This window comes from Ilumatobacter nonamiensis YM16-303, from assembly GCF_000350145.1.
GTDB classification, from domain to species: domain Bacteria; phylum Actinomycetota; class Acidimicrobiia; order Acidimicrobiales; family Ilumatobacteraceae; genus Ilumatobacter_A; species Ilumatobacter_A nonamiensis.
On sequence record NZ_BAOL01000012.1, the window covers coordinates 1 to 53548 of the forward strand.

42 protein-coding genes and 2 pseudogenes are annotated in these 53548 nt (G+C 67.7%); 19 read left to right on the forward strand and 25 right to left on the reverse strand.

Annotated elements, in window-relative coordinates; genetic code table 11:
- From ON45_RS22890 to ON45_RS20875, 3 genes are all read left to right on the forward strand, one after another.
- On the forward strand, positions 1 to 270 hold a 270-nt coding region (locus ON45_RS22890; protein WP_040491472.1), incomplete at its 5' end, for a hypothetical protein.
- Between the two features lie 152 nt (positions 271 to 422).
- A complete protein-coding gene (locus ON45_RS22895; RefSeq protein WP_040491473.1) occupies positions 423 to 1847 on the forward strand; it encodes an HNH endonuclease signature motif containing protein in 1425 nt (474 codons plus the stop codon).
- A gap of 67 nt (positions 1848 to 1914) precedes the next feature.
- Positions 1915 to 2961: a sensor histidine kinase gene (locus ON45_RS20875; RefSeq protein WP_158412138.1), complete on the forward strand. Its 1047-nt coding sequence runs from the start codon at positions 1915 to 1917 to the stop codon at positions 2959 to 2961.
- On the opposite strand, the gene ON45_RS01910 is transcribed toward ON45_RS20875, so the two are convergent.
- The 8 genes from ON45_RS01910 to ON45_RS01945 form a co-directional block, all read right to left on the reverse strand.
- Positions 2949 to 3599: a response regulator gene (locus ON45_RS01910; protein WP_083914085.1), complete on the reverse strand. Its 651-nt coding sequence runs from the start codon at positions 3597 to 3599 to the stop codon at positions 2949 to 2951. The two genes, ON45_RS20875 and ON45_RS01910, sit on opposite strands and share 13 nt — an antisense overlap.
- Before the next feature lie 88 nt (positions 3600 to 3687).
- A complete protein-coding gene (locus ON45_RS01915; RefSeq protein WP_051062282.1) occupies positions 3688 to 5142 on the reverse strand; it encodes an MFS transporter in 1455 nt (484 codons plus the stop codon).
- A 68-nt stretch (positions 5143 to 5210) separates the two neighbouring features.
- Positions 5211 to 6542 carry a vWA domain-containing protein gene (locus ON45_RS01920; RefSeq protein WP_051062283.1) on the reverse strand — a complete coding sequence of 444 codons (1332 nt, stop codon included), beginning with the start codon at positions 6540 to 6542 and terminating at the stop codon, positions 5211 to 5213.
- A 61-nt stretch (positions 6543 to 6603) separates the two neighbouring features.
- Complete coding sequence (locus ON45_RS01925; protein WP_040491475.1) at positions 6604 to 7485, reverse strand: AAA family ATPase; 882 nt, start codon at positions 7483 to 7485, stop codon at positions 6604 to 6606.
- A 3-nt stretch (positions 7486 to 7488) separates the two neighbouring features.
- Positions 7489 to 8388 carry an XdhC family protein gene (locus ON45_RS01930; protein ID WP_040491476.1) on the reverse strand — a complete coding sequence of 300 codons (900 nt, stop codon included), beginning with the start codon at positions 8386 to 8388 and terminating at the stop codon, positions 7489 to 7491.
- Between the two features lie 10 nt (positions 8389 to 8398).
- Positions 8399 to 10834 (reverse strand): aerobic carbon-monoxide dehydrogenase large subunit, encoded by a 2436-nt coding sequence (locus ON45_RS01935; protein ID WP_083914087.1) that lies wholly within the window; start codon positions 10832 to 10834, stop codon positions 8399 to 8401.
- A complete protein-coding gene (locus ON45_RS01940; protein ID WP_040491477.1) occupies positions 10831 to 11319 on the reverse strand; it encodes a (2Fe-2S)-binding protein in 489 nt (162 codons plus the stop codon). Before ON45_RS01940 ends, ON45_RS01935 begins: the two co-directional genes overlap by 4 nt.
- 3 nt (positions 11320 to 11322) lie before the next feature.
- Positions 11323 to 12198 carry an FAD binding domain-containing protein gene (locus ON45_RS01945; protein WP_040491478.1) on the reverse strand — a complete coding sequence of 292 codons (876 nt, stop codon included), beginning with the start codon at positions 12196 to 12198 and terminating at the stop codon, positions 11323 to 11325.
- Between the two features lie 31 nt (positions 12199 to 12229).
- On the opposite strand from ON45_RS01945, the gene ON45_RS01950 reads away from it, so the two are divergent.
- A complete protein-coding gene (locus ON45_RS01950) occupies positions 12230 to 13312 on the forward strand; it encodes a LysR family transcriptional regulator (RefSeq protein WP_206537625.1) in 1083 nt (360 codons plus the stop codon).
- Positions 13313 to 13317: 5 nt separating this feature from the next.
- Here ON45_RS01950 and ON45_RS01955 read toward each other — a convergent pair whose 3' ends face one another.
- Complete coding sequence (locus tag ON45_RS01955; RefSeq protein ID WP_040491480.1) at positions 13318 to 13806, reverse strand: GNAT family N-acetyltransferase; 489 nt, start codon at positions 13804 to 13806, stop codon at positions 13318 to 13320.
- A 117-nt stretch (positions 13807 to 13923) separates the two neighbouring features.
- Here ON45_RS01955 and ON45_RS01960 point away from each other — a divergent pair, with 117 nt between their 5' ends.
- Together ON45_RS01960 and ON45_RS01965 are read left to right on the forward strand one after the other, a co-directional pair.
- Complete coding sequence (locus ON45_RS01960) at positions 13924 to 15222, forward strand: peptidase MATCAP family protein (RefSeq protein WP_040491501.1); 1299 nt, start codon at positions 13924 to 13926, stop codon at positions 15220 to 15222.
- A gap of 177 nt (positions 15223 to 15399) precedes the next feature.
- Positions 15400 to 16557: a glycosyltransferase family 4 protein gene (locus tag ON45_RS01965; RefSeq protein ID WP_051062284.1), complete on the forward strand. Its 1158-nt coding sequence runs from the start codon at positions 15400 to 15402 to the stop codon at positions 16555 to 16557.
- Positions 16558 to 16568: 11 nt separating this feature from the next.
- On the opposite strand, the gene ON45_RS01970 is transcribed toward ON45_RS01965, so the two are convergent.
- Together ON45_RS01970 and ON45_RS22505 are read right to left on the reverse strand one after the other, a co-directional pair.
- Positions 16569 to 18317, reverse strand: a complete 1749-nt coding sequence (locus ON45_RS01970; RefSeq protein WP_148288484.1) for a hypothetical protein — start codon at positions 18315 to 18317, stop codon at positions 16569 to 16571.
- Positions 18314 to 19051, reverse strand: coding sequence for a glycosyltransferase family 2 protein (locus ON45_RS22505; RefSeq protein ID WP_051062285.1), 738 nt, complete (start codon positions 19049 to 19051; stop codon positions 18314 to 18316). Before ON45_RS22505 ends, ON45_RS01970 begins: the two co-directional genes overlap by 4 nt.
- A 123-nt stretch (positions 19052 to 19174) precedes the next feature.
- On the opposite strand from ON45_RS22505, the gene ON45_RS22035 reads away from it, so the two are divergent.
- Positions 19175 to 20233, forward strand: coding sequence for a glycoside hydrolase family 130 protein (locus tag ON45_RS22035; protein WP_040491504.1), 1059 nt, complete (start codon positions 19175 to 19177; stop codon positions 20231 to 20233).
- Here ON45_RS22035 and ON45_RS01985 read toward each other — a convergent pair.
- On the reverse strand, positions 20209 to 21099 hold the full coding sequence (locus ON45_RS01985) for a patatin-like phospholipase family protein (RefSeq protein ID WP_051062287.1): 891 nt from the start codon (positions 21097 to 21099) through the stop codon (positions 20209 to 20211). The genes ON45_RS22035 and ON45_RS01985 overlap by 25 nt on opposite strands.
- A 144-nt stretch (positions 21100 to 21243) precedes the next feature.
- On the opposite strand from ON45_RS01985, the gene ON45_RS01990 reads away from it, so the two are divergent.
- Positions 21244 to 26577: an nSTAND1 domain-containing NTPase gene (locus ON45_RS01990; RefSeq protein ID WP_083914091.1), complete on the forward strand. Its 5334-nt coding sequence runs from the start codon at positions 21244 to 21246 to the stop codon at positions 26575 to 26577.
- A gap of 23 nt (positions 26578 to 26600) precedes the next feature.
- Here the strand turns inward: ON45_RS01990 and ON45_RS01995 are convergent, their stop codons facing one another.
- The 3 genes from ON45_RS01995 to ON45_RS02005 are packed head-to-tail and all read right to left on the reverse strand — an operon-like array spanning position 26601 to position 28866.
- Positions 26601 to 27074: a CYTH domain-containing protein gene (locus ON45_RS01995; protein WP_040491483.1), complete on the reverse strand. Its 474-nt coding sequence runs from the start codon at positions 27072 to 27074 to the stop codon at positions 26601 to 26603.
- Positions 27071 to 28027, reverse strand: a complete 957-nt coding sequence (locus ON45_RS20880) for a CHAD domain-containing protein (RefSeq protein ID WP_051062288.1) — start codon at positions 28025 to 28027, stop codon at positions 27071 to 27073. The genes ON45_RS01995 and ON45_RS20880 overlap by 4 nt, the downstream gene beginning before the upstream one ends.
- Positions 28027 to 28866, reverse strand: a complete 840-nt coding sequence (locus ON45_RS02005) for an SDR family NAD(P)-dependent oxidoreductase (RefSeq protein ID WP_040491484.1) — start codon at positions 28864 to 28866, stop codon at positions 28027 to 28029. Before ON45_RS02005 ends, ON45_RS20880 begins: the two co-directional genes overlap by 1 nt.
- Positions 28867 to 29074: 208 nt before the next feature.
- Here ON45_RS02005 and ON45_RS02010 point away from each other — a divergent pair, with 208 nt between their 5' ends.
- From ON45_RS02010 to ON45_RS02020, 3 genes are all read left to right on the forward strand, one after another.
- Positions 29075 to 30856: an N-acyl-D-amino-acid deacylase family protein gene (locus ON45_RS02010; RefSeq protein WP_051062289.1), complete on the forward strand. Its 1782-nt coding sequence runs from the start codon at positions 29075 to 29077 to the stop codon at positions 30854 to 30856.
- A gap of 49 nt (positions 30857 to 30905) precedes the next feature.
- Positions 30906 to 33482 (forward strand): ATP-binding protein, encoded by a 2577-nt coding sequence (locus ON45_RS23850; protein ID WP_040491485.1) that lies wholly within the window; start codon positions 30906 to 30908, stop codon positions 33480 to 33482.
- Positions 33483 to 33597: 115 nt separating this feature from the next.
- A complete protein-coding gene (locus tag ON45_RS02020) occupies positions 33598 to 33849 on the forward strand; it encodes a DUF4242 domain-containing protein (RefSeq protein WP_040491486.1) in 252 nt (83 codons plus the stop codon).
- Positions 33850 to 33872: 23 nt separating this feature from the next.
- Here ON45_RS02020 and ON45_RS02025 read toward each other — a convergent pair whose 3' ends face one another.
- From ON45_RS02025 to ON45_RS02035, 3 genes are read right to left on the reverse strand one after another with little or no spacing between them, the layout of a single operon-like run.
- Positions 33873 to 34688, reverse strand: a complete 816-nt coding sequence (locus ON45_RS02025; RefSeq protein WP_040491487.1) for a PPK2 family polyphosphate kinase — start codon at positions 34686 to 34688, stop codon at positions 33873 to 33875.
- 34 nt (positions 34689 to 34722) lie between these two features.
- Positions 34723 to 35628 (reverse strand): HTTM domain-containing protein, encoded by a 906-nt coding sequence (locus tag ON45_RS02030; protein ID WP_051062290.1) that lies wholly within the window; start codon positions 35626 to 35628, stop codon positions 34723 to 34725.
- A gap of 19 nt (positions 35629 to 35647) precedes the next feature.
- Entirely contained in the window at positions 35648 to 36085 is a 438-nt protein-coding gene (locus ON45_RS02035; RefSeq protein WP_148288487.1) for a hypothetical protein, read from the reverse strand.
- 100 nt (positions 36086 to 36185) lie between these two features.
- Here ON45_RS02035 and ON45_RS24125 point away from each other — a divergent pair, with 100 nt between their 5' ends.
- The 6 genes and pseudogenes from ON45_RS24125 to ON45_RS02065 all read left to right on the forward strand — a co-directional run bounded on the left by ON45_RS24125 (position 36186) and on the right by ON45_RS02065 (position 41486).
- Entirely contained in the window at positions 36186 to 36911 is a 726-nt protein-coding gene (locus tag ON45_RS24125; protein ID WP_083914093.1) for an ABC transporter ATP-binding protein, read from the forward strand.
- Positions 36912 to 36921: 10 nt separating this feature from the next.
- Complete coding sequence (locus ON45_RS02045; RefSeq protein ID WP_040491489.1) at positions 36922 to 37692, forward strand: ABC transporter permease; 771 nt, start codon at positions 36922 to 36924, stop codon at positions 37690 to 37692.
- Between the two features lie 94 nt (positions 37693 to 37786).
- Positions 37787 to 39439 carry a molybdopterin-dependent oxidoreductase gene (locus ON45_RS02050; protein ID WP_051062291.1) on the forward strand — a complete coding sequence of 551 codons (1653 nt, stop codon included), beginning with the start codon at positions 37787 to 37789 and terminating at the stop codon, positions 39437 to 39439.
- Positions 39440 to 39788: 349 nt separating this feature from the next.
- A pseudogene (locus ON45_RS24010) lies at positions 39789 to 40178 on the forward strand (fasciclin domain-containing protein); the annotation flags it as partial.
- A 117-nt stretch (positions 40179 to 40295) separates the two neighbouring features.
- Positions 40296 to 40766, forward strand: a pseudogene (locus ON45_RS24015) (fasciclin domain-containing protein); the annotation flags it as partial.
- A 114-nt stretch (positions 40767 to 40880) separates the two neighbouring features.
- On the forward strand, positions 40881 to 41486 hold the full coding sequence (locus ON45_RS02065) for a flavin reductase family protein (protein ID WP_051062292.1): 606 nt from the start codon (positions 40881 to 40883) through the stop codon (positions 41484 to 41486).
- 35 nt (positions 41487 to 41521) lie between these two features.
- On the opposite strand, the gene ON45_RS02070 is transcribed toward ON45_RS02065, so the two are convergent.
- The 7 genes from ON45_RS02070 to ON45_RS02100 all read right to left on the reverse strand — a co-directional run bounded on the left by ON45_RS02070 (position 41522) and on the right by ON45_RS02100 (position 51716).
- Entirely contained in the window at positions 41522 to 42118 is a 597-nt protein-coding gene (locus tag ON45_RS02070; RefSeq protein ID WP_040491490.1) for a DUF1269 domain-containing protein, read from the reverse strand.
- Between the two features lie 31 nt (positions 42119 to 42149).
- Positions 42150 to 44021, reverse strand: a complete 1872-nt coding sequence (locus ON45_RS02075) for an ABC transporter substrate-binding protein (RefSeq protein ID WP_148288488.1) — start codon at positions 44019 to 44021, stop codon at positions 42150 to 42152.
- A 73-nt stretch (positions 44022 to 44094) separates the two neighbouring features.
- A complete protein-coding gene (locus tag ON45_RS02080) occupies positions 44095 to 47064 on the reverse strand; it encodes an MFS transporter (protein ID WP_040491492.1) in 2970 nt (989 codons plus the stop codon).
- The gene (locus tag ON45_RS02085; RefSeq protein ID WP_040491493.1) at positions 47061 to 49181 is read right to left on the reverse strand and encodes an ABC transporter permease; all 2121 of its coding nucleotides are present in this window, start codon (positions 49179 to 49181) and stop codon (positions 47061 to 47063) included. Before ON45_RS02085 ends, ON45_RS02080 begins: the two co-directional genes overlap by 4 nt.
- Entirely contained in the window at positions 49178 to 49471 is a 294-nt protein-coding gene (locus tag ON45_RS02090; protein WP_040491494.1) for a hypothetical protein, read from the reverse strand. The genes ON45_RS02085 and ON45_RS02090 overlap by 4 nt, the downstream gene beginning before the upstream one ends.
- A complete protein-coding gene (locus ON45_RS02095; RefSeq protein ID WP_051062293.1) occupies positions 49464 to 50351 on the reverse strand; it encodes a phytanoyl-CoA dioxygenase family protein in 888 nt (295 codons plus the stop codon). The genes ON45_RS02090 and ON45_RS02095 overlap by 8 nt, the downstream gene beginning before the upstream one ends.
- A 156-nt stretch (positions 50352 to 50507) precedes the next feature.
- Entirely contained in the window at positions 50508 to 51716 is a 1209-nt protein-coding gene (locus ON45_RS02100) for an acyl-CoA dehydrogenase family protein (protein ID WP_040491495.1), read from the reverse strand.
- A 130-nt stretch (positions 51717 to 51846) separates the two neighbouring features.
- Here ON45_RS02100 and ON45_RS20885 point away from each other — a divergent pair, with 130 nt between their 5' ends.
- Both ON45_RS20885 and ON45_RS02110 read left to right on the forward strand, forming a co-directional pair.
- Positions 51847 to 52332 (forward strand): MarR family winged helix-turn-helix transcriptional regulator, encoded by a 486-nt coding sequence (locus tag ON45_RS20885; protein WP_051062294.1) that lies wholly within the window; start codon positions 51847 to 51849, stop codon positions 52330 to 52332.
- A complete protein-coding gene (locus ON45_RS02110; protein ID WP_040491496.1) occupies positions 52329 to 53495 on the forward strand; it encodes a thiolase family protein in 1167 nt (388 codons plus the stop codon). The genes ON45_RS20885 and ON45_RS02110 overlap by 4 nt, the downstream gene beginning before the upstream one ends.
- Positions 53496 to 53548 lie beyond the last annotated feature (53 nt).

Below are 53548 nucleotides of genomic sequence, written 5' to 3' on the forward strand. Positions count from 1 at the left end.
CCGGGTGTCTTCGGTGCGGTCGAGGGCAACAACACCCTCGTCGCCTACGACGTGCTCGGCAACAGCACCACGGTCGAGTTCACGCTCGAGAGCGTCGACGGCGATGCGTCGGGCGCCACCGAAGGTTCCGCAACGCAAGCGCTCAGCGCACCCGTCGGGGCCCAGGCGCCGAGCGTCGACGCCACCGACGCCGACGCCGAGTCGGACGCTTCGGGGTTCGACCACGGCGGCGTGATCCGCACGTTCCTGCGCCAGCTCCGGATCGGCTGATCCGACAGCGGTGCATTGACCGCATCCCTTTCATGACGATGGGCGCTCCTGACGGGGGCGCCCATCGCCGCGTCCCTGGATGTTCGTCGAGGGAAGGAACAACCTGGCGAAATCCCTTGACTCGAACGTGTGTACCCTCTACTGTTGGCGACATGGACGATCGGGCGCAGCAGGTCGAGGAGCTGGTGGCGATGCCGCCAGCGCGACTCGACGAACTGTTGCGGGCGGCGGAGCTCGATCGCCGTGATGCCGAGGCGAAACTCGCGTTGATCGCCGCGGTCGTGGAGCAGCGTCAGCAGTTCCTCACCGATGGCCACCGGTCGATGACTGGCTACCTCGAGGCACATCTGAACTGCTCGGGTGCGGAAGCGAACCGGATCCGGCGGCGTGGCAGGTTGATGAACGAGAGTCCGGCCGCCGGCGAGGCGTTTGCTGCAGGCCGGGTGTCGATGAGCAACGCGGACCTGCTGGCGAGGGCGAACGCCCATCCGCGCGTGAGTGAGCGGGTGAAGGATCTCGTGCCACTGTTGACCGAGCATGCCGAACACTTTCCGCCGAAGGACTTCGGAGTGCTCGTCGATCGGGTCGTCGCGAATGCTGACGCCGATGGCGCTGACCCCTCTGACGACCACGACGCCTCGGCGACCGTGGCGGCCGGGCCTGATGGTGTGCACGTTGCGGTGAGCGGTGGCACGGCGTTGCAGGGTGCGGAGATGAAGGCGGTGTTCGACCAGGCGGTCCAGGACGAGTTCCGTCGCGACGTGCAGGAGCGCCGCGCCGAGCACGGCGATGCGGCGGATCAGTATCCGTTGTCGCGTTCGGCGCGTCAGCGGCGTTTCGCCGCCGAGTATGCGATTCACATGGCGTACGTGTCGACGCCACCCGACGCGCAGCGTCCGGAGCCGATCGTGAACATCCTGTTCACCGCCGGTCGCGCCGGCAGGACCCTCGCAGCTCACGGTCTCGTCGACGATGCTGCCGTGTTCGGAGTCGCTGACGACGACCCGTCGTGGGATCGGTGTGAGACATCGACCGGCGTTCGCATCGACGAGCACGATGCGGTGCGGGCGATGATCAGCGGGACGGTTCGGCGTGCGGTGGTCGACGCCGTCGGAGTGACGATCGACCTCGGTGTTCGTCGACGTCTGTTCACCGGCGCCGCACGCGAGGCTGCGCAACTGATCGCGCTCACCTGCTCTCATCCCGGCTGCTCGATTCCCGCTGAGTTCTGTGATGTCGACCATCTCGTGCGTCACGCTGACGGAGGACCGACCGATCAGGGCAACGCGGGGCCGGGCTGTGGTTCGCACAACCGGTTCAAGGAACGCGCCGGTCTGCGAAGTCGCCGGGCGGCGAACGGCCGGATCCACCTGATCCGACCCGATGGCACGACGATCCTGCCCGTCGGCGAACGGGAACCTCGGTGGGCCGACTCCGATCCGCCGGAGTCGGTCGAGTTCGACACGATCTCGTGGGAGGAATTCATCGCAACGGCCAGAACACGCGCGGCGCCGAGCCCTGGTGCTCGGTGGTCGATCGTTCGACTCGACGCCGCCGATCTTCCGACCGCGCGCTGATCATCACCGCCTGGTCCCTGGCACCCGCGGCAGTAGTGTCCCGAACGTCACGATGTGTGGAGGTCATGTGCAACCCGAGCCGCCCGAGCGAGATCCGACTGCGCACACGTCCCAGGCACTCGCGGCGGCATTGATCGACTCGTCTCCGGACGGCTTGCTCCTGGTCGACCGCAACGGGGACATCACGATGGCGAACCCTGCCGCCGCACAGATCTTCGGGCGGACGCAGGATGAGCTCCTCGGTACCACCGTCGAGTCGCTCGTGCCTGCCGAGCAGCGAGCGCGCCATGTCGAGCATCGTGAGCGGTACATCGAATCGCCCACCACGCGACCGATGGGATCAGGCCTGCGACTTCTCGCCGAGCACGCCGACGGCACGCTCTTCCCCGTCGAGATCAGTCTCAGCCCGGTCGACCTGGGCGAGGTGCGTTTCATCGCGACGGTCCGCGACGTCTCGGAGCGCCAGGAGGCGCGCGCCCGGGTGGCGCTCCACGAGGACCGCGAACGGATCGCCCGGGATCTGCACGACTTCGTCATCCAGCACCTGTTCGCTGCGGGGATGAGTCTGTCCGCCATCGCGCAGCAGGTGACACCTCGATCGACCGCCGATCAACTGGAGGGAATCACCGACCAGTTGGACGACGCCATCGCGGAGATCCGGCGGACGATCTACCGACTCGGTCAGGACGAGGCCAACGAGATCACCTCCACGCGCATCATGCAGATCGTCGACGATCACGCGGTACGGCTCGGCTTCGCACCGACGTTGGACATCACCGGCGACGTGGACTCGATCGCGACCGATGTGGGTGAACACCTCTCCGCGACGCTGACCGAAGCGCTGTCGAACGTGGTTCGCCACGCTCACGCCTCGACCGTCGACGTCGGAGTTCGCGCAGACGGACGCACGCTGGACCTCGAGGTCACCGACGACGGCGTCGGCGTGGACGGAGCCGTCAAGCCGCTCGGTGGGCTGGCGAACATGACCTGGCGCGCCGAACAGCTCGGCGGCGGGTGCACGATCCGACGTGCCGAATCGGCAGGTGGCACGGTCCTGATCTGGTCGGTGCCGCTCAGGGAGCCGGCACGGCCTCGTCGCGGTCAACCGTCGTAGCCGGCGTTGCGTCGTCGTTCGTCGAGCCGAGCTGCGAGCGCGGCGACCTCGGCCCGACGCGACATGCCGAGTTTCGACAACACGTTGGTGACATAGTTCTTGACCGTCTTCTCCGCGAGGTAGACCTCGTGCGCGATCTGACGGTTCGTCTGGCCGGCGCCGAGCAGGTCGAAGATCTGCCGTTCCTGCGGAGTGAGAACCTCGAGTCGACCTTCTTCGCTGTCGTGCAGACGGTTCGAGGCCTGACGTACGACGGCGTCATCGAGCAGCGTGCGACCGCCGGCGACTTCGCGGATCGCGCGGACGAGATTCGTCGTCCGGATCTCCTTGAGGAGGAACCCGGCGGCACCTGCGCGTCGCGCGTCGACCAGCGCTCGGTCGGATTCGAACGATGTGAGGATCAGCGATCGAATCTCGGGGAACTCGTCATGGATCGCTCGGCAGACATCGATCCCACTGCCGTCACCGAGGCGCACGTCGAGGACGGCCACGTCAGGTCGGCACTCACGCACCATGGCCAACGCCGTTGCAGCACTGGCCGCTTCGCCGACGACCTGCAGCTCGGGTTCGGTCGACAGGCTCGCGGCCACACCACGGCGCACGATCTCGTGATCGTCGAGCAGGAACACCCGGATCACGGACCCTCCTCCGATGAACCTCGATCGCTCATCCGGCCGCGCACCGCCTAGTACCTAGCACAACCCTGGCGTCGGTCCCGGGAAACGATCAGCGGCGAGCGAGCCCACCGACCTCGGTCCTGGCTGAGTCGTCGTCGTTCGGTTCGTCGTCGAATGTCGTGGAGCGGATCATCGAGGTGAAGGCGAGTGCGATGACGGCGAGTCCTGCTCCCACCAGGTAGGCGGTGAGGAAATCGGATGCTTCTTCGGTTCCGCCATAGATGGAGGTCAGGGTCGAGATGCCGAGGGCGGAACCGACCTGGAATGCCATGCGCTGCGCGGCCGATGCGATTCCGAGGTCGGCCTCGTCGACCGAGTTCGACAGCGTCGCGGTGATCGTCGGTTGCGAGGTGCCGTTGCCGATGCCCTGGAGCACGAGCGCAAAGACCACCAGGATGAGCAGGTCCGATGTTCCGCCCAACCCGAGCAGCACGAGCGCGACAGCGATCGCGACCGAGCCGAACATGGCGACGGGTCGTTCGCCGATCTTCGTGGCGATCGACCCACCGATCGGCGAAGTCGCCGAGAACGACGCCGGCCGAACGAGCATCACCAACGACGTCGCCGAGACCGACAGCGCGAACACCGATTGCAGCAGCAAGGGCGCGAGGATGAAGCCACCCATGTAGGCAGCTCCCGAGAACAGGGCGGCGAGGATCGACGCGGTGAAGTTGCGCCGACGGAAGAACTCGAGCGGGAGGAGCGGGAACGCGACGCGGGACTCGACCACGCAGAAGGCAGCGAGACCGATCGCGCCGGCGGCGAACGCGATCGCGATCGCCGGGTCGAACCCACGAGCGGGGATCTGGTTGAGGGCGAACATGAAGCCCCCGGTTCCGAGTGCCAGGGTGAGCGAACCGAGGACGTCGAACCCGACGTCGGTGCGGCGCGGGGTTTCGCGGAGGACCAGGTAGGCCGCCGCCACGGGAATGACCGACAACACCGCTTGGATCCCGAACATCGGCCGCCAACCGACGGCGTCGATCAGCGGCCCGCCGATCACCAGACCGATCGCGGGGGAACCCGCAGCGACGAGCGACCACCAGCCCATGGCCTTCGCGCGCTGAGACCGGGGATATTCGCTGTTGATCAGCGCCATCGACGACGGGATCGTCGCCGCACCGATCACGACCGCGAGGCCGCGGAGGACGATGAGCGACAGCGGGTCCCACGCGAACATCGTGAGCGCGGTGACGACGGTGGAGATCGTGAACCCCGTGAGGAACACGCGGCGATGGCCGTAGAGGTCGCCGAGCTTTCCGAGGATCGGGAGGGCGATCGCCGAGCCGAGCAGCGGTGCCGAGATCACCCACGCGATCACCGTCTCGGTGGTTCCGAGATCCTCGGCGATCGTCGCCAGGCTCACGGCGAGGAGGGTCACCGGGAAGGTGGTTGCGAACATCCCGGCGAGCGCCGTCAGCAGAACCCAGCGTTGGTAGCGACCGTTGCGCGCGATGCGGCCCTGGACCTGGTCCCGAGCCTCGCGTGTCGTCGCCCTGTTCACGTCGACGCAGGGTAACGACGCACCTCGACCCGACTCTCCGGTGAGACATGCGACCACCTGTCGGTGGCTCAGGCGGACGTCGGTTCGGTCATCGCGGCGATGACCTCGGCCATCGAGCGGGCCGTGTTCCCGGCGAGGAAGCGATCGCAGTGTGGGAGTGCGGCCGACATCCCTCCTGCCAGCGGCTCGAACTCGGTCGCTGCGGCGCGTGGGTTCACCCACACGATGCGATGGGCGAGCAGCGCGAGTCGGCGCATCACCCGTTCGAGTTCGGCCGGGTCGTCGGTCTCCCACCCATCGGAGCAGATCAGGACGACGGCACCGCGGGTCGAGGTGCTCCACGAGCGGTGGCGGAGCAGTGCCCGCAGGCTGTGCGCGATGCGCGTGCCACCGAAGCGGTCGCCGACCGACTCGTTCATGTGGTCGATCACGTCGGCGGTCGATCGGACGCGCATTGCTGCCGTGACCCGGGTGAGCTCGGTCGCGAATGCGAACACCTCCGCGCGGTGAACCATCGCGAGCGGGCGGACCAGATGGAGGTACGCGCGGGCGTAGCGCTCCATCGATCCGCTCACGTCGAGCAGCACGACCACCGGTCGAGGTCGCCGCTGAGGTCGATCGTGCACGAGGGTCATCACGTCGCCACCGGTTCTCATCGCCAACCGCATCGAGCGTCGCAGCGCTGTGCGGCCTCCGCCGTGGGTGGGGCGTCTCCGGCGCGACCGCCGCTCGGGCCACACCGTTGCCGACGACGTGAGCAGATCCGCCAGCTGTTCGAGTTCCGCGTCGTCGAGCAGGTCGAACGGTCGGTCCAGGATCCCGGTGTCGGTGGTCGGGAGCAGATCCGGAATCGCGAGGTGGTCGTCGGACCCGGCGTCGTCGAGATCGTCCTCGTCACCGGTCGTGGGAAGCGTTGCCCACGGAAGCGCTGTCGCTCGGGGTGCGCCGGGGTCGTGGGCGCGCCGGGCGCGCACCAGTACGTCGTCGTCGGTTCCCTCGGGCGGCGGGCGCGGCGAGGACCTCGGCGACACCCATCCCATCTCCACGTGGAGGACGCTGTCGAAGACGGTCTCGAACACTGCGTCGAAGACGGCAAGGTCCTCGTACCGGGTGACGAGACTGAGGCGAAGCACCCAGTAGGCGTCGTCGAGTGTCAGTGGGCCGACGGCGTCGAGAGACGCTGCGCACCGTTCGACGGAGTTGAAGCCGACGTCGACCCCGGCATCGCGGAGTCGAGCAGCGTAGGTGGCGGTGAACAACGCGCGGTCGACCCCGGCGACGAGGTCGTGTCGGGTCACCTCGCGCCCGAGGACGATGTTCCGGGCGCCGACGCTCCGTCGGCCGGCGGTCGCGAGCGTCGGGTGAGCGAGTACCAGCGCGCTCCGATGACGGCCGCCCATCCACTGAGACCCACCGGGCCGGCGACCTGCACGACCATCAGAGCTTCATGGTGGGCGAGCATCACGACGCGTGCTCCTCTGCGGCACGCCGGAGCACCAGCGTGTCGTCGGGCGTCTTCGCGATCGAGCCGATCGTCGCCATGGCGGGTTCGCGAGCGAACTCGGAGATGTCGAGGGCGTGGAGCGCGCTCACCCAGTCGATCGCTTCGGAGAGACCCGGCGGTTTGTCCAGGTCGAGACGGCGGGACGACGACACGAATGCCGTCGCCGCCTCCACCAACCCGGTCGAGGCACCCGGGACCCGACGGCGCACGATCGCGGCGGCGCGCTCGACCGACGGGTAGTCGATCCAGTGGTAGTAGCACCGTCGCTTCAGCGCGTCGTGCAGTTCGCGGCTGCGGTTCGACGTCAGGATCACGATCGGCGGGCGCGGCGTCGTGAAGGTTCCGAGCTCGGGCACGGTCACCGACGCCTCACCGAGGAACTCCAGGAGAAGCGCTTCGAACTCGTCGTCGGATCGGTCGATCTCGTCGATCAGGAGCACCGGAGGAGTCGGGGCGGTGGAGCGCACCGCGCGCAGCAGGGGTCGGTCGAGCAGGAATTCGGGTGTGAACAGGTCGTCGTTGCTCATCGCCGACTCGTTCGCCTCCGCCATCCGGATCGCGAGCATCTGGCGGGGGTAGTTCCACTCGTACAGGGCCTCCGCAGCGGTGATTCCCTCGTAGCACTGCAGCCGGATGAGCTCCCCGCCCGTGGCCTCGGCGAGCGCCTTCGCCGCGGTCGTCTTGCCGACGCCGGGCTCACCTTCCAGCAACAGTGGCTGGCCGAGCTCGATCGCGAGGTGGAGGGCCATCGACAAGCCGTCGTCGACGAGGTAGTCCGCCGCGTCGAGGCGGGCGCGAAGGTCGGCCAACGGTGGGGACGATGCGGAGTCGTCGTTCATCGGTCAGGCGACGCCGAGTTCTTCGGCGTGCCGCGTCCGGCAACCGGGGTTGCAGAACCAGTAGTCGGCGCCGTCGTGGTGGAGGTGCGGAGTGTCGGCCACGACCGTGACGGTCATGCCGCACACGGGATCGATCGCGGTCGACGGTGGGGGTTCGTCGGTGGACGACGGGGCCGACGTCAGGCCATCGACGCGGATCGACCGGACGACCTCCGCGAGGATCGAGACCGCGATCTCTTCGGCGGTACGCGCACCGATGTCGACACCGACGGGACTCCGCACGCGGCTGCGTTCGTCGTCGGTGAGGCCGAGTGAGTCGATGACCGCGCGGCCGCGCGTCCTGCTCGCCACCAGCCCCACGAGTTGGACTCCGGCGTCGAGCGCCGCTCGGATCATGTCCTCCTCGTCTCGACCATGGCTCGCGATCAACACCGCGGTCGCGCCGTTCACGTCGGCGACGTCGTCACCCGGGTCCATCGAGAACCCGAGCTGAGCACCGAACTGGGCGAGTGCCTCCGCGATCGGGGTGTGGCCCACCACCACGATGCGCGCCGCGGGAACACTCGGTTCCAGGAACACCTCGATTGCGCCGCCCGACAGGCAGGGGTTGACCACGGTGACCGCGCCTTGCGTCTCCGGGAACTCGTCGCCGTCGCCGGGCAGGATGCGGAGGAGCACGGATTCGGCCGAGTCGAGCGCACCGAGCGCTGCGGTGCGGACCGACTCCTCGGCGCACTGCCCGCCGACGAAGCCTTCGATGCTGCCGTCGGGAAGCACGATGGCCGCGTCGCCGGGGCGCGCCGAGGTCGGACACTGGGCGCGCACGACGGTCGCCCGGACGAATGAGCGGCGTTGTGTCACCAACTCGGCGACGCGGGTGGCGTGTCGTTGCGAGGCGATCATCCGAATGTGCTCAGATCGGCGGCGTGTGGTTGCCCTGCATCGCCTCCCACACCCGGCTGGGCGTGAGTGGCATGTCGGCGTGACGGATCCCGTACGGCTTGAGCGCGTCGACGACCGCGTTGACGATGGCCGGGGGAGAACCGACCGTGGCCGATTCTCCGATTCCCTTCGCCCCGATCGGATGATGCGGTGACGGGGTGACCGTGTGGCCGGTCTCCCAGTCGGGGACCTCCATCGCCGTCGGGATGAGGTAGTCCATCAGCGACCCGGCGAGGCAGTTGCCCTCCTCGTCGAACGAGATCATCTCCATCAGCGCCATGCCGACACCGTCGGCGAGCCCGCCGTGGACCTGGCCCTCGACGATCATCGGATTGATCTGGGTTCCGCAGTCGTCGACGGCGACGAAGCGGCGGACCTTGACCTCGGCGGTGCCGGGGTCGACATCGACCACACAGATGTAGGCGCCGAACGGGTAGGTGAGGTTCTCGGGGTTGTAGCAGATCTGTGCCTCGAGGCCGCCCTCGATGCCCTCGGGCAGATCGCCGGCGCCGTGGGCGCGCATCGCGATGTCCTGGATCGTCACCGACTGTTCGGGGTCGCCCTTCACCCGGAACGTGCCCGCCTCGTACTCGAGGTCGGCGACCGATGCTTCGAGCATTCCCGACGCGATGATCTGCGCCTTGTCGCGCACCTTGCGGGCGACGAGTGCCGCGGCCGCTCCGGACACGGGAGTCGAGCGACTCCCGTAGGTGCCGAGGCCGAACGGCGTGTTGTCGGTGTCGCCGTGGACGACGTCGATGTCGTCGGGCGGGATCCCGATCTCCTGCGCGATGATCTGCGCGAACGTCGTCTCGTGGCCCTGACCCTGGGTCTTCACCGAGAGCCGGACCACGGCCTTGCCGGTCGGGTGGACGCGCAGCTCGCAGCCGTCGGCCATGCCGAGTCCGAGGATGTCCATGTCCTTGCGCGGGCCGGCTCCCACGGCTTCGGTGAAGAACGAGATGCCGATCCCCATCAGCTCACCGCGGGAGCGCTTCTCCTCCTGCTCGGCGCGCAGCTCGGCGTAGCCGGCCATGTCGAGTGCCTTGCGCATCGTCGGTTCGTAGTCACCCGAGTCGTACACCCAGCCGGTCTTCGACTCGTAGGGGAACTGCTCGGGCTGGATGAAGTTCTGGAGTCGCAGCTCGGCCGGGTCCATCTCGAGGTCGTACGCGAGCACGTCGACCATCCGTTCGACGAGGTACACGGCCTCGGTGATCCGGAACGAACACGCGTAGGCGACCCCTCCCGGCGCCTTGTTCGTGTACACCGCGCTCATGTGGGCGTAGGCGGCCTCGATGTCGTAGCTGCCGGTGAACACGCCGAAGAAACCGGCGGGATACTTCACCGGCGCAGCCGTTCCGTTGAACGCGCCGTGGTCCGCGAGCACCTCGGTGCGGATCGCGCGGATCTTGCCCTCCTTGGTGGCGGCGATCTCACCGCGCATGATGTAGTCGCGGGCGAACCCGGTCGACACCAGGTTCTCCGTGCGATCCTCCATCCACTTGACCGGCTTGCCGATCAGGAGCGACGCCACGATCGAGCAGACGTAGCCGGGGTAGATCGGCACCTTGTTGCCGAAGCCACCGCCGATGTCGGGTGCGATGATCCGGATCTTGTGCTCGGGCAATCCGGCGACGAGCGCGTACACCGTGCGGTGGGCGTGCGGCGCCTGGGTCGTGCTCCACAGGGTCAACTTGCCCGACACCGGGTCGAGGTCGGCGACGCAACCGCACGTCTCCATCGGGGCGGGGTGGACCCGCGGGTAGACGATGTCCTCGGTGACCACGATCCCGTTCTCGCGGGCGTCGGCGAACACGGCTTCGGTGTCGTCCTTGCTCCCCGCTTCCCAATCGAAGCAGTGGTTGTCGGTCTTGCCCTCGAGGTCGTCACGGATCACCGGGGCGTCGGGTGCGAGCGCCTGGCGGACGTCGATCACCGGGTCGAGCCACTCGTACTCCACGTCGATCAACTCGAGCGCGTCCCGTGCCGAGTACCGGTCCTCGGCGACCACGAACGCGACCTCCTGGTGCTGGAACCGGACCTTGTCGGTGGCGAGCACGGCCTGGACGTCGTTCGAGAGTGTCGGCATCCAGGCGAGGTTGTGCTCCGCGAGGTCGGCACCGGTGACGACGGCCTTCACCTTCGGGTGCGCTTCGGCCGCAGACTTGTCGATGCTCACGATCCGGGCGTGGGCCATCGGTGAGCGGAGAATCGCGAGGTGCAGCATTCCCGGCACCTGCACGTCGTCGCAGAACTGACCACGACCGCGCACGAGCCGCGGATCCTCCTTGCGGAGCATCCGTCCGAACCCGTTCGGCTTGTGATCGTTCAGGTTGTCGGTCGGTGTGGGGACCGCGTTGGTGTTGTCCTCGGCACTCTGGGTGCCGGGTTCGGTGATCGTCATGACGCACCCACTTCCACGGGGGTCTCCCGTTCCTTGGCGGCGGCCCATTGGATCGAGCGCACGATCGTGGAGTAGCCGGTGCACCGGCAGATCTGGCCGCTGATCGCCTCGCGGATCTCGCCGTCGGTCGGGTCCGGGTTGCGATCGAGGAGGGCTCGGGCGGTGAGCATCATCCCCGGTGTGCAGAACCCGCACTGGAGTCCGTGGCACTGGATGAACCCTTCCTGAACCGGGTCGAGCACACCGTCGACTTCCATCCCTTCGACCGTGCGTACGTCGTGGCCGCTGGCCATCGCGGCGAGCGTGGTGCAACTCTTCACCGGCTCGTCGTCGACCCACACCACGCACGTGCCGCAGTTGCTGGTGTCGCACCCCCAGTGGGTTCCGGTCAACCCGAGGTGATCGCGGATGAAGTGGACGAGCAGCGTGCGCGGCTCGATCTCCTGGCTGACATCGTCGCCGTTGACGCTCATCGTGACTTCCATGGCTTACTCCTGTCCTGTCGCCCGGGCGACGGCCTTGCGGAGTGAACGGATCGTCAGCTCCTTGGCGAGATGGGTCTTGTAGGCGGCGGTGCCGCGGGTGTCGGTCGATGGTGTGGCGTTGTCGGCGGCGATCTGGCCGACGGTCGCGTAGAGGTCCTCGGACGGCGCCTGGCCGCTGAGCGCGGCGGAGATCGGCTCGATGTTCGTGAGGTTCGGGCCGACGGCACAGAGCCCGACCCGCCCGTCGGCGATCACGTCGCCGTCCATCGTCACCGCTGCCCCGGCGGAGGCGACCGCCCAGTCGCCGGCCCGTCGCTCGACCTTGTGGTAGGCGCTGCCCGAGTGCGGCCGGATCGGCACGCGGACCTCGGTGAGCATCTCTCCGTCGGCCACGGCGGTCTCGTACGGCCCGCGATGGAAGTCGTGCATCGACACGACCCGCTCGCCGGACCTTCCACGGATCACGCACGACGCGCCGATCGCGTCACACACGGCGGACAGGTCCTCGGACGGATCGGCCTGACACAGCGAACCGCCGAGCGTGCCGCGGTTGCGGACGACCGGGTCGGCGATCACCTTCTCGGCGTCACGGAAGATCGGGAGCACCGCCGCGAGGTCGTTGCTCTCGAGGAGTTCGCGGTGGCGGGTCATCGCGCCAATCCGAACCTCATCGCCCTCGACCCGGATGTAGCCGAGCTCGCTCGCCAGATCGTTGATGTCGATCAGGTACTCGGGTGTGGCCAGGCGCAGCTTCATCATCGGGATGAGGCTGTGCCCACCCGCGACGAGTCGCGCCTCGTCCCCGAGTCGTTCCATCAGCGCGATCGCGTGATCGACGCTCGTTGCCCGTTCGTACTCGAACGGAGCCGGTACCTGCATGGCTCATCCCCTGTCCTCTCGATGCACATGGGTGCCAGTCACCCACGCGCATTTCCCCGACGCTCACCGTGAACGGCTCGGCGCTTCGGGTCAACAGCAACTCAAGGGAATGGTTAAGTTGCCTGCGTGGGGCGGCAGCGGTGATGGGCGGACTCGATTGACACCGACGCAGCTGCGGACGTTCGCCGCGATCGCGCGGCACGGGAGCTCGCGCGGAGCGGCCGGCGAACTCGACGTGTCCGAGGCTGCGGTGTCGAGTCACGTCGCCGCGTTGCGCAAGGAACTCGGTGACGACCTGTTCCACCGATCGGGCTCGGGCCTGGCCTTCACGCCGGGTGGTTTGCGCCTGGCGGCGCGCGCGGTGGAGATGCTCGGTCTCCAGGATCAGACGATCCACGAGATCCGTGCCGCGGGCGAAGGTCACCGCGTGCTGCGGGTGGCGGTGTCGTCGCTCTTCGGTGAGATCGCGGCGCCGGGACTGATCGAGCTGTTCTCGAGTCGTGCCGACGACCTGCAGGTCGAGGTGAGCGAGTGGAGCCCGGATCAGTTCCCACGACTCCTCAACGCGCGTGTGGTCGATGTCGCGATCGGCCCGGAGTCGAAGTCGGCACCGGAGAGCATCCGCACGAATCAGTTCCTGCGCTACCAGTTGGTCGCCGTCGTCGGCGCGCGACATCGATTGGCCGGGCGTCGGCTGAAGCCCGCGGCGATGGCCGACTCGACGTGGCTGCTCGGCCCGTCGGCGGTCGATGACACGAGCAGCGCGGGACGGATCCTTCGTCATTTCCGCGTCCCGGAGGACCGTCAGCGGATCTTCCCGAACCACGCCGCTGCCTTGACCGAGGCTCGAGCGGGACACGGGATCGCCCTGTGTGCTGCCCATGCGGCGGCCTCGGAACTCGCCGACGGTCGCCTCGTTCGCGTCGATGTCCCGGGTGCGATGGTCGACGGCGTGTGGTCGACGTTCGCGCTCCGCCACGATGTGGGAACGCCACTCGCGAACGAGATCATCCGGTTCGTGTCGACGCCTCGTGCGATCCAGGCGATGCTGCGCGGAAGCGGCGCGAACATCGGCCGCTTCAAGCCGCGTGTGCACGTCACCCTCTGGAGCTGAACGGCTCAGCTCGAAGGAGACACGATCAGCTGCATCTCGACCTCGCGAGCGGCATCCCGTTCGCGCACCTCCGACCGGCCGGTTCGGACGAAACCGTTTCGTGCGTACAGCCGCTCCGCGTCCTCGTTGCTCTCGACCACACTCAACCGCACGCGCGTTGCCGACTGTTCGACGGCCCACCGGAGTACCCGTCGAACCAGCGCATCGCCCACGCCGGAACGACGCGCCCACGGCCGAACCCACATTGCGACCAACCACATCTCACGCGCATCCGAGGCGTCTCGGGCCGCGACGACCAGACCGTTGGTGCCCGACTCGTCCTCGTCGACGAACGTCGGATTTCCCTCCCTCCTCAGGAGGTGGCGCCACTCGTTCTCGGAGTACGTGACCTCGGTGGAGTAGCTCGACCCGAAGGCATCCGGAGAGTCGGACAGCGCTCCGAGTCGAAGCTCGCGCAGGAGTTCGAACTCGTCAGGATCCAGGCGGCGGATCATGATCCATCTTCGCGGTGATCCGACTCGCGGGTGACGCCGATTTCGACGAGATCGGTCGAGTCGAGCGACGACCGCGAAGTGGCACCGCGAGGTGCAGAAACCTGCAAGAGTTCGCCGATGCACCACGACGATGACAACGAGCGATATCGCCGATCCGCTCAGATCCTGCACGACATCGCGAAGCCGATGCGCGTGCTGTCCGCTCTCGGATGGTCCGGCGAGATCCGCGAGAAGTTCCTCGCCGAAGGCGCGTCGAAGTTGCCCGAACCGACGTACGCGCCGATCGATCCCGGCCCGGTTCTCGATGGCGTCGACGCCGCGCGTCAGCTGCTTCGACCGGGATCGGTCATCGACGACTGGCTCGAGAGCGAGGCGACGGCGATCGAACACACGGCGCGGATGCTCGCATCGGTCGGCACGCCGGAATTCCACGAGCACAGCCGCAGCCTGTACGGGGGACCGGACCGGCCGCTGCGTTTCGATCCGGCGACACCCTTGGAACTCGCCCAACGGTTTCGTGATTCGCTGGCGGAGCTGTCGACGAACAAGCTCGTCCCACCGCCCGTGCGGAACCGGACCGCCCAGGACATCGCCGATCACCTGCAGGCAGCCGTCACCGAACACTTCGGGGAGTCTGCGCCCGAGATCCTGATCGTCGACGAACTCTCGGCGAACGCCGTCGCGTCGACCAGTCGGATCAAGATTCGCCATGATGCGATGTTCACCGCGAAGGACGCGGCGCAGCTCCTCAACCACGAGGCGTTCATCCACGTGGCCACCGGGTTGAACGGTCGGGCGCAGACCGATCTCCCGATCCTGGCGATCGGGCATCCCGGCACGACCCGGACCCAGGAGGGACTCGCGGTCTACTCGGAGTACGTGTCGGGCACGTTGGGGCTCGACCGCCTGCGGCGCCTCGCCGATCGCATCCTCGGCGTGCAGATGGCCTGCGAGGGAGCCGACTTCATCGAGGTGTACCGGTGGTTCCTCGAACGGAGTCCTGCGCCGGAGCAGGCGTTCGAATCCACCCGACGGATCTTCCGCGGTGCTCCGATCACGGGTGGTGCCCCGTTCACCAAGGACTGCACCTACCTGTCGGGCTTCCTCGCCGTGTCGACGTTCGTTCGAGCGGCGTTCGTCGCCGGGCGCGCGGATGCGGTCGCGCTGCTCTTCGCCGGCAAGCTGGACCTGTGGGCGGTCCCGGCGCTCGCCGAACTCCGCAGTCGCGGACTCTGTCGTCCGGCCCGCTTCGTTCCGCCGTGGGCGAGTGACCCGAACTGGTTGCTGAGCCACCTCACACTCAGCACCTTCATGGCCGACGTCGACCTGACGAGCGTGGCCGGCGCGGTGGGCGATCTGCTCGACCAGGCGCCACACGTCGACCTCGGCGACAGGATCACCGGGCCCGTCACCTGACCGTGCGCCGAGGGGTCCGTCGGTGACCGGCACCGACGGACAGCTCGCGAGTCACAGCGATGTTGTTTGGAACGTCGCCGGCAGATCATCGGGAGTCCACCTCGATGTCGCTCTCCCGTCGTTCGCGTAGCGCAGTGTCGCGGGCATGCCACACGAACTCGAGATCGGGCTTCCCCCGTGCGCGTCCTGATCGCCGCCGAGAGCTACGCGCCGAGCGTGAACGGGGTGGCGAACTCCGTGGCGCGGCTGCAGGAACACCTCATCCGTCGTGGCCACCAGGTGATGGTGATCGCGCCCGACCCGGGTCCGACCGAGGTCGACGGTGTCGAGGTGGTCCGGGTCCGGAGCAGGCCGTTGCCGTTCTACCGCGGGGTGACCGTGGGGTTCCCGTCGAGCCAGTTGGTCCTCGGTGTGCTCGATCGGTTCGAGCCCGACGTCGTTCATCTGGCCGCTCCGGTGTCACTCGGAGCGCGAGTCGCTCGGGAGGCCGCGGCGCGTGACCTTCCGATCGTCGCCATCTTCCAGACGGACCTGTCGGGATTCGCTCGCTCCTACGGTCTCGGCAGCACCTCGGGTGCGGTGTGGCGGTGGTTGCGCCACGTCCATCGATTCGCCGACGTGACCCTCGCTCCCTCGACCGCCACCGCGGACGAACTCAACGCGAACGCGATTCCGCGCGTCGGCATCTGGGGACGTGGGGTGGACGGTCGACTCTTCGCGCCCCATCGACGCTCGGACACCTGGCGACGTGAACTGCTCGGAGCGGACGACCAGCGGACGGTGATCGGCTACGTCGGTCGGCTGGCGCGGGAGAAGCGGATCGACCTGCTCGCCGGCGTCGATCAGTGGACGAACTCGAAGGTCGTGATCGTCGGCGACGGGCCGGCACGAACCGACCTGGAGCGTCAACTGCCGGACGCTCACTTCACCGGGATGTTGAGCGGACCAGCTCTCGCCGAAGCGCTGGCCTCGTTCGACGTGTTCGCACACACCGGTGCCCACGAGACCTTCTGCCAGACGGTCCAGGAGGCGATGGCGAGCGGGGTCGCCGTGGTCGCTCCGGCTGCGGGCGGACCGCTCGACCTGGTCGAACACGGCGGAACCGGTTTGCTGTATCGACCCGAGGACGCCGAATCGCTCCACGGATCCATTCGCGTGCTGATCGAGCAGCCCGAGTTGCGCCGGCAGATGGGCGAGGCGGGACACCGGCGAACCGTGGGGCGGACGTGGGAGCGCGTGTGCGACGACCTCATCGACGTCTACGACCACTGCCGTCGGTCGCGGCCCGGTCGCGGCGGGATTCAACCTGCCCGGACCGTGCGGGTCGCGAGCTGAGGTCGAACGGCTCAGCGGTCCCGTCGGGCGACCGCGATCGACCGGAGTTCCACGGTGTTCGCGACGAGCAGCACGGCTGACCCGGCGAGGAACACGGCGCCGAGCGCATAGAGGCCGGCGCCGAGCACCACGCCGAATGCGAAGACGAAGAACGCGACGAGCAGCGTCTCGGCGACCACGAGTCGAGCCACCGCTCCCCATTCACGTCGCGCGACGTACTCGACCGGTGTGCCGACCAGCAGCAGCACGGCCGCCGCGACCTCCACGCGGACCGTCTCGAGCAGCAGCACCGCAGCGATGGCCGCGAGCAGGACGGGGATGCTGAGTGCGGACCATGCTGCGAGCACCCATCCGGAACCCGGTCGGATCGGAACCGCGGGTTGGCGCAAGTGCTCGCGGATCCGGAGCTGGGGTCGGTCGCCACGGTCGATTCTGCGCCCGAGGTCCTCGAGTTCGCATCGTTGCCGGAGCAGGGCGGTGAGTTCGGAACTCTCGGCGGAGGTGTCGCGCGGCGAGTCGGCGCGTTCGGCGAGCGGGAGCAACCGCGCCTGGTGCCGGATCTGCTCGTCGAGTTCCTGCACGACGCGATCGAGCTTGTCGCGGTTGATCCGCATCGCTGCCGCCGACGGTGGCGGCGTCCCGTGGAGTCCGGCGAATCCGAGCGGGTCGGCCCACGATGTGCGAACGCTGCCGTTCCGGTTGAACTTCGGCCCCGACGGACCGCGCTCGCCCTGCAGCGGATCGCCGGTGTCGGCACCCCAGAGTCCGCGGTACTGCTCGATCCACACCGTGTCGTCGGTCGGCCGGATCTCCCAGGAGTCGATCGTGTCGCCGTCCGCGCCGGCGGAGTCGATGAAGGCGACACCGAGGGCGGGCCCGAGACCGCGTTCGGTTGCACTCGCGTCGATGCCGAGCAGGCGTCGGATCGACTGGCGAGCACGCAGCGCCCACCGCAGGCCGGGAACGTCGATGCGTGTGACGTAGTCGCCCGGCCGGAAGAACAGCGCGTGCGAACCGGCCCCCACGAAGAGGGTCGGGTGCGTTCTCTGGATCAGCAACTCGGGGTCGGTCCAGTGTCGGCGAAGCTCCGCACCGGAGTGGTCGTGGCTACTCGTCGCGACCCACTGAGGTGACTCGTCGGCCGGGTCGCAGAACACCCACGCCTGTTCCCAGTCCGCCTCGTGATCGTTCAGGCCGCGGTAGCTCGTCCGCCAGTCGTTCATCACATAGAAGTAGGAATAGTGCAGGACGAGCCACTCGCCGGCCCGGACGACGCGTCCATAGCAGACCGGATGCGTCTGGAGTTCGAGACGCTGTGCCTTGTCGGAAGCGGCGGCGGTCGTGCGGCGCGGCGTCGTCGGTCGGATCCAGACCGAGAGCTGGAAGAGAGCGTCGAGGAACCGTCCGAACAGACCGACGCGGCCGAGTCGGGGGACCGCGAGGTGCCGCCGTGCCGACCGAATGTCGTCGCGACCGAGAGATCGTCGGTCGTGATCGTCGACGAATTGCAGGTAGGTGCCGGGTGCCCAGCGGTCGTCGAGTCCGGCGGTGGTGATCGGCCCGAGGTCGACGCCGGAGCGGTCCCACAACTGCGAGGCGGCGACGAAGCCGTCGACCTCTGTGGGGCGGAACATCTCGCGCGCGTCGAGCACCAGGGTCGGCGCGTGTCGGCGGAGCAACGCGACGTCGCGATCGGCCGTGTGTGGCGAGGTCAGGCCGTGGACGTGTCCGCCGGCGGGACGGTCCAACGGCATGGTCACGACGACGTTTCCGGTTCGCGCTCGTGCGTCTGCCAATAGCCCCAGTCGCTGCCCCGGACGGCGCTGCCGAACACGCCGAGGAACAGGGCGGTGTTTCGGATCGTTCCGTGGACGAACTTGCGCGCGACACCGGCTTCCAACCGGCGATGGTCGAACGAGACGACCTTCAGATCGGCGCGCATTCTCACCGACCATCCGCTGCGGTGGACACGGAACATCAACTCGGTGTCCTCGTTGACCGACAGTTGACGGTCGAAGCCACCGACCTCGATCAGTGTCGAACGCCGCACGAGCATGTTCGACCCGGTGGCGGCCGGAATTCCTGCCGTCGTCAGGGCGACTTGGCCGGCGAGGAAGATGCGGTGATAGAGGTCGAACCCGTCCATCGTTCCCTTCGCTCCGACCAGGCCACCGCACCGCCGGTCGACGTCGGTGGTCGCGAGATGTTCGAAGTAGTCGGGTTCGAACGCGACGTCGGCGTCGGTGAAGAGCAGCCACGGTGTCGACGAGACACTGGCACCGAGTTGGCGCGCAGCAGGGATGTTGACGTCTTCGTGGATCACCGTGGTGCGTTCGGGGCGGGTGCGGGCGATGAGGTCGGGGGTGGCGTCGGTGCTGGAGTCGACGACGACGAGTCGGACGTCGGGAGGAAGCGACCCGAGGAACCGTTCGATGTTGCCGACCTCGTTCTTGGTCGGAACGATCACGGTGACTTGGTCGGCGGAGATCCCCACGAAGCACAACGATGTCATTCCGAGGTGGACACGAGGTCAGGTGCGGGTAGCCGTCCGGTGTACAGCGCACGAACGCCGCGGGCGAACCTCGTCCGTGTGAACCCGACGTGTCAGAGTCGGCTCGTGGGGACTCCGTTCGTACGCCATCCTGCGAGCCCGGTCGTGTCCGCCGAGCTGTTCCCTCCGGGTGTGCTGGCCTTCAATCCGGGAGTCGTCGATCTCGGCGCGGAACTGCTGATGGCCGTGCGGATCGATCACGGAATCCCGGGTGATCCGCACATCACCGCGACCGACATCGCCTTCGCAACGAGTGTCGATGGGTTGACCTGGACGGCCGATCCGACGCGCCCGACGATCGACCGCGCGCTCGCCGTCGACCTGCTGGCCGCGGCGGAACCCCACCGCGATCTCGACCGCGAGGTCTGGCGGATGTACGACCCCCGGCTGAGCGTGCTGGACCATCCGGACGGGCCGCTCGTGATGACCACCGCGGTCGACACCGTCCACGGCCTCCGCGCGGCGGTGCTGGGGAGTGCCGACTCCGGGCGTTCGTGGAAGGTCGTCCACCTGTCGATGCCCGACGATCGCAACATCGTGCTGTTCCCCGAGACGATCGGCGGTGCGTGGTTCCGACTCGACCGTCCGTTCAACGAGTACGGAGGCGAGCCGCTCGGAGCGGGGCGATACGGCATCTGGTGCAGCCGATCACCCGACCTGCGCCACTGGGGCGAGCACCGATTCCTGCTCGGCGTCGACGACCTCGGGATCGGCAACTCGAAGCTCGGCCCGGGGTCGCCACCGATCCGCACCGCCCGCGGGTGGCTCTGCATCGTCCACGCGGTCGAGGAGCACGACGATGCATCGGGCGTCGTCGCCCGTGGCTGGGAATCGTCGTGGCGACGGCGCTACGTCGCGGGCGCGATGTTGTTGGACCTCGACGATCCGTCGCTCGTTCTCGCCGCGTGTTCCGAGCCGGTCCTCGAGCCGGTCGCCGACCACGAGACGGCGGGCTTTCGCAACGACGTGGTCTTCCCGACCGGGGCCGTCGTCCGACCGTCACCGACCGGCGACGAGCTGTGGCTGTACTACGGCGCCGCCGACACATGCGTCGGTCTGGCCGTTGCCGCGGTGGAGGACGTGGTCGACTTCGTGCTCGATCACGACCGCTGCGTCGGGTCCTGATCTCCCAGTGCGGCGTCGTGGGACCACGCGTCGAGCACGTCGATCGTCAGTGCGTAGCTGGACTCGAGGAGTTCGGCGGTCCGCGTGAAGTTGAACGAACCCATGTCGGACGGGGTCGGGCTGGGCAGCACCCCGATGCGGTAGCGATGGGCAATCTCGTCGACCGCGTGCGAGCGCTGGTTGCGCAGCATGAGCGATGCCGAGTGGAGGAGACCGCCGCTGAACGAACGCGGCGCCGTGGTGGCGACGACGCTCGGCGTCGCGTCGAGCGAGATGACGCTGGCCGCACCGAAGGCGATCGCCTGGCGGATCGGCACGTTGGCGCTGACCCCGCCATCGACGTAACGCCGGCCGTCGATCTCCACGGCGGGGAGCAGACCCGGCACCGCGGCACTGGCCAGGAGCGCGGGCCGGAGTGCGCCGTCGCAGAGCAGTTCGGGCTCGCCGGTGACCGCGTCGGTGGCGACGGCGGCGAACGGCGTGCCGAGCTGACCGAACTCGGTCGCCCGGAGACTGGCGTCGATGAGCGCGCCGAGACGTCGACCGTCGGACAGCGTCCGGTTCCGAACCATGCTGCTGATCGAGTTGATCCGGCCACCGAACACGGATTGCCGGTCCGCCCGGCTCCACAGCTGGGACAGCGCATCGACGCAGTCGTCGGGACGGTCGGCGAGGACGGCGCCGTGGAGGGCACCGGCGGAGGTGCCGACGATGAGGTCGGGTCGCACGTCGCGCTCGAGCAGCGCACGGATCATGCCGATCTGAACCGACCCGAAGGCGCCGCCACCGGAGAGGACGAATGCCAGCGGACGCGGCCAATCGGCGACCGGATTCGGCGGCGTCGGCGAGGCTGGGGTGTCGGGCATGGCGGGACCGGTCTGTCGGAGAACGAAGCGGTGAAGTCAACCTCGCCGGCACTTCATCGTCAACGTCGCCCGCCGGTGGAGGCGCCTGAGCAGGGACGACGCGTTGTGATCTCCTGGTGATGTCGATTCTCTAGCATTCTCGAGGTGAGCGGCGTCGCGGGGCCAGCGGTGGAAGCTGTACAGCTGCGCGCCCCACCGTCGGTCCGAGTGTTCGGCGAGGTCGGAGTCTGCGGATCCGAGGGGCTCGTGGGGATCGGCGGACCGCGCCAACATCGTCTGCTCGCGCTGCTGGTGATCCGACACGGACACGCCGTCACGACGGACTGGCTGACCGAGTATCTCTGGGACGACGGTGACCGGCCGGACAATGCCGTCACGACCCTTCGCACGTATCTCTCCCGTCTGCGACAGGCACTTCCGGACGGCGCCGAACACTGGATCGAAACCGAGGCGGGTGGGTATCGGTTCGACGCACCTCCCGAGGTGATCGATCACGTCCGGTTCGCGCGGTTGCGGGCCGCTGCCCGAGATGCGCGCGACCGCGGGGACCCGTTGACCGCTCGCCGGCTTCTCGACGAGGCACTCGCGCTCTGGCACGGTGAACCGTTCCGCGAACTCGAGAATCTCGATTGGGCGCGAGCAGAGGTCGAACAGCTTCACCTCGACCGCCTGGAGGTGCAGGAGGAACGCTGGGAAGCGGAGCTGGCTCTGGGCCGGCACACGCAGATCACCGGCGAGCTCGGGGTGTTCGTCGGCGAACAGCCCTTGCGCGAGCGGGCCGTGCGTCAGTATGCGCTCGCGCTCCACCGCAGCGGCCGGACACCCGAGTCGCTCCGGATCATCGCCGCGTTCCGTCGCGCACTCGCCGACCAGAGCGGTCTCGATCCGTCGACCGACATCGTCGACCTCGAACAGGCGCTCCTCGTCGGCGACCCGTCGTTGAACATCGAGTCGTCGGGACGGCCCCTGCGCGGGTACCGGTTGCTCGATGAGGTCGGCGCCGGCGCGTTCGCCGTCGTGTGGCGTGGCGTGCAGCCATCGGTGGAGAGGGACGTGGCGATCAAGCAGATCCGCTCCGAACTCGCGACTCGTCCCGAGTTCATTCGCCGTTTCGAGGTCGAGGCCCGAATCGTCGCGCGCATCGAACATCCGCATGTCGTGCCGTTGATCGATTTCTGGCGAGACCCCGATTCCGCCTACCTCGTGATGCGCTGGTTGGGCGGTGGAACACTCGAACGACGTCTCGACGACGGCCCGCTCCGACTCGGTGAAGCTCTGACGATCACCGAGAGCATCGGTGGCGCGCTCACGGCCGCGCACGCTCACGGAGTCGTGCACCGAGACGTCAAGACGTCGAACATCCTCTTCGACGACACCGGCAACGCGTACCTCGCCGACTTCGGTATCGCCTTCGAGGGCGTCGACATCGACGGTGCGGACGCGGGTTTGTCGCTCGGTTCGCCGGTGTATGCGGCGCCCGAGCAGTTGCGCGGCGAACGGGTCGCGCCGACGGCGGACGTGTTCAGCCTCGGTGTGGTGCTCTACGAATGCCTGAGCGGCTGGAACCCGTTCCACACGGCGGGCACGGCCGGTGCGCTCGTCGACCGCCGTCTGCACCCGACCGTTCCGGACGTGCGTGACGTCATCGCCGGGATCCCCCGAACGGTCTCGTCGGCGATCGAACGGGCAACGGCGGCGGATCCGGCGGACAGATTCGGGACGATCGCCGCGTTCGTCGAGGCACTGCACTCGGGAACCGACAGATCCCCGTCGATCTCGCCGTCGACCGGCCACCCCGTCGAGAACCCGTTCATCGGACTGCGGGCCTTCGACGATGGGGACGCCGATCGCTTCTTCGGCCGCACCCGACTGGTCGCCGAGATCGTGGAGCGATTGTCCGGCGACGGGGTCGGCTCGCGCTGCGTCGTGGTGGTCGGTCCGTCCGGTTCCGGCAAGTCCTCGGTGGTGAGGGCAGGAGTGATCCCGGCGCTGCGGACCGGTGCAGTACCCGGCTCCGCAGGCTGGTTCACCACGACGATGGTGCCGGGGGCCGATCCCTACGAGTCACTCGAAACGGCGCTCCTGCGGATCGCGGTCAACCCGCCGACATCGCTGCTCGATCAGCTCCGCGACGGGGAACGCGGCGTCCTTCGCGGCGTTCGCCGCTGCCTGCCCGACGACAGCGGTCGCGTGATCGTCGTCATCGATCAGTTCGAGGAACTGTTCACCCGCGCGCCGACGGCCGACGCCGATCGCTTTCTCGATGCCCTCGCTGTCGCCGTCGCCGACCCGGCGTCACCGCTTCGGCTCGTCATGACGGTGCGCGCCGACTACTACGACCGCCCGCTTCAGCACCTGGCGTTTGCGCATGTGGTCAAGGAGGCGGCGGTCGAGGTCACCCCGCTGTCGGCGGAGGAGCTGGTCGAAACGATCACCGAGCCAGCTCGTCGCGTGGGCGTCGAGTTCGAATCCGGACTCGTGGCCCGCATCGCCGCGGAAACGGTCGGCCAGGCGTCCCGGTTGCCGCTGCTCCAGTACACCCTCAGCGAATTGTTCGATCGGCGAGGGCTGAGCGACCTCATCACCGTGGAGGACTACGCCGCCATCGGCGGACTCGCCGGCGCGTTGACCGCACGTGCCGAAGCGCTCTACGCCGAGGCCGACGAACCGCGACGCGCTGCGATCCGCAGCGTGTTCGGACGCCTGACGAACCCCGGTGAGGAGACGTCCGACACTCGCCGGCGGACCCTCGTCTCCGACCTCGGCGATGACGAGTCGACGCGTTGGGTGCTCGACCGATTCGGCTCGGCCCGCCTGATCACGTTCGATCGGGACACGACGAGTCGCGAACCGACGGTCGAGGTCGCGCACGAGGCGTTGCTGCGCGAGTGGCCGCGTGCTGCCACGTGGCTCGAGCAGGACCGAGATCTCCTCCGCTCCGTCGAGGCGATCGGGTCGGCCGCGACGACGTGGGACGACGGAGGACGTCAGGCCTCCGACCTCCTTCGCGGTGGTCGGCTCGACGCCGCGCTCGAGATCTCGGAGTCCAATCCCGACTGGCTGCGCCAGGTCGATCACGAGTTCCTCCGTGCGTCCCACGTGCAGGCGGACGACGAGCGGCGGCTCGAGCAACGACGCGTCCGTCGCCTCCGGCGACTCGTGATCGGCACGGCGGCCGCCCTGGTCGTCGCGCTGGTTGCGGGCGGTCTCGCGTTGGTTCAACAGCGCCGAGCGGACCGTGAGGCGCGCATGGCGGTCGAGCAGGCCGCAGCCGCCGAGTCCGCGAATGCGGAGACCGAGGTCGCCACGCTCGTGTCCCGTTCCTCGGCGATCGCAGCGGAACGTCCCGACCTCGCGGTTCTGCTCGCCCTCGAAGCGCGTCGCCGTGCTCCAGGACCGACCACCGACAGCGCCCTCCTCGATGCGCTCGCGGTCGACCAGCTCGGTCGCCAGGTCGGCAGCGTGCAGCGGCTCCCGACCGACGACTGCGACGGAATCGTCCCGGTCAGCAGGTTCAGCCCGGACGGGCTCATGGAGTTCGGAAGCGCCGACGGTCAGCTTCTGTCCAAGGACCTCATCACCGGGGACACCACCGCTCATGGAGCCGCGCCGGGGCCATGCGTTGCATGGAGCGGGGGCGGCGACAGCGGAGTGCGATGGGCCGGGTCGGTCATCTCGAGCGATCAATGGACGTCGATCGACGGCGGCCCCTGGACTCCGATGGAGCCGCGTATCGGTGCCCCGATCGATCGGCCACTCGCGGGCGGTCACTACATCTTTGCCCAAGAGTCGGATGATCCAACGCACGGTGAGGTCGTCGTCGTCGATGCACGGACCCTCGAGCCGGTCGCACCGGCGATTCCCGACCTCTACTTCCTCGACGTCGACATCCCGGCAACCGCCGCGAGCGAGGACGAGGGTCTGTTCGCCGTCGGTGTCGGGAGACCGGGCACGACCCAGGGGCCGGGCGGCTCCAACATCGAGCAGCAACGTGAGGGTGCCGATACGGACCTGGGGGACTCGACCATCCGAGCGCAGCGTGACGGTGTCGACGCACCCGGGCTCCTGGTGTTGCTCGATGCCGAAACCGGGCTTGAGGTTCTTCGGGCTCCGCGACCGAGTCGGGTGACCGCAGTCGCGTTCGATCCGCAGCGCGGTGCTGTTCTCGCCGGTGGAGAGGACGGCGTGATCGCCGCGATCGACATCGCAACGGGGACCGTGATCGACCAGGTGGCCACGAGTGACCCGATCCCCGTGATCGCCCTCGGGGTCCGCCCCGACGGTGACATCGTCGCGGTCAGTTCCCGGTCGGTGGAGACGCTCGATCGTCGGGATGGGCCCGCCGGACGGCCGGTGCCGATCCAACACGCGATCGACGCCTTCGTCCGACCCGACGGGTCCGTCGTGGTGGTCCCGTTCGAGGATTCCTCGTCCGTGCAGGTGGTTCGACCGAGCGGTGGGCCACTCGTCGAGGAGGCGTGGGACGTCGATCCTCTCGCGCTGGTCGAGTTCGGCGCCGAGCGGGCCGGTGTGGTGAATCCCTCGGGTGCGATCGAGGAGGTCGACTTGGCGTCCGGCGAACGCACCCCGGTCGACCTGGCCCTGCCGGACGGTTCGTCGTTCGACGCACTGGCAGTGGTGCCCGAAGCGGACGGGTACCTGGCGTGGGACAGCGGGAGGCAGGTGGTCCGCTGGCGTGATGGCGAGGTCGTCGAACAGATCGATCTGTGGACCGGGCCGAGCGACGCGAGTCTGGTTCGCGGGGGAACCAATCCTGCACAACCCTCGGCCGAGGGACTCGTCGGTGCCGGCGCCGCCATGGCGTTTCTCCAGAGTTCCCCCCGGCAGGCGAATTCGTTCGACCCGAGTCCCGGCGACCTCACCGTGCTGTCCACCATCAACTCACCACCGATCGCCACCGCTGCTGCTGCTCCCGCTCCGGGTGGCGAGATCTACCTGGTGCTCGACACCGGCGCGGTCAGGAGATACGACCTCGACGGGCGGTGGGACGTCGAGATCCAGGCGGAGCTCGTCGACGCGCAGTTCGCGGTCACCGACCCGACCACGGGTCTGCTGGCCGTCGGCGGGCCGACCGGTGCTGTCGTCGTGGATCCCGTGACCGAGACGGTGCGGCCGGTGCGCGACATCGGCGCCGTGGTCGGTCTCGGATTCGTTCGAGATGGCACCCAGCTGGTCGCGGTCGAGGCCGACGGCACCGTCCGACTCTGGGACACGGTCGCCGGCCAACACGTGGGCACGCTCGAGACCGGGACCGGGACGTCGTCGACGTCACCGCCGTGGTACGACGCCTCCTCCGATTCGGTGTGGGTCGCAACATCGGGCTCGATCCTGCGGCTGCCGCTCGACCCGGACCGATGGGTCGAGAAGGCGTGCGAAGTGGTCGCGCGCGAACTCACGTCCGACGAGTGGGATCGCCTCGTACCCGGGACATCCTTGCAGCAGCCCGCCTGTTCCTGACCGGGCGCGGAGATCCCGCTGCGTCAGGAAATCGGGAGACCGTGGACCGCCAGGTCGGCGTTGGACCACCCTCGCCGATCCGTGAGTTCGTCGCCGAACCACGGCGGGGGGACGAAGGCTTCGGCCGATGACCGGCTCTCGAACTCGACCTCGACCAGCGTGAGCCCCTCCAGGTCGCCACCGAAACGGTCGAGTTCCGCGACGAGTCCGCCGGGCAGCTCGATCCGATGCCGTTGCTTCCGGATCGTTCGCCCGTCTCCGAGAGCGGCGAGTCGATCGAACTGGGTCGGCTCGATCGTCAGCTCGATCTCCGTACGTTCCAGACCACGACCTCCCTTCACCGTCAGGTGGCATCGGCCGTCTTCACGGCGAACGCGCACCGCACGGTCTCCGTCGAGCGCGACGTAGTGCTGTTCGATCGACGTGCTCGGGCCCAGCTCGCCGGGCAGTTCGTTCACCGCGAACCTCCGCTCGATCTCGATGTCGTGTCCACTCATGTCGAGAGTTCCGCGATCTCACCGACGGCGGGTTCGTCGCCGAGGTCGTGCCACACCGTCCAGTAGGTGCCGAGACGACGAGCGAAGTGCTTCGGCTGCTCTGCGTACAGCCGGGAGCCGAATGCGATGCTGCGTCGCTCGAGATCGGCGCGCCGACCATCCGCGATCACCGCCACGGCGTCCACCGCGTCGTTCCCTCCGAATGCGTCGGGCTCGGCCCCGACCTCTTCGCGGAGGACGGCGAGGTCGTGAGCGGCTCCCAATGCATCGGACAGCGACTTGAAGGAATCCGCCCACGGTTCGATCAGTGTCGGGGCGCTCGTGCGAAGGATGCGGAGGTGATTCCACGAGTACTTCACCCGCTTCCGCCACTGGTGGAAGTTCTCGGGAGTCGGGGCATCGGTCGCGACCGCCAGGGCGCGTCGTCCCCGGCCGTACGTCTTCGCGAGACCGCCGCCGAGCGCGTCCCAGCCGGTGCTGTCGAGCCGCCAGTCGTCGATTCCCGACCGCCCGGCGACGAGCAGATCCCGCGCGATCCGAACGGGTTCGGCATCGCCCGTCAGGTGCTCCGTGCTGGATCGACTCCGCCGATCCAGTTCTGCGCGGATCGGGTCGACGTCGATTCCGACGAACTGCTCGGCGTGGCCCTCGATCAGCTCCTCGAAGGTGGTGAGCAGTGCGTGCGCGTCGCGGTACGGAGACAACGCCCGCGCGGCGTCGCGAAAGGTCTCGTTCGTTTCCGCGTACTGTCCGTCAGCGAGCGCGGGTCGCACGAGGCGCACCGCGCCGCGGATCCGTTTGCAACGCTTGCGGCACTCGTGGATCCCGTCCTCGACATTCTCGGAGCGACCGGTCTCCCAGTCGAGCGATGTCAGCGCTCGATCGACCTGCTCGCGTGCAATTCGTTGGATGCCGTCGAGCACCGCCTCGTCGGGGAGGAATCGATAGGCCATCAGACGAAGCCGGTGGCCGTGGGGTTGATGCCGTCGACGATCTCGCGGGCGCGCTCGGTGATCGCGGCCTTGGAATCGTCGTGCGTGAGGATCCAGAACGTGTTGTCGACGACCGCCGCGTGGACGGCGTCGGCGACGTCGGCCGGAGGAATCCCTGCTGCGATCAACTGCTCGATCATCGACTGCGTGTCACTCGGCGGTTCGTCGAGGTCGGCCCTCAAGGTGTCCGGCAGGTTGCGGCGGCTCGAACCGATCGCGGTCTGCACGAACGCGGGGCACAGCACCGACACGCCGATCCCGGTCCCGGTCATCTGCATCTCCTTGACCAACGTTTCCGACAGCGCGACGACGCCGTACTTCGACACGTTGTACGGACCCATCAACGGTGCGGACGCGTGTCCGGCCATCGATGCGGTGTTCACGATGTGCGCTCCGTGTCCGTGTTCGACCATCGCCGGGAGGAAGGTCTTGCAGCCGTAGATCACGCCCCAGAGGTTGACGTCGATCACCCATCGCCAGAGGTCGATGTCGTCCGGTTCGGCGACCAATCCACCGCTGCCGACCCCGGCGTTGTTGCACAGGAGGTGCACGTCTCCGAACTGCTCGCGACTGAACCCCTCCAGCTCGCGGATCGCGTCCAGGTCGGACACGTCGCACTGCATGCCCACCACCTGGACTCCGGCGTCGGACAGTCGGTCGATGGCTGCGGCGAGTGGGTCCTGCTCCACGTCGGCGAGGACGAGGTTCATCCCCGCGGCGCCGAATCGCTGCGCCATGGCCAACCCGATGCCGCTCGCGCCTCCGGTGATCACCGCTGTCCTGCCGTTGAGATCATCCATCTCGCGAGTCTTGCCGATCGCGCCGCCGCCATCACCTCCGGTGAGAGTTCGGACCGAAGGGTTGTCTCACATCTCACCGGACCGATGCTCTGGCCCGCTCTTGTGAGAGTTGGGAGCGAGGGGTCGTCTCACATCTCACCCCAGTGGCGGTGGCGGGGCGGGTCGTTCGGCTGGCCCGCGGGGGCCCGGGACGCGCGACGATGGGGAGATGGCTGAGTTCGATCTGGTGGTGCGCGGTGGCAGGATCATCGACGGGACCGGGTCGCCCGGTGAATCGGGTGACGTTGCGGTGCGCGACGGGGTGATCGTGGAGCGGGGTCGGGTGTCGGGCCGCGGCCATCGCGAGATCGACGCCGACGGTGCGCTCGTCATTCCGGGCATCGTCGACATCCATGCCCACTACGACGGCCAGGCCACGTGGGAGGAGCGACTGCAGCCGTCGTCGTGGCACGGGGTCACCACCGTCGTGATGGGGAACTGCGGCGTCGGGTTCGCACCCGTGCACGACGCCGACCACGCGGCCTTGATCGAGTTGATGGAAGGCGTCGAGGACATCCCCGGCGCCGCACTCCACGAAGGTCTCGCGTGGAACTGGAACTCGTTCGCCGAGTTCCTCGAAGCGGTCGACGCCCGACCCCACGACATCGACGTCGCCGCGCAGGTTCCCCACGGTGCGCTGCGCCTCAACGTGATGGGCGAGCGGGGAGCGAACCACGAGGACGCGACGCCGACCGACATCGCGGCGATGGCCGATCTGGCGCGCGAGGGGATCGAAGCCGGGGGATTGGGGTTCACCACGAGTCGCACCCGGAATCACAAGACGTCGACCGGTGCGTACACCCCGACGTTGACGGCGGCGCCCGACGAACTGATCGGGATCGCCGAAGGCGTCGGCGCCGCCGGAACCGGCGTGCTGCAGGTCGTGTCCGACTTCCTCGATGTCGATGACGAGTTCTCCACCCTGCGTGAGATGGTGTCCCGATCGGGTCGACCGATGTCGATCTCGGTCGCCCGCAACCCCATGCTGCCCGACGCCTACCGCGGGATCCTCGACCACATCACCGCCGCGAACGCTGACGGCCTGCAGATGACCGGACAGGTCGCCGCTCGTGCGGTCGGGTTGATCCTGGGCCTCGATCTCACGCTGAATCCGTTCCTGACGAACCGGGTGTATCGAGACATCGCGGATCGATCACTGACCGACCGCATCGGTGCGCTGCGCGACCCGTCGTTCCGCGAGGCGCTGCTGGCCGAGCATCGGGCGCAGGCGTCCGCCGGTGATCGGGACAAGCTCGGCGGGTCGCTGATCCAGAAGTTCGAGTTGCTGTTCGAGATGGGGGACACGCCCGACTACGAACCCGAGCTGCGCGACTCGATCGCCGCCCGGGCCGAGCGCGAGGGAACGACACCCGAGGAACTCGCGCTCGACGTGATGCTCGCCGGCGACGGCGGCGGGATGCTGTACCTCCCGTTCCTCAACTACGTGGACGGCAACCTCGACGCGGTCGGTGAGATGTTGAGGCATCCCCACACCGTGCCCGGCCTCGGCGACGGTGGGGCGCACGTCGGCACGATCTGTGATGGCAGCTTCCCGACGACCCTGCTCCACTACTGGGGACGTGATCGCAGCCGCGGAACGATCGAGTTGGAGCAACTGGTCGAGCGGCACTGTCGGGGTACGGCGCGCACGGTCGGGTTGCTCGACCGCGGTGTGATCGCCCCGGGGTATCGAGCGGACCTCAACGTCGTCGACTTCGACAACCTGCGGCTGCACAAGCCCGAGATCGCCCACGACCTCCCGGCGGGCGGTCGCCGCCTGCTGCAGCGCGCCAACGGATGGGCGCACACGATCGTCGCGGGTCAGGAGACCTACCGCGACGGCGAGGCGACCGACGCGCTCCCCGGCCGCCTGATCCGCGGCGCCCAACCCGCGCCGGCGGAGTCCATCGCCAAACCGAAACCCGACGTCAGGGTCATCACCGCCACCTAGCAACGGACATTTGCTCAGCCGGGCGAACGCGCGGGCGTAGGATTTCGACATGCAGGGCACCGGGACCGAGTTGGTCGGCCGGGAGAAGCAACTCGACGCGGTTGCCGACGTGCTCGACAGCGGTGGGACGGCGCTGATCGACGGGGAGGCGGGCGCCGGAAAATCGGCGCTGATCGGCGCGGCCTTGGGCGACCTCCCGACCGGGATCCGTGTGTGGCGCGGACAGTGCGAACCCCTGGCCGTTCCCGCCCCGTTCACGGCGCTGTTCGAGATGCTCCCGGTGCTCCCCGAGTCGCTCGCGGATGCGGTGCGGTCGGGCGTCGATGTCATCGGTGTCTACTCGTCGATGCTCGCGGAGATGCGGCGCCGACCGACCGTGCTCGTGCTCGACGACCTGCAGTGGGCGGATGCCGCCACGGCGGGCCTCGCCAGGTACATCGGTCGCCGGATCGACGGAACACCGAGCACGATGGTGTGTGCATTCCGTCGCGAGGAACTCGATGCCGACGGCGACTTCGCCGACGTTCTCGCGGAGCTCGGACGCACGAGCATCCGCATCGACCTTCCTCCGCTGACCCGACGGTCGGTCGGCATCCTGGCCGGCCGACTGGCGCCCGACCGAGTCGGCGAGGTCGACGAGATTCACCGCACGACGGGAGGGAACCCGCTGTTCGTGGTCGAAGCGCTGCGCACCTCGGTCGATGTACTGCCGCGGACGGTCGGGGACCTTGCGGTTGCTCGGGTTCGACGCCTTCCGACGGCGGTGCAGCAGCTCGTCGAGAGCGTCGCGTTGTGTCCGGACGGCGTGACGCTGGACGCCGCGCTCGCGCTCTCCGTCGATTCGGGTGATCACATCGACCGTGCATGCGAACGGGAACTGCTGACCGTCGGCCGGGATCGAGTGTCGTGTCGCCACGACCTGCTGCGCTCGGCGATCGAGGACTCGATCCCACCGGTGAAGCGTCGTCAGCTGCATCGGCGACTCTTCGAAGTCCTGGAGCCGATCGCGGCCGACCACCGCGATGTCGCCCACCTCGCGTACCACGCTGCGGAGGCGCGCCTCGATGAACCGGCGGTCGAGTACTCGCTCGCGGCTGCGACGACGGCGACCGCCGCCGGAGGCCATCGGGAAGCGGCTGAGCACTATCTGCGGGCGCTGGGGTTCAGCGAGGTGATGCCACCGGCGGTCCTCGACCGGACCCGTCGCCGCGCGTTCGATGAGTTGTTGTTGCTCGGTCGCCTCGACGACGCCGAGCGTCTCATCGACGAACGAAGCGCGACCGCAACGGAGGAGGTGCACGGAGACATCGTCGTGCAGCGGTTCGAGGTTGCGGCCCTGCGCGATCGCTGTCCCGAGGCGGCGCCACTCGCCCGCGAGGTCCTCGACCGTCACCCCGCCACGGGCTCGTCCGCGCGGGTCCCGGCGATCCGACTGCTGGCGGGGGTTGCCTGGGGCGAGGGTCGACACGACGATGCGGTCGAGCTGCTCGAAGGGCTGTTGGACGAAGTGGTCGCGATCGGGGATCGAGCGAGCGAGGCCCGGATCCGCGCGTCCCTCGGCAGCGCGCTGCAGTCGGATGTCGACGCAGAACAGGCGGGAACGACGATGCTCGAAGCAGGACGTGACCTCGCGCTCGAGGTCGGTGCCGACGGTCATGCGGCCTTCGCCTTCAACAACCTGCTCGCCCACGACGTGTGGCGCTACGACCTGCGCTCGGCGCGTGAGCGTTGTGCCGCTGCTCTCGACTTCACCCACGCCCGCCAACTCGACTCCTTCACGAACGTGATGCACAGTTCGGCCGCCGTGACCGCGTTGCACGCCGGTGAATGGGACTCCGCGCTCGAGCACACCGCGCTGTCGATCGGCCCGGATCCCGTCACGTGTGCGGACGAGGAAGTCGCCTACGTCCACGCGGCGATCGGTCTCCGGCGCGACGAGCCGGTCACCGAGGACGTCCGAGCGATCCTCTCGGGAGGATTCGCCGACGGCACGATGTACTTCGCAGCGGTGGCCGCAGCAGAGTTGGCGATGGAGGCCGCCTGGTGTGACCAGTTCGATCTGGACGAGGCGCGCAGCTCCCGCGATGCGCTCCTCGATGGGCTTGCCGTCCAGAACGACGACTGGGCCCGCGCACACCTGGGTTTCTGGTCGATGCGTTGCTTCGGCGAGCCCGGGGTCGCCGACGCTCCCGGTCCGGTCGGGCGCGAGATCGGTGGTGATCTCCCGGGTGCGGCCGACGACTGGGATCGCCGCGGGATGCCGTTCCACGCGGCGCTCGTCCGCGCCGATCTCGCCGACCCGCCGGTCGTCGACGTGGAGTCAGCGCTCACCGCCCTGGGCGCGATGGGCTCCTTGCGAGCGGTGCGACGCCGCTGGGCCGAGCGCGGCGTGGTCGTTCCGGACGAGAACGCTCATCCGTCCGGGCTCACGGACCGCCAGCTCGAGGTGCTGGCCCTGGTCGCCGCCAAGTGCACGAACGCAGAGATCGCCGAGAAGCTGTTCATCTCCACCAAGACCGCCGGACACCACGTTTCCGCCATCCTCACCCGCCTCGACGTCCCGACCCGCTGGGCAGCCGCCGCGATCGCCGAGGAGCAGGGCTGGGTAGGAGCCCCCGCGGGATAGGGAGCGCGAACGCCGACGAATAGGGATCGTTCCCGATGCGTCGCGGTCGCTCGACGGCGCATCGTGACGAGACCGATCCGGATCGACCGGACGGTCTCGAAACGGAGGAACACCAATGCCCCTGTACATGGACATACACCACATCGACGGCGGAGTGTCGGTCGACGACGTCGCCGCTGCTCACGCGAAGGATCTCGAAACCCAGTCGAAGCACGGCGTCAACTACCTGCGCTACTGGGTCGACGAAGCGGAGGGGAAGATCTTCTGCCTGGTCGAAGCGCCGAGTGCTGACGCGGCGTGCGACGTCCACCGCGAAGCGCACGGACTCGTCGCCGACGAGGTCTACGCGGTCTCCGAGCACACCTGACGCCCGGGACATCGGAGACGTCGTTACGTCACGACGATGTTGTCGAAGTCGATGTCGGGGTCCGGTTCCGGATACTGCGGGTCGATTTGTTCGAGGTGGTGCCGGAGGATCCGGGCGATGCACACGTTGCGCGCCCACTTGCGGTCGGCCGGCACGACGTACCACGGCGCGTGCTTCGTCGACGTCTCCTCGATCGCCTCCGAGTAGGCCTGCATGTAGTCGCCCCAGAGCGCCCGGTCGTCGAGGTCACCAGCGCGGAACTTCCAGTTCTTGTCGGGTCGATGGAGGCGCTCCTCGAAGCGCTCCTTCTGCTTGTCCTTCGACACGTTGAGGAAGATCTTGACGATGTGCGTGCCCTCCTCGGCCAGCATCCGCTCGAACTCGCGGATGTGCCGGTAGCGCTTCTTCCACACCGACTTCGGCACGAGTTTCTTCACCCGCGCGATCAGCACGTCCTCGTAGTGCGAGCGGTTGAACACGGCGATGTAGCCGTCCTCCGGCGTGTGTCGATGAATCCGCCACAGGTAGTCATGGCCGAGTTCTTCGTCGGTCGGGACACCGAACGGCTGCACATCGACGCCCGCCGGGTTGAGTCCGCTCAACACCGCACGGATCGTCGAGTCCTTGCCGGCGGCGTCCATTGCCTGCAGCACGATCAGGAGCGATGCGGACTTGTCGGCGAACAGGCGTTTCTGGAGATCGACCAGGGCGACCATCTCATCGTCGAGGAGTCGTTCCGCCTCCTCCCGCTTCCATCCGAACTTCGCGCGTGCGTCGCGCTCTTCGATCCGCGGATCACCGTGGACGCGCAGCTGCTTGACGAGGTGCTTCGAACCCATCGCCGCACCGTAGCTCCGGCCACTTCATCGACGTCTACGGGCTGTGTGCCGACTGTCGCTGAACCGGCAGCCAACGGCGGAGATCGATGTCACGCACTCGTTCGAGTGGGAAGAACGGTGTGAACGCGATCAGGAAGAGCGGATACGGGAACCCGACGAGCATCAGCGCGTAGATCGCGAGGTGCATGAACCAGGCGGCCGCGACCCAACCGTTTCGCCACCGTCCACCGAGCAGCGCGATGGGTGCGGAGAGCTCCACGATGACCGATCCGATCGCCATCGGCGGCAGGATCCACGCGTTGCGGACGACGACCCCCGCGAGTGGGGACCCATCGCCGCCGAGCAGCTCGAGCCGTACCGCCGAGTAGGAGATGTGGTTGCGCAACGTGTCGCCGAACATCCACTCCGCTCCACCGATGCGGAGTTTCGCGATCCCGGCGATCACGTAGGTCACGACGACCATCACGCACGCGACCTGCATCACCAGGCCATAGGTCGTGGCTTCCCGTCTCGCGATCGTTCCGCGCCGCGCATCGAGGGACCAGGCGTCCGCAGCCGGCGACACGGCCAGCAGGACGAGGTGGAGCGTGAAAAGGTTCTCGAAGTGGAGGAGCTGACCCCACGACGACCGGTACGTCGTGAGGAGCAGCATCGCGAGGGCGAACACGGGCGCGGTCGCCCGAAACCGGTAGCCGATCGTCATCCCGACTCCGCTGACGAACGCGACGACGACGGTGGTGCGGATCATCGACACCGGGAGCGGTGTGTCGCGCCAGCCGAACAGACCGACACCGTCGAAGGTCGTGCCGGACCTGGTGGCGAGGTCCCAGAACACCGGGACCCGGATGGCCAGGTACAGCAGGACGAACACGCCCACGCACATCCGGAACGCGGCGACGCGTTCGGCCGGTGCCGTGGAATCGACCAACCGCGACCACATCGTCAGTTCGCCACCCCGATCATCCCCCGACCCCGCAGCGCGCGTGGACGGTGCGATCTCGCAGACTGTCCTCGCCCCGGAGTGAGGCGACCGTGTCGTGGCGCTCGGTGACCAGTTCGACGGCCTCGACGTCGGCGAAGTCGTCGCCCCCTCGGGCCCCGAGCCGACCGGCGATCACGCGGCACCGGGAGTCGGCTTGGTCGAGGCGCACCACGTCGCGCAGCTCGCCGGCGACGACGAGGGGGTCATCGCTCGCTCCGATCGTGGCGAGGGAGAGAGGGACGACCGATCCGTCGGCGTCGATGCCCTGGGCCGTCACGAACGAGACCTCGGTTCCTCGCGTCCCGGCGTACATCGGATAGGTCGAGATCGGAAAGCTGTCCCGGTTGGCGAGCACCGGGAGGAAGAGCGCGGCGATCACCGACACGATCACCAACGAACGCGAACGACGTGACATCAGACCCTCCGGCCACCGTACCGCGACCTGTTCTCGTGAACAGTTCGCGCATGGAGCGCCGGAACAGATCACGAGTTCGGGGTTGCGGTACGTTGCGCTCGTGACCGCTCCCGCGACGTTCGAGCTCACCGACGTGGTCGCCGGTCCGGAGGACGACCCGATCCTGAAAGGGATCAGTCTGTCGGTTCCGTGCGAGGGCATCCTCGCCATCGCCGGTCCCTCCGGCGCCGGCAAGTCCACCCTTCTCCGGCTGTTGAATCGGCTCGACGATCCGCTGTCGGGAACGATCACGCTCGACGGTCGCAGCGTCACCGAGTGGGAGCCGGGCGACCTCCGCCGCCGGGTCGCGATGATCTTCCAGACCGCACCGATCTTCCCGGGAACGGTGTTCGACAACCTGTGTGTGGCTCGACCGGACCTGACTCGTGACCGGGCCGAGCAGGCAGTCGACCACGTCGGGATGCCAGGAGAACTCCTCGATCGGTCAGCGGACAAGTTGAGCGGCGGTGAAGCACAACGGATGACGATCGCGCGAGCGCTGCTCACCGAACCGGCGGTCCTGTTGGCCGACGAGCCGACCGCATCGCTCGACACGGCGTCACGCCAGACCATCGAGGACCTCGCGCGTGAGCTCGCCGATGGTGGCGTCCCGCTGGTGTGGATCACCCATGACACGGCGCAGCTCCGACGCATCGCCGACCAGGCGGTCGTGCTGGTCGATGGCACGGTCGTCGCATCCGGCGACCTCCGCGAACTCGACCGTCACGACGACTCACGGGTGCGTGAACTCGTGGGAACGCCCGCGTCGGACGAGAACGCGTCGTGAGGACGGGCCGATGAATCCGACCGACGTCGGTCTGGTCGGGTTGGCGGCGTCCGGCATCCTGGTCGCGGTTGCCGTCGCGATCTCGCTGTGGCGACATCTCGGACTCGAGCGACGATTGCTGTGGGCCGCCCTGCGGGCCCTGGTCCAACTGCTGATCGTCGGCTTCGCGTTGCAGCTCGTCGTCGGTGATGACGATCCGCTCGTCTTCTCGGCGATCTGGCTGGTCGCCATGCAGTTCTTCGCCGCCTACACGACGTGGAAACGAGCGCGCGACATCCCCTCGGTGTTCGGGCTGTCGCTGCTCGCGTACGCCGCGTCGTCCCTGGTCACGCTGGGCGTCCTGTTCGGGTTTCACGTCTACGAACTCGAGGGCCGGACGATCGTTCCGTTGGCGGGGATGGTCGTCGGCAACTCGTTGTCGGCGACCGTGCTCGTGTCCCGGCGCCTGTTCGACGCCAGCCGTGAACGGAGCGCCGAGATCGAGGGTCGCCTCGCGCTCGGGCTCTCGGCATCGGACGCGTTCCAACCCGTCCTCCGCGATTCACTGCGCACCGCGTTGATCCCGCAGATCGAAACGACGAAGGCGGTCGGCATCATCTTCCTGCCGGGGGCGATGGTCGGACTGATCCTCGCCGGGGTCGATCCTGCCGAGGCGGTGAAGGTGCAGATCTCGGTGATGTATCTGGTGCTGGGCAGCGTGGCCACGACCACGACCGTGATGAGCCTCGGCATCTCGCGCGAGCTCTTCACGCCCAGCGACCAACTGATCCGCCACGACTAGAAACTGAGCGTCGGTGTCGGTCACCGATGCGCACTCTCGGGCCAGGACTTCGGCCGACTTGATCTGAAGCCGTGCCGGCGGACGAACCAGGGGCATGTTCGCCCTCGCACCCGACTCCCCATGGACGCGCCGACTGGTCGGCGCGCTGACGGGATTGACCGCCGCGGCCGTTGCGCTCGGGGTCACCGAACTCATCGCCGGCCTGAACCGCAACTGGCGTTCACCGGTGATCGACGTCGGCGACCGCGTGGTCGACAACGTCCCGGTCTGGCTGAAGGAGTTCGCGATCGATCAGTTCGGGACGAACGACAAGCCGGTCCTCCTGGCCAGCATCGGGGTGATTCTCGCGGTGTACGCCATGGTCGTCGTGACGCTCGCGTTCACCCGGCGTCTCGCCATCGGAGTCGTCGGATTCGCGCTGTTCGGCCTGATCGGTGCGTACACCGCGATCTCCCGCCGCGTCGGCGGCTCGTTCGACGATGCGATCCCGGTCGTCATCGGGACCGGGGCGGGCATCGGTGCGATCGTGCTCGCGCATCACCTGCTGACACCACTTCTCACCAGCGGGGACGCCACCGACGAGCCCGTCGACGTCGAGGGTCGGGATGAGGACGAGACGCTGCCGGTCGAGTCGCCGACCGACCCGGCCCGCGCGACCCGACGTGACCTGCTGATCACGGGTGGCGGCCTGATCGGTGTGTTCGCGCTCGTCGGGGCCGGTACCGGTGCCGTCGGACGTGCGATTCGTTCACGCTTCAGCGCGACCGAATCCCGCGCCAATGTCGTGCTCCCCGACGCGGCCGATCCGCTTGCCCCGATCCCGGACGGGGTCAGCGTCGGGGTCGACGGCGTCAGCCCGTTCTCCACACCGAACGCCGATTTCTACCGGATCGACACCGCCCTCACCGTCCCGCAGGTGCCGACCGACAACTACGAACTCCGGGTCACCGGCATGGTCGACAACGAGCTGAGCTTCAGCTTCGACGACCTGCTCCAGCGCAAGATCGTCGAGCACGACATCACGCTGACGTGCGTGTCGAACACGATCGGCGGTGAGCTCGTCGGCAATGCCCGCTGGCTCGGATTCCGCCTGGACGAACTCCTGGAGGAAGCCGGCGTTCAGTCGGGCGCCGACCAGGTGGTCGGCCGCTCCGTCGACGGCTACACGTGTGGTTTCCCGCTGGAAGCTGCGACCGACGGCCGCAACGCGATGGTCGCGTTCGGCATGAACGGCGAACCGTTGCCGCTCGAACACGGCTTCCCGGTGCGCCTCGTCGTCCCCGGTCTCTACGGCTACATCTCGGCGACCAAGTGGTTGACCGAGATCGAGCTGACGACCTTCGAGGACTTCGAGTCCTACTGGGTCCCGCGCGGCTACGCCGATCGGGCACCGATCAAACTGATGAGCCGCATCGACTCGATCGACGGGCTCGGAACGCTCAACGTCGGACCGGACGGCATGGCCGCGATCGGAGGCGTCGCGTGGGCGCAGACCGTCGGGATCAGTGACGTGCAGGTGCAGATCGACGACGGCGAGTGGATGTCGGCCGAGCTCGGCGAGGCACTGAACAAGGACACGTGGCGCCAGTGGGCGTTCCGCTTCGAGCCGTCGGGCACCGATCGGACGCGGACCTCGATCCGCTGTCGGGCCGTCGATGCAGATGGCGTGATCCAGACCGACGAACGATCCGAACCACTTCCCGACGGTGCCTCCGGGCATCACCAGATCGTGGTCTTCGTCGAATGAGCTCCGGCTCACGACACGAAGCCCTCGAAACCGCTGACAAGCAGCGTGAACCAGACCCCCGAACCAAAGGACCCGAATACCGATGATCAACCGTCAGAGAACCACCAAGATCCTGGCAGCGTGTGCAGCGCTGTCACTCACCGCCGCCGCCTGTGGCAGCGACGACAACGATGCCTCCGAGGCTCCCGCCGACAGCGAGGCGATGGAGGAAACTCCCGCTGACACCGAAGCCATGGAAGAGGCTCCGGCCGACACCGAGGCGATGGAAGAGGGCGCGATGGACGAGGACGGTCCGTTCGGGCCGGCCTGCGACGCCGTGCCGACCGAGGGCGAGGGTTCGTTCGCCGGGATGACCGACGACACCGCCGCCACCGCCGCCAGCAACAACCCGTTGCTGTCGACGCTCGTGACGGCCGTGACCGAGGCCGACCTGGTCGACACGCTCAACAGCGACGGTCCGTTCACGATCTTCGCTCCGTCCAACGATGCGTTCGCAGCCATCCCGGAGGAGGACTTGAATGCGGTCCTCGCCGATCAGGAACTGCTGACCTCGATCCTCACCTACCACGTCATCGCCGGTGACAGCCTCGACGCTGCCGCACTCGGTGAGGCGGGAACGGCCGACACGGTCAACGGTGGAACCATCGAGTTCGGATCCGACGGCACCACCGTCAACGACGTCGACGTCCTCTGCTCGAACGTCATGACCTCCAACGCCACCGTGCACATCATCGGCGAAGTGCTGATGCCGCCGGCCGACGACGCCATGGAAGACGACGCCATGGAAGAGGATGCGATGGAAGACGACGCCATGGAGGAAGACGCCATGGAAGAGGGCGCTGCTCTCGCACCGAGTGGCGAGCTCTGCGCCGCGGTCCCGGCCGACGGTGAAGGCTCGTTCGACGGCATGACCGACGACCCCGCCGCAACCGCCGCCTCGAACAACCCGGCACTGTCCACCCTGGTCACCGCGGTGACCGAGGCCGGACTCGTCGACACCTTGAACAGCGATGGTCCGTTCACGATCTTCGCCCCGGCCAACCCGGCCTTCGATGCCATTCCGGCCGAGGACCTCGACGCCGTGCTGGCCGACACCGACCTGCTCACGTCGATCCTGACCCTGCACGTCGTCGCCGGAGAGCAGCTCTCCAGCGAGGACCTCGCCGGGCTCGACTCGGTGCCCACGGTCAACGGTGAGGAGATCACCATCGAGGCTGCCGACGACGGCACCATCTCGGTGAACGGCCAGGCGACGGTCGGCTGCGCAGACGTGCAGACCGCCAACGCCACCGTGCACATCATCGACGGCGTCCTGATGCCGGCCTGATCATGTTCTGATCCCGGGTCTCCCCCTCTCCCCCGGACCCGGGATCAAAGCTGAGGAAACGGCGAGGAGGCTTCGGCCTCCTCGCCGTTTCGCGTCTGCCCGTATCGTGCGGGGATGCAGCGCTTCGTGACCGAGGAGATGGACACCACCGACGCCTACAAACTCTTGTCCGGGTTGGTCGTGCCGCGACCGATCGGGTGGATCGGCACTCGCTCGAACGGTGGCGTGAACAACCTCGCACCGTTCTCGTTCTTCAACGCGGTTGCCGCATCTCCACCGACGGTCATCTTCGCCCCGACCGGTCAGCCCGCGGCGCGCAAGGACACGCTGGCGAACGTCCGGGAGACCGAGATGTTCTCGGTGAACATCGTGACCCACTCACTCGGCCCCGCCATGAACGCGTCGTCCGGTACGTACCCGGCCGACGTCGACGAGTTCGAGGTCGCCGGACTCGCGGTGCGCGAAGCCGAGTTGATCGATGCGCCGATGGTCGCCGACGCTCCGGCGAACTTCGAGTGCCGACTCATGCAGATCGTCGACATCGGGGGTGCCCCGATGGGCAGCAGCGTCGTGTTCGGCGAGATCGTCGCGTTCCACGTCGATGAGACACTCCTCGACGGAACCCGCGTGGACCAGGTCGCGCTCGATCCGATCGGTCGTCACGCGGGGAACATGTACTCCCGCGCCAACCAGCTCTACGAGATGCCGCGCCCCGACTGACACTGTGCGTCGGTGACGGTCACCAACGCACAGTCTCAGTCGGATTCGAACGCGGTCTCGAGTTGGTCCATGGCCGATTCGGTCATCGACGTGTAGACCAACTCCGCGCCTTGGAAGCGGCGGGCTTCGGCGGCGAGCGCGTGGACGTGGACGTGGTCGGCGAGGACCACGACGGTCGAGGTCCCCGGGTCGACCGCATCCTTGAACCAGTCGACCCATTCGTCGGGGATCCCGAGGTCGACGACCTTCGCCGCGACCGCACCCGCTCCGGCACCGATTCCGATCCCGGCGATCCAACCCACCGGACCACCGACGACCAGGCCGAGCAGCCCGATCCACATGCCGCCGCTGAGGGCAGCCTTGCCGGGCGTCGGGTCGATCGTCTCGGTGACGTTGACCTTCCCGCCGGGATGCTTCGTGACCGTGACGGCGTCCTTCAGGTCCAACGCGCCGTCTTGGCGCAGCCGCGCCATCGCGAGCAGATACTCCTGCGCCTTCAACCCGCTGTCGAACGACACGCCGATGATCACCGGCGCGTCGGGATCGGACACGACCCGGTCGTCATCGCTCAGCCCGACCCGCAGTGTCGGGTCGGGCGGGTCGAAGGGCCCGGTGCTCTCTGGATCGCTCATGATGTCGTTGTACCCGGTCCCGGCCGAAATGTCACCGGATCGGTTCGTAGGCGGGGCGTGCCTCCTCCGGCGGCGGCTCGGTGTAGATCGTCACGGTGCCTTCTTCGACGAACGCACTCGGTGGCCCTTCGGGGATCTCACCGGGGTTGTACCGCGTGCCTCCGTCGACGTAGCGCCACAGGCCGTTGCCGTCGCGATCGATCTCGTCGAGGCCGGGCGCCTCGGGATCCCACCAGATCTCGGTGACGTCGTCGACGCCCCGATAGTCCGGTTCGAACTCGTCCGGCCAGATTTCCTGCGCACCCCACGAGAGCGTCGGTGCGGTCACTCCGCGCGGTGTCGGGGGGCGGATGAACGCGGCGTCGTTGAACGACTCGATGGTGAGGTTCGGGCCGGCGCCCTGGAGGAACGCGTAGAACACGTTCGGAATCGGCGTGATCACGTCGATGCTGTCCGGGGCGGGCGGAGGTTCACCGACGTACCACTCGTAGATCGCGTACGAGCCGCCGATCGACCGGTCGACGCGAGCTGCGAGGTTCGAGACGCCGAACGCGTTGGCCCACTGCTGCTGGTCGTAGGTGCGCGAGAACGCGGTGGTGTCGACGAGGGCCGATCCGGTGACCACCCACTCCGGGAAGTAGTTCTGCGCGGTCGCCTCGTTGGTGAACTCGCGTGGAGCGATCGGGTCACCGTTGAAGATGACCGACGTGACGCCCGCCTCCTTCATCCGTGCGATCACCGTCGCTGCGGATTCCTGGAGGGTGGCCGGATCGAGGGTGTAGCTCTGTGACTCGGCGATCTCGAATCCGTTGTCGGCGGCCGCCGCTTCGAAGCCTTCGTTGGCGGTGATCGAATCGGGACTCGACTCGATCCAGATGCGTCCGAACACGCGCTCGGTGTCGTGCATCGTCTCGTCGCCGGCATGGATCGCCGGATCGCCTGCGAGTCGCTTGCCGATGTACTCGGCGACGAGTGCATCCAGCTGATCAGGTCCCTTGGCGATGCCGTACGCCAGGCCGGCGTTGTCGGTGTACCAGTCCGAGGTCTGCGAGGGTCCGCAGCTGATGCACGGAATCCCGCGCGCCGCGAGCTCCTCGGCGAAGGCGTTCGTCAATGTGGGTCCGCCCCACACCATGAACGGGTCGTACTCCTCGTCGATCCGGACGGCGTCGGCCCGTGCCGCCGCTTCGTCGTTGATCGTTCCCGACCCCTCGACGACGATCAGCTCGACGGAGCGACCGTAGGTCTCGTAGTAGGTCTCGTAGTACGGGAGCAGGTTGCGCAGCGTCTCCTCTTCCTGGGCATTGGTGTCATCGTTCGCGATCGCATCGGTGATGTAGTTCAGGATCGGGTCGACGTCCTGGCTGACCCACTGGACGATGGTGATCGTGTCCTCCGTGACGCCGCGGGCGGTCGCACCGCCGTTGTCGCCTTCGAACGGTGCGTAGCACTCGTTCGCGAAGTACCACTGGATCTTGACCGTGCCGAGCTCGGGGTCGCAACGCTCACCGAAGTCGACGTCGAGGCCGAGTTCTTCGGCGACGCTGAAGCTCATCACACCCTCGGGGAGCGGACTCTCCGGAGTCTCCGTCTCGCCGGAGTCGTCGGACGTCGCCGGCTCGCTGTCCGGTGCAGATTCCGGCGCGCTCTCCTCGTCGGTCTCGGCCGTCTCCTCCTCGGCTGCTTCGGTGGCTTCGGTCTCCTCCGCCGCATCGGTCTCGGCGGTCTCGGTCTCCGCGGTCTCGTCGTCCGTCGTCACCGGTGCCGCGGCGTCATCACCTCCCGCGAAGATGACCACCCCGACGACGACCAGGGCCACGGCCGCGATCGCCGCGATGGGGCCGTATCGCCTCAATGCGCGACTGGTGTCGCGATTCGAACCTTCTGCGGATGCGGGTTGCATGTGTGGCTCCTTGTTGGTTGTTCAGAGGTGTGGCTGATCGGTGGTGATGGACTCTCGGCGGGCTGATTCGGTGTCAGTTCGTGGGGGCGTTCGAGCGTTCGATCGCCGTGGGATCGGTTCCGAGATAGGACGCGACCACGCGCGGGTCGGCGAGGACCTCGGCGGGACGCCCGACGGCGATGACCGCTCCTTGATCGAGCGCGACCACGCGGTCGGCGATCGCGGAGAGGAGGTTCATGTCGTGCTCGATCACGAGCAACGCGGAGCCCATCTCGCTCCGCATCCGCTCGATCACGGGAGCCAACGCCTCGACCTCGCGCTGCGCGATGCCGCTCGACGGCTCGTCGAGGAGGACGACGGTCGGTCGGTGAGCGACGACGCACGCGAGGTCGACGATGCGACGGCTTCCGGTCGACAACTCCTTGATGCGCTTGTGGCGGTACGCGCCGAGGTTCATCAACTCGATCAACTCGTCGACTCGACGGACGACGTCGGCTTCGCTGTCGAACGTCGTCGGGAGATGCAGAGCCGCGGAGATCGGATCGCGAGAACGGACCCAGCGCTCGAGTGCGACCGAGATGGTCTCCTGGACGGTCAGCGACGGGAACAGCCGGGCGTCCTGGAAGGAGCGGCCGAGTCCGCTGCGCGCCCGTTCGCTCGCGGTGGCGGAGGTGAGGTCCTGGCCGCCGAGTTCGACACGGCCGGAGTCGGAAGGCGTCGTCCCGCCGATGAGGTCGAACAGGGTGGTCTTTCCCGCGCCGTTCGGTCCGATGAATCCGACGATCTCGCGTTCGGCCACGTCGACGTCGACGTCCCGCACCGCGCTCACTCCACCGAAGCGGCGCGACAGACCGCGCACGGTGAGCGCTGTCGGGGCGTCGGAGTCGGGGTCGGTGGCGTGGCCGTTGGTGGACGGCTCGCCCGGCGTGGGCGGAGTGGCCGGCTGATGCTGGTCGCCCAGGAACACCGATCGGAGCAGGTCGTCGCGCTCGATGAGCTCGGCGGTCGGACCGTGGAAGCGGATGCGACCGCGTTCCATGAAGTACGCCGTGTCCGCGAGTTCGAGCGCCACGTTCACCGACTGCTCGACGAGGATGATCGTCACCCCGGTCGCCGCGATCTTGCGGACCATCTTCATCAACTGCTCGACGATCACCGGGGCGAGTCCGAGCGACAACTCGTCGATCATCAGCAGCCGCGGTGTGACGAGGAAGCTCATGCCGAGCGCCAGCATCTGTTGCTGGCCGCCCGACAGATTGGCAGCCGGTTCGTCGAGACGCTTGGCGAGTGCCGGGAAGGTGTCGAGCACGGTCGCCATTCCCCGGTCGAGTGCGGCCTGGTCACCACGGTTGAGCCATCCGGCAGCGTCGAGGTTCTCGCCGACCGTGAGGCCGGGGAACACGCCGTGTCCGCCGGGAATCTGGACGATGCCGTGCCCGGCGATCTCGTTCGGCGGGGCATGGGTGATGTCGCGCCCGTCGAAGATGATCGCACCCTGGTCGGCTTCGACGACGCCGGAGATCGCCTTCAACAGCGTGGACTTGCCGGCGCCGTTCGTGCCGAGGAGCGCGACGACCGAACCCTCATCGATCTCGATGTCGATGTCGTGGAGCACGCGCACTCCGGAGTAGCCGACGTTGACGCCGCGTGCCAGCAGCAGCTTGACCTCGCCGCGTTTGCGCTGGTTCATCACCTCGGCACGTGCGAGTGCGGTGGTCCGCACCTGGATGATGTCGTGGTTGACGAGTTTGCCGCCGCTGGCGATGATCAGCCCGCCGATCACGAACACCGGCACCATCATCGCCATGCCGGTGCGGATGCCCCACGAGTCGGCGATCCATCCGATGAACGGCAACATCAGGAGTCCCGGGAGGACCCACAGCGATGCCATCGAGAACCCCATCGAGCGGGCGCGCGGCGGGATCGCCAGCGAGAGCGACGCCAGGATTCCCGGACCGACGATCGCGAGACACAGCGCGATCAAGAAGTTCGCCACGATCGCCACGCCGAGGTTGGGGACGACGGCGAAGATCAGCGACAACGCCGCCGTGGCGACCGAGACGACGGCGAGGAACTTGAGGATCAACCCGGGGTCACGCATCACCAACTTCGTCGCGATGCGAGCACCGATCGTCAGACCGATCAGTTGGCCGGGCTCGGATGTGGCGGCCACGATGCCGCGCGCTCGTTCGTCGAGTCCGTATGCCTCCTCGTACAGGAGGGCGGCCAGGACTCCGAACCCGATCAGCGACACGGCGAGGAACGGCATGGCGACGAAGATCCGTCGGAGCGTCTCGATCTTCCAGCACATCCGCCAGGCTTCGGCATACGACGGTGGCGCTTCCTCGGTCGCGATCGCCTCCGCGTCACCGCCGGCGAGGCGTCGCTCGTGTCCGCCGCGAACCGGCTCGCGGAGCCGGAGCCCGAAGAACACGAGGATCAGCGTCGGGATCGCGAACACGAAGAACGGTGTCCGCCATCCGAACTGGTAGGCGAGCAATCCCGCCGCGATCGGCCCGACGATCGCGCCGACGGCGTTGGCCGCCCGGTGGAAGCTGTACACCTTCGGTCGGTGGTCGGGGTCGAACCAGTCCGCGATCAACGAGTTGTGGGTCGGGTCGTTCACGGCCTTGCCGAGGCCCGATCCGGACCGCGCGAAACCGAGCATCACGATGCCGGCAGCGAGCCCCGTCATGAACGAGAAACAGGCCCAGACGGTCGCCCCGATCAGCGCGATCCGAACACGCGGATAGCGGTCGGCGAGACCGGCGATCGGGACCTGCAGTGCGAGTGCGATCGCGAGCACCGCAGCGATCAGCGTGAGCAGACCGGTGAAGCCGAGTCCGAATTCCTCACGAATCTCGGGCGAGAGGATCGCGAACGCGGTGCGGTCGAGTTCGTCGACCGCGTTCAGCCCGAACAGGATCAGCAGCGCGTAGAGCGGACCGTCGCCGGTGATCGACTGGAACCAGCCGCGCAGCCACCCTTGTCTGGTGGGCGACGGGTCCGCGGGTGGGGTGTCGGGGGCGATCGTGTCGGTCATGTCCCTCCGATTCCCGAGGCCGCCTCGACGTCGCTGTCGACATCGTCAGGGTCCGGATCGGGCCAGTCGTCGTTGTCGACGTCGTCGGCTCCGTCGCCGGAGTGACCCAACAGGTCCTCGGCTCGGTCGCCCTCGACGATTCCCTGCCTCGCGCCGACCCACCGGAGGGTGAGGTCGCGCAGGTCGTACCAGAGTCCGGTGAGCCCACCCGGAGCGACGAGCAGGATGCCGAGGAGTCCGATCCCGCTTGCCAGAAGCCTCCACGAACCCTTCAACCAGAAGAACGTGCCGTTGAAGTAGAGCGACCCGAAGAACGCGCCGAGCGGGCTGCCGAGTCCGCCGATCACGGCCCCGGAGAAGACGAGCAGGTTGAACTGGGCGTCGTCGACCACGAATGCCTGCTGATGGTGGACGACGAGTGAACCGGCGAACGCAGCGAGGAATCCGGAGATCGCGAAGGCGGTCAGCTTGGCGCGAACGGGGCTGACACCGTACGACTCGACGGCGGCCTCGTTGTCGCGGAGCGCGATCAGCACCCGCCCGGTGCGACTCTTGCGGATCCCGCGCACCGCCCCGAACGCGAGCAGCATGCCGATCAGTGACACGTAGTAGATCGCGGTCGAGGACGACCAGTCGACGACACCGAAGATCGGGTTGCGTTCGATCCGACCGCTGGGGAGCCAGTCGAAGAAGCGCGGGTTGAGGAAGTACCCGCTGACCGTGATGGCGAACGCGAGCGTGGTCACTGCGAGGTACACGCCGCGAAGGCGGAGTGCGGGGACGCCGACGACGAGCGAGACGAGCGCACCGATCGCTCCCGCGCTGAGCGTCGCGAGCGTGATGTCCCAGTGCCAGCGCTGGGTGAGCCAGGCGCTCGTCGCCGCACCGACGCCGGCGAAGGCCATCTGTCCCAGCGACAGCTGGCCCGCCCACCCCGTCAACACGCCGAGCGACATGAAGGTGATCGCGAACAGGAAGATCAGGGCCATCCGCACCACGACGGTCGTTCCGAACAGGGTGGGAAACACCAGGAAGGCGACGGCGAACGCGAGGATTCCGACGATCCGGCCGATGCGCACCAGCGGGAGCGATCGGTACACGTCGGCAATCGGGCGGACGTCGCCGGCGTTCTGCCACGACGACGTGTCCATCTCCGAGCGCACACCGCGGGTGCGTCGGAGGAGCAGTGCGACGACGATCACGACGCCGGTGATCGCGCCCATCTTCGCTTCGGCCTCGATCGCGCCGGAGTTCCAGACGACGGCTTCCTGAAGGATGCCGAGGGCGATCGACGCGGCGATGATCGTCGGCAGGTGGATGAGGCGGCCGAGCGTGAGCGCCGCCAACGAACGGAGGAGGAGGAGCAGTCCGAGCGCTCCTCCGACGGGAAGTCCGTACACGCCGGCGCGGAGGAACAGGGCGATGAACCCGAGCACGGTGGCGACCGACCACACGACGCTCTGGAGACCCTTGACCGGGATGCCGAGCATCGCGGCGCGGCTCGGAAGTTCGGCCGATGCTCGGATCGCGACGCCGATCCGCGTCGAGCGCAGGAGGATTCCGACGCCGATCATCGCCAGCGGTGCGAGGACGAGCGCGATCACGTGGTTCGCGTTGAAGACGCGCGATCCGATCTCGAAGTCGATGGCGAACGGTGCGTCGATCCGCTGGGACTGGACGCGTGCACCCCACCAGCCGGGAAGGAACAGCGCGCAGACACCGATCAGTTGGGCGACACCGATCGTGGCGACCGTGACCACGAGCCGCGGTGCGTCGAAGAACCGACGGATGATCAGGAACTCGACGGCAACACCCAGGACGGCTGCCGCGAGGAAACCGATGCCGAAACCGAGGTACCAGCTCATTCCGGATTCGATGACCAACATCACGGTGAGGACCGCGGGGAGCAGTCCCAGTTCGCCGGCCGTGAAGTTCAACACCCGGTTGGCACGGAACACCAGGTACATCCCGAGCGAGACGAGGCTGGTGATCAGACCGAGGATGACGCCGGCCAGCAGCGCCCCCGCCGGGGCGGGGAAGAACAGTTGCTGGACGATCACCAGCACGATCGGCCACGTGAGCCACGACACGCGTTCGAGACCGTCGGGAAGTTTCACGGCAGCTCGACCCGTCGTTCGAGCACGAACTCGTACTCGAGGTAGGAGTTCACGTGTTCCTGGCCGGGTGCAGGCGGAACGAGCTGAGCGGACTGGAGCAGCATCCAACCGTCGCGCAGCGCACGGAGTCCGCTGCGGTAGGGCGGCGCGCCCGGTTCGTCCGGTGCGGGGAGGTCGGGTCCTGCTCCGTCGGTTCCGTCGTGGAACGCCCAACCGACGACCTTCTCGTCGATCGACGCGCCCTCCAACCAGAGGTAGAGCACCTGTTGACGGAGCGTCACGTCAGGCACGGCCCGCGACGAGGCCGGCGCGGCCCTCGAGCCGCGTGAGGTAGTAGTCGACGTCGAACTCGTCGTCGCCGGTCAGGTAGCGCCACAGGAGCGCACGTTGCATCTGGTCGTTGCGGTAGTCGGTGACACCCATCCACGGGTGCCAGGTGCGGAAGACCTCGGCGACGCTGCCGGGTTGCATCCGGGCGAAGATGTGGTCCGAGGGCGGGTTCTGCACGTCGTCGAGGTCGGAGGTGTCCCACCGTCGGACCTGTGCTTCGGTCGGGTTGAACCGGATCTTGTAGAGCCAGCGTTCCGCGCCGCCGGGGTTCGGTTGACCGGCGTGCCACAGCCCGTGGTGGAACACGAACACCGAGCCCGCCGGACAGCTGACCTGCTGCTCACCGACGATGTGTTGATAGCGAGCCAGTCCCGACGAGCGCACGCGGGTGAGATGGCTGCCGGGAACGAACCGGGTTCCACCGGCGCCGGGTTCGACCGAGCGGGGATACCAGAACAGTTGGATGTCGAACGTCGGGTCGGGCGAGTCGGTGGTCGCGTCGACGTGCAGCGGCTGGACGTAGCTGCCGCCCGCCGGGATGTGATGGACCCAGTCGTGATCGAACGTGGGGTCCGAACCGACCAGCGACGTGATGATCCCGCGGATCTGCGGGAGTCGGAGGTACTCGCCGATCGCCGACGGCAGGGGGTAGCACTCGTCGAGCGGGGTCAGCGTGTGCGGCGGTTTCATCCCGTCCGGGAGCAACCGTTCGTCGTTCAAGCGGGCGATCTCGTCGACCGCGCGCTCGTTGACGTCATCCGGAACGATCGCGTCGAAGCGGAGGAATCCGTTGGCCACGAACTCGGCCATCTGGCGCGTCGACAACAGGTGTTCGGGCACGCGATGTTCGACTGACTCGCTCAAACCATTCCCCCAAGGACGGTGACGAGCGACACAGTAGGGGAGCGGCCGAGTCAGATTGCAACTCGGAGCAGCGGGGATGGATTGTGTCTCGACGATCGAGCGTCGAAGCGGCGCCGCGTGGCGCCGCGGAGGTCAGCTCGTCTGCGTTCCGACCTTCAGGTCCTTGAACGGCACACCCTTGTCGACGGCGGGTTCGCGGGGCAGACCGAGCACACGGTCGCCGATGATGTTGCGCTGGATCTCGTCGGTGCCGCCGGCGATCGACGACTGGAACGAGTTCAACACGATCCGCTGACGCTCGTCGGCGTCGGGGACACTCGGGTCCCACGCGATCGACGACGGGCCGGCGATCTCGAGCGCGATCTCGCGCATCTTCCACGCGATGTTCGAGCCGAAGAGCTTGCCGAGTGATCCACCGGGCCCCGGGGTCTTGCCCGCCTTCTGCTCCGCGCGGTTGCGCATCGCCACCATCGCCTTGGTGGTCTCCATCGAGTAGATCCGCATCAGCTGATCGCGCACGACCGGGTCGTCGATCTTGCCGGTCTCCTGCGCGGCGCTCTTGAGCAGCTTGAAGGTCGGCTGGTTGATCTTGCCCGCACCAGCGGAGCCGATCGCGACGCGCTCGTACATGAGCATCGCGGTGGCGAGCTTCCAACCGGCGTTGTACTCGCCGAGCAGGTTGTCCTTGGGGATGCGGACGTCGCTGAAGAACACCTCGTTGAAGTGCGAGCCGCCGTCGATCTGGTGGATCGGGCGGATCTCGACGCCGGGTGCCTTCATGTCGAGGATGAACATCGACAGGCCGGCATGCTTGACCTGCTCGGGGTCGGTACGCGCCACGACGATGCCGTAGTCGGACTTGTGGGCGAGGGTGGTCCACACCTTCTGGCCGTTGAGGATCCACTCGTCGCCGTCGAGCTCGGCCTTCGACTGGAGGCTCGCCACGTCGGAGCCGGCGCCGGGCTCGGAGAACATCTGGCACCACATCGTCCTGCCCGAGATGTTGTCGGCGAGGTAGGCCCGCTTCTGCTCGTCGGTGCCGTACTCGTCGAGCATCGGCAGGCACATGCCGTGGCTGATGATGAACTCGCTCGCCATCATCCGGTAGTTGCCCTGCACCTCACGCCAGATCTTGTCGTGGGCGAGGGTGAGACCGGCCCCACCGAACTCCTCCGAGTACGGCACGCCGGCCAGCCCTTCCTCGGCGGCGGCCGCGAGGAACGCCTTCTGCTCGGCGAGATTGGGAATCGCGTTGCCGGTCTTGACGGCGTGCTCTTCCATGAAGTCGACGCACTTCTGCCGGAACTCGGCGGCTTCTTGCTCGGTCAGGGTGTCGCTCATGTGGGGGTCCTCCGTCTACGGGTGATCGAGTGGTTGATCGACTTGGAACATACTGTATGTCTCCATACAATCAGAATCCAACGACGCGGATCAACTGGGGAGACCCCAGTCGACACCCACACGATCTTTCATGAGCAGCCTCACCAACAACGAACTGGACTCGCCGCCCTGGCTGCGTGTCGAGTCGACGCTGATGGCGACGGCGCGGCTCGTTCGTGATGCGTTCGATGCCCGTCTGGTGCCCCTCGATCTGAATCTGACGCAGGCGAGCCTGATCGGCTACATCGTCGAGTTCGGTGCCACGACGCAGACCCAGCTCGCCGATCGCCTCGGCATCGGACGCGCATCGATCGGCTCGGTGATCGACCGACTCCAGGAACGTGGATTCGTCGAGCGTCATCCCGATCCCAACGATCGGCGCGTCTGGCGCGTCGAGGTGACCGAGTCCGGCCGCGAGTTGGCCGGTCGGGTCCGCGACATCGACGAAGTGCTCCGAGCGGAACTCCGTCGGGGGATCGGCCGCGAGGAACGCCAAGCCCTCAGCTGGGTGCTCACCCGCCTCCAGCAGAACCTGCAATCCGTAATTCTCAACCAACACACAGGAGATCAGCAATGACCGAAGCAGTGATCATCGACGCCGTGCGCACGCCGGGCGGCAAGCGCAACGGACAGTTCAAGGACCAGCACCCCGTCGACATGGCGGCGCTCGTCCTCAAGGCGCTCGAAGAGCGCAACAACCTCGACCCGGCGATGGTCGACGACGTCATCATGGGCTGCGTCATGCAGGTCGGTGAGCAGTCGCTCAACATCGGCCGCAACGCCGTGCTGTCGGCTGGCTGGCCCGAGGAAGTTCCCTCCACCACGGTCGACCGCCAGTGCGGTTCGAGCCAGCAGTCGATGCACTTCGCGGCACAGGGCGTCATCGCCGGTGCCTACGACGTCGTCGTCGCCGCCGGTGTCGAAGTGATGACCCGCACTCCGATGGGCGCCTCGATCGTCCAGGGCATGGGCTTCCCCTTCAGCCAGGACCAGCAGGACCGCTACGCCGAGACCGGCCTCCCGCCGCAGGGCATCGGCGCCGACATGATCGCCGACGAGTACGACATCACCCGCGAGGACCTCGACGCCTTCGGTGCCGAGAGCCAGCAGCGTGCCGCGGTCGCCCGCGACGAGGGTCGTTTCGAGAACGAGATCATCCCCGTCGAGGTCGAGATCGACGGCGAAACCGTCATCGTCAAGGACGACGAAGGAATCCGCGACGGCACCACTGCCGAGTCGCTCGCCAAGCTGAAGCCCGCGTTCAAGGAGGACGGCAAGATCACCGCCGGCAACTCCTCGCAGATCTCCGACGGTGCATCCGCCGTCCTGATCATGAGCGCCGAGAAGGCCGCCGAGCTCGGAATGAAGCCCCGCGCCAAGTTCCACAGCTTCGCCCTCGCCGGCACCGACCCGGTCACGATGCTCAAGGGCCCGATCCCGGCCACCAAGAAGATCCTCGAGAAGACGGGCCTGTCGATCGACGACATCGACCTGTTCGAGGTCAACGAAGCATTCGCTTCCGTCGTGCTCGCATGGCAGAAGGAGACCGGCGCCGACATGAGCAAGGTCAACGTGAACGGCGGCGCGATCGCCCTCGGTCACCCGCTCGGTGCGTCCGGCACCAAGCTCATGGGCACGCTGCTCAACGAGCTCGAGCGCACCGGCGGCAAGTACGGCCTCCAGGTGATGTGTGAAGGCGGCGGCATGGCCAACGCCACCATCATCGAACGCCTCGACTGACCCTCGCGGTACCCCAACCCCCAACCCGTTCTCGTGAACAGTTCTGGCGCTCC

Coding starts and splice junctions, on each gene's coding strand:
- ON45_RS22895 (WP_040491473.1), top strand. CDS start 423: ATGGACGATCGGGCGCAGCAGGTCGAGGAGCTGGTGGCGATGCCGCCA.
- ON45_RS01920 (WP_051062283.1), bottom strand. CDS start 6,542: ATGGGCGGCCGTCATCGGAGCGCGCTGGTACTCGCTCACCCGACGCTC.
- ON45_RS01925 (WP_040491475.1), bottom strand. CDS start 7,485: ATGAACGACGACTCCGCATCGTCCCCACCGTTGGCCGACCTTCGCGCC.
- ON45_RS01930 (WP_040491476.1), bottom strand. CDS start 8,388: ATGATCGCCTCGCAACGACACGCCACCCGCGTCGCCGAGTTGGTGACA.
- ON45_RS01935 (WP_083914087.1), bottom strand. CDS start 10,834: ATGACGATCACCGAACCCGGCACCCAGAGTGCCGAGGACAACACCAAC.
- ON45_RS01940 (WP_040491477.1), bottom strand. CDS start 11,319: ATGGAAGTCACGATGAGCGTCAACGGCGACGATGTCAGCCAGGAGATC.
- ON45_RS01945 (WP_040491478.1), bottom strand. CDS start 12,198: ATGCAGGTACCGGCTCCGTTCGAGTACGAACGGGCAACGAGCGTCGAT.
- ON45_RS01955 (WP_040491480.1), bottom strand. CDS start 13,806: ATGATCCGCCGCCTGGATCCTGACGAGTTCGAACTCCTGCGCGAGCTT.
- ON45_RS01960 (WP_040491501.1), top strand. CDS start 13,924: ATGCACCACGACGATGACAACGAGCGATATCGCCGATCCGCTCAGATC.
- ON45_RS01985 (WP_051062287.1), bottom strand. CDS start 21,099: ATGCCCGACACCCCAGCCTCGCCGACGCCGCCGAATCCGGTCGCCGAT.
- ON45_RS01995 (WP_040491483.1), bottom strand. CDS start 27,074: ATGAGTGGACACGACATCGAGATCGAGCGGAGGTTCGCGGTGAACGAA.
- ON45_RS20880 (WP_051062288.1), bottom strand. CDS start 28,027: ATGGCCTATCGATTCCTCCCCGACGAGGCGGTGCTCGACGGCATCCAA.
- ON45_RS02005 (WP_040491484.1), bottom strand. CDS start 28,866: ATGGATGATCTCAACGGCAGGACAGCGGTGATCACCGGAGGCGCGAGC.
- ON45_RS02010 (WP_051062289.1), top strand. CDS start 29,075: ATGGCTGAGTTCGATCTGGTGGTGCGCGGTGGCAGGATCATCGACGGG.
- ON45_RS23850 (WP_040491485.1), top strand. CDS start 30,906: ATGCAGGGCACCGGGACCGAGTTGGTCGGCCGGGAGAAGCAACTCGAC.
- ON45_RS02020 (WP_040491486.1), top strand. CDS start 33,598: ATGCCCCTGTACATGGACATACACCACATCGACGGCGGAGTGTCGGTC.
- ON45_RS02025 (WP_040491487.1), bottom strand. CDS start 34,688: ATGGGTTCGAAGCACCTCGTCAAGCAGCTGCGCGTCCACGGTGATCCG.
- ON45_RS02030 (WP_051062290.1), bottom strand. CDS start 35,628: ATGTGGTCGCGGTTGGTCGATTCCACGGCACCGGCCGAACGCGTCGCC.
- ON45_RS02035 (WP_148288487.1), bottom strand. CDS start 36,085: ATGTCACGTCGTTCGCGTTCGTTGGTGATCGTGTCGGTGATCGCCGCG.
- ON45_RS02045 (WP_040491489.1), top strand. CDS start 36,922: ATGAATCCGACCGACGTCGGTCTGGTCGGGTTGGCGGCGTCCGGCATC.
- ON45_RS02050 (WP_051062291.1), top strand. CDS start 37,787: ATGTTCGCCCTCGCACCCGACTCCCCATGGACGCGCCGACTGGTCGGC.
- ON45_RS02065 (WP_051062292.1), top strand. CDS start 40,881: ATGCAGCGCTTCGTGACCGAGGAGATGGACACCACCGACGCCTACAAA.
- ON45_RS02070 (WP_040491490.1), bottom strand. CDS start 42,118: ATGAGCGATCCAGAGAGCACCGGGCCCTTCGACCCGCCCGACCCGACA.
- ON45_RS02075 (WP_148288488.1), bottom strand. CDS start 44,021: ATGCAACCCGCATCCGCAGAAGGTTCGAATCGCGACACCAGTCGCGCA.
- ON45_RS02080 (WP_040491492.1), bottom strand. CDS start 47,064: ATGACCGACACGATCGCCCCCGACACCCCACCCGCGGACCCGTCGCCC.
- ON45_RS02100 (WP_040491495.1), bottom strand. CDS start 51,716: ATGAGCGACACCCTGACCGAGCAAGAAGCCGCCGAGTTCCGGCAGAAG.
- ON45_RS20885 (WP_051062294.1), top strand. CDS start 51,847: ATGAGCAGCCTCACCAACAACGAACTGGACTCGCCGCCCTGGCTGCGT.
- ON45_RS02110 (WP_040491496.1), top strand. CDS start 52,329: ATGACCGAAGCAGTGATCATCGACGCCGTGCGCACGCCGGGCGGCAAG.